The sequence below is a fragment of the Streptomyces sp. NPDC060028 genome (genome assembly GCF_042736725.1).
Taxonomy (GTDB): Bacteria; Actinomycetota; Actinomycetes; order Streptomycetales; family Streptomycetaceae; genus Streptomyces.
Map to the genome: position 1 here is coordinate 1 of NZ_JBHWVJ010000047.1, position 56,523 is coordinate 56,523.

A 56,523-nucleotide genomic window follows, 5' to 3' on the forward strand; every position below is an offset into this window, starting at 1 on the left:
CGCGGGGACACCGGCGCCCGGCCCGGCGGCGCCCGGCGGCGGGGGCGGCGGTGTGGCCGCCTTGCGCGGGGCGAACCAGTTGCCGACCGCCTCGTCCCGCGCGGCCGGCGCCGGGTTCGGCTCCGGCTCGGCGACGGGTTCGGGGGCCGGCTCGGGCTTCGGCTCGGCGGGCGTGGCGACGGGTGTGCGTACGACCACGGGCGGAATCGGCCGCGAACCCGGGATGTTGATCCGGATCCGGGTCGTCAGGGTGGTCTCGGTCTTCGGCCCGTCGGAATCGGGCGTGGACGGCTTGGCAGTCACAGAGTTCTCCTCCGGGGCGGTCGCCGCAGCGTCCGTGGACGGATACTGGCCGGTTCCATACGGCGGCGTACCCGAGGGGTAGGCGGCTCCACCGCGCCCCTTGGGCCCGGAGGACGAACTGTCGGTTTCACGACTCAAGGCAGGTTCTCCCGGTTGGCTCCGCCGCCCGTCATACCGTGCGCGGGCAGCTCGGCGGCCGGTCCACCATACTGGCCGCCGCCCGCCCGCAACTGACTCCCGGGAATGAAGGGTTCCCCTTGACCCCCTTCAAGCGCCTCCCGAGCGGCCCTCGACGGCCCGTCAACCCGCACTTCGGCGGAGTTCAGCGGCACTTCACCTGCCGGGCCGCGCGGCCGAAACCGGCCGATCCGCCGGCCCGCGCATCGTGGCACACATCACAGCCAGCACGGCCCCGCCCAAAAGGTAGGCATACATGCCGATTCCGGCAGAACTGAGCAGGAAGTCTCCTTCCGCCCTGGGCACGCCGAGCATCACGTAGGCGAGGAACCAGCCGATCACCCCCATGCCCACGCCGATCCCGGTCCCGACCGCGATCCGGCCGCCCAGGAACAGCCCGAAGAGGGCCAGCAGCGCCAGCACCAGCCCGCCCGGGAACCACAGATCCACCACGAGCCAGCCGGCCCCGCCGGTGAGCACCCCCGCGACCAACAGGCCCAGCAGGACGGCGATCCGTCCCGGCGTCAGCGTCCCGCTCATGCCCGCACCCCCGCGAAGAGGTCCCGCTCGCGCTCGCCCGCCGGGGCCCCCGGCTCGCCCGCGACCAGCTCGTAGTACTCGCGGGCGAACAGCGGCTGCGCCAGGTCGTTGGAGAGCGCGAAGAAGGGGCCGTCCACGGCGATCTGGGTGGCGTGGGCCCGCATCGCGGCCGCCTTGGCCGCCACGACGGCCTCATCTGCCGCGATCTCGGCGGTGATCCGCGCGTCGGCCACCACCCCGGGCACGTCGTCCGGCTCCGCCAGCCCCGGGAAGGGCACCTTCGCCCCGGCCCCGCGCAGCCGCTCGAAGCCCTCCTCGACGACCGAGCGCGGGACCCGGTTCCAGTAGATCTTCGCGATCTCGTGCGGGGCGCCGAGGTCGCGGCGGTACGTCGGCTCCGCGGCCAGCTCGGCCGCCCGCATGGCGACGCGGTGGGCCTGGATGTGGTCGGGGTGCCCGTAGCCGCCGTCGGGGTCGTAGGTGACGAGGACCTGGGGGCGCAGCTCGCGGATCACCTCCACGAGGTACGCCGCGGCCTCGTCGACCTCGGCGGACCAGAAGGCGCCCGGACGGCGGTTCTGCTCGGCGCCCATCATCCCGGAGTCCCGGAAGCGGCCCGGGCCGCCGAGGAACCGGTGGTCGGCGACGCCCAGTTCGGCCATCGCCGCGGCGAGCTCGCCGACGCGGTGCGTGCCGAGGGTGTCGTCACGGCCGGCCGCCAGGTGGGCGAGGCCGGGCGGGATGACCTCGCCCTCCTCTCCGAGGGTGCAGGTCACCAAGGCGACATGGACACCTTCGGCCGCGTACTTGGCCATGGTGACGCCGTTGTTGATCGACTCGTCGTCCGGGTGCGCGTGCACGAGGAGGAGGCGCCGGGCGGGAAGACCGTTCATGGGCCAAGCCTACGAGGCGAGTCCTACAGCTTGAGGCCACTGATCATGCTGGCCACGTTCGTGGTGAGCTGATCGAGCGTCGGGGCGACGGTCGAACTCGCCAGGTAGAAGCCGAGAAGTACACAGACCACCGCGTGTCCCGCCTTCAGGCCCGACTTGCGGACCAGTAGGAAGACGATGACCGCCAGCAGCACCACGGCCGAGATCGAGAGTGCCACGGCGTTTCACCTCCACGTCGAGCGGATATCGGTAGGCGTACTTGATGCTCGGCAGACTCATACCCACCGTGCGCTACGGATCATAACTATCCGTACCAGCGCATCGATCGAATTCCGGCAGCACGAGGGGCGCACGCCGCGCATGGCCGGGGGCATGAAAACGCCGACCGGGGAGCCTGTACGCCTCCCCGGCCGGCTGTCGGCACCCGCACGGCCGCACGGTCCTCAGGCTGCCCGCCCCGGATCTCGGGGCAGAAACGGTCAAGTTGCCTGCGTGTAAACCGCGTTACGGTGGCGCCTGCGGTGTCCGGACCGGCTTCACGGGGGTGGCGAGAAATGAGCGGCTGGCAGGGCCTGGCGTTGTCATTGTTCCGGCGGGTACGGGAGGAAACCACCCGTATGGCCGACATGGCCGGCCGGGGACTCACCGGGCCCGCCGGGGACCCGGACGCGAACAGCCCGGCCTGGCTGCTGTGGCACATCGCACGCGGCCAGGACCGCAATCTCTCGGAGATCGCCGGGCTCCCCCAGCTGTACGTGTCCCAGGGCTGGGCGGAGCGCTTCGGCCGCCCCGCGGACCCGTCGGACACCGGCTACGGGCACACCGCCGCGCAGGCGGCCGCCTTCCGCGGGGCCGGGGCGCCGGGCGCCGCGCTGCTGACGGGCTACCTGGACGCCGTACACGCGCGGGTGGAGGCGTACCTGGCGGCGGCACCCGCCGAGGACCACGCCCGGATCGCCCCGAGTCCCACGCTGGGCACGGCGCAGACCGTGGAGGAGCGCCTGGCCGGGCAGCTGGCGGACTCCCTGGCCCATCTCGGCCAGTTGGGCCTGCTGCTGGGGCCCGGACGGGTCACTCCTTAGTCAGCGCAGGCGGCGGCGGGGGCGGAGTCGGCGGCGGGGGCGGGGCCGCGGGCGGGACCACCTGCTTCTCGGCCGCGAAGTGGCAGGCCGAGGGGTGGGCGGCGGGCCCCGAAGGGAAGACCTCCGGGACCGCGAGCAGCGGTACCTCCACGACGCAGCGCTCCCGGGCCTTCCAGCAGCGGGTGCGGAAGCGGCAGCCCGAGGGCGGGTTGGCCGGGGAGGGTACGTCACCGGTCAGGATGATCCGCTCCCGGTGGGCGCGGGCCTGCGGGTCCGGGACCGGCACCGCGGACAGCAGTGCCTGGGTGTACGGGTGGGTGGGGTGGTCGTAGATCTGGGTGTCGGTGCCGATCTCGACGATCCGCCCCAGGTACATCACCCCGACCCGGTCCGAGATGTGACGGACGATCGAGAGGTCGTGTGCGATGAAGACGTAGGAGAGGTCGAACTCGTTCTGCAGCCGCTCCATCAGGTTGATGACCTGCGCCTGGACGGACACGTCGAGGGCCGAGACGGGCTCGTCCGCGACGATGACCTCCGGTTGCAGGGCGAGCCCGCGGGCGATGCCGATGCGCTGGCGCTGGCCGCCGGAGAACTGGTGCGGATAGCGGTTGATGTACTCGGGGTTGAGTCCGACCACGTCCAGCAGGTCCTGGACCTTGCGGCGCCGGTCGCCCTTGGGGGCCACCTCGGGGTGGATCTCGTACGGCTCGCCGATGATGTCGCCGACCGTCATGCGCGGGTTCAGCGAGGTGTACGGGTCCTGGAACACCATCTGGATGTTGCGGCGGACGGCCTTGAGGGCCTTGCCGGACAACTTGGTGATGTCCTCGCCCTTGTAGCTGATCGCGCCTGCGGTCGGGCGCTCCAGGTTGACCAGCATCTTCGCGACCGTGGACTTGCCGCAGCCGGACTCCCCGACGATGCCGAGGGTCTCGCCGGCCACCAGGTCGAAGGAGACCCCGTCGACGGCCTTGACCGCGCCGACCTGCTTCCTGACGAGGACGCCCCGGGTCAGCGGGTAGTACTTGACGAGGTCCTTCACTTCCAGAAGGGACTCAGCCATGGAGGCACTCCTTCCAGAAGTGGCAGGCGCTGGTGCGCTCCACCGGGGACTCGGTCACCCGGTACAGCGGCGGGACGTCGGTGCGGCACACCGCCCGGGCCATCGGGCAGCGGGGGTTGAAGGCGCAGCCGGGCGGGATGGCCAGCAGGTTCGGCGGCAGGCCCTTGATGGCGTACAGCTCCTGGCCCTTCTGGTCCAGGCGCGGGATGGAGTCCAGCAGGCCGCGCGTGTACGGGTGCGCGGGCGCCTTGTAGATCTCGTGGACCGGCGCCGCCTCGACGATCCGGCCGGCGTACATCACCGCGATCTTGTCGGCCACGTCCGCGACCACGCCCAGGTCGTGGGTGATCAGGATCAGGCCCATGTTCAGCTCGCGCCGGAGCTCGGCCAGCAGGTCCATCACCTGGGCCTGCACGGTGACGTCCAGGGCCGTCGTCGGCTCGTCCGCGATGATCAGCGAGGGCTCCAGGGCCAGCGCCATGGCGATCATGATGCGCTGGCGCATGCCGCCCGAGAACTGGTGCGGGTAGTCCCCCACCCGCTCCTTCGCCGCCGGGATCTTCACCCGGTCCATCAGCTCGACGGCCTTGCCCTTGGCGTCCTTGCGGGACATCCCGCGATGCACCTCGTACATCTCGCCGAGCTGCGCGCCCACGCTGAGGACCGGGTTCAGGGAGGACAGGGCGTCCTGGAAGATCATCGCCATCTCGGCGCCGCGGACCTTGCGGCGCTCGTCCTCCTTCATCTTGAGGAGGTCCTTGCCCTTGAAGAGGATCTCGCCGCCCGCGATCCGGCCCGGCGGCATGTCGAGGATGCCCATCACGGCCTGGGCGGTCACCGATTTGCCGGAGCCGGACTCGCCGAGCACGGCGAGCGTCTCGCCCTCGGCCACCGAGTAGTTGACGCCGTTGACGGCCTTGGCGACTCCGTCGCGCGTCTTGAATTCCACGTGCAGGTCGCGGACTTCGAGCAGCATGTGCGGGACTCCTCAGCGCAGCTTGGGGTCGAGGGCGTCGCGCACCGCGTCGCCGAGCATGATGAAGGCGAGCACGGTCAGGCTCAGCGCGCCCGCCGGCCAGAGCAGCATGTGCGGGGCGTTGCGGATCTGCGAGGCCGCGTTGGAGATGTCGATGCCCCAGGAGACGGTGGGCGGGCGCAGGCCCACGCCGAGGAAGGACAGCGTGGCCTCCAGCGCGATGTAGGTGCCGAGCGCGATGGTGGCGACGACGATGACGGGGGCGATGGCGTTGGGCGCCACGTGGCGGAGCATCATCCGGCCGTTGCCGGCTCCGAGGGCCCGGGCCGCCTGGACGTAGTCGTTCTGTTTGACGGTGATGACGGAGCCGCGGCCGATGCGGGCGATCTGCGGCCAGCCGAGGAGCACGATGAAGCCGACGACCGGCCAGACGGTGGTGCTGGTGACCACGGACAGGAAGACCAGGCCGCCGAGGACGACGGGGATGCCGAAGAAGATGTCCGCGACCCGGGAGAGCAGTGCGTCGCCCCAGCCGCCGAAGAACCCGGCGAGCCCGCCGAGCAGCGAGCCGAGCAGGGCGGCGCCGAGGGTGGCGCAGACGCCCACGGTGATGGAGGCGCGGGCCCCGTAGACGGTACGGGTGTACACGTCGCAGCCCTGGGTGTCGTAGCCGAAGGGGTGGCCCGGGGAGGAGCCCTGCTGCGACTTGGACAGGTCGCACTGCAGCGGATCGCCGCTCGCGATGAGCTGCGGCCAGATGGAGATGATCACGAGGAAGAGGATCATCAGCGAGGAGATGACGAAGACGGGGTTGCGGCGCAGCTGGTGCCAGGCGTCGGACCACAGGGAGCGGGGCTTCTCCTGCGGCCCCGGCCCGGTGGTCGCGTCGCCGAGGGTCTTCTCGAGGCTCTCGGCCTCGTCCAGCGCCAGATCCATGGGGCCGCCCTGGCCGGTGGGGGCGATGGCTTCTCCCTCTCCGGGTTGCAGCGGGTCGTAGGCGGGCCCGGTGTGCTCAGGCATAACGGATCCTCGGGTCCAGGACCGCGTAGAGCAGGTCGACGAGCAGGTTCGCCAGCAGGAAGACGATGACGAGGATGGTCACGAAGCCGACGACCGTCGGGGAGTTGTTGCGCAGGATGCCCTGGTAGAGCTGGTATCCGACCCCGTGGATGTTGAAGATCCGCTCGGTGACGATGGCGCCGCCCATCAGGGCGCCGATGTCCGTGCCGATGAAGGTGACGACGGGGATGAGCGAGTTGCGCAGCAGGTGGCGGGTGACGACCCGGCGGCGCGGCAGGCCCTTGGCGACGGCGGTGCGCACGTAGTCGGCCTTGACGTTCTCCGCGATGGAGGTGCGGGAGAGCCGGGTGACGTAGGCGAGGGACACCAGCGCGAGCACGATGCCGGGCAGGATCAGTTCGTTGAAGGGGGCGTCCGGGGAGACGGTGGGCCGGACCCAGCCCCATTTCACGCCGAAGAGGTACTGGAGCAGATAGCCCGTCACGAACGTCGGCACGGAGATGACGACGAGGGTGAGCACCAGCACCGAGGTGTCGACGGACTTGCCGCGGCGCAGTCCGCTGATCACGCCGAGGGTGATGCCGACGACGATCTCGAAGAAGATCGCGACGATGGTCAGCCGCAGGGTGACGGGGAAGGCGCTGGCCATCAGCTCGGTGACCGACTGGCCGTTGAAGGCCGTGCCGAAGTCGCCCTGGAAGATCTGGCCCATGTAGTGGAGGTACTGCTTCCACAGGGGCTGGTCGAGGTAGAGGTCCTTGCGGATGCGCGCGGCGGTGGCCGGGTCGGGCGCCTTGTCGCCGAAGAGGGCCGCGACCGGGTCTCCGAGCGCGTACACCATGAAGAAGATCAGGAACGTGCTGCCGATGAACACCGGGATCATCTGGAGCAGCCGCCGGATCACATAACGTCCCATGGACTGCTCCAGGATCGATCCGAAAAGTGGGTCAGCTGACCTTGATCTGGTCGTAGACGGGGACGCTGAACTGGTTGAGCGCCACGTCCGAGATCCGCTCGGAGTGTCCGGCGCTGCCGTTCTGGTACCAGAGCGGGATGGACGGCATCTGCTCGGCGAGGATCTTCTCGGCGTCCTGGAACGTGGCCGTGGCCTTCGCCGTGTCGCTCTCCCGGTTGGCCTCGTCGATGAGCTTGTCGAAGTCCGCGTTGTTGAACTTGCCGTAGTTGGACGAGGCGTTGGTGTAGTACAGCGGCTCCAGGAAGTTCTGGATCAGCGGGTAGTCGGCCTGCCAGCCGGAGCGGAAGGGGCCGGTCAGCTTGTAGCTGCTCTGCTGGTTGCGGAAGTCGGCGAAGGTGCCGACGGGGTTGACCGTGCAGACCGGACCCTCGCCCAGCGTGTTGTTGATGCTGTTGCAGACGGCGTCCATCCAGTCGCGGTGCGATCCGGTGTCCACGTTGGAGGTCAGCGTGACCTTGCCGCCGGGGAGGCCGCCCGCGTCCTGGATGAGCTTCTTGGCCGCCGCCGGGTCGAACTTGCAGGCGTCGCCGCAGAGCGTGGCGTTGAAGCCGCCCTTCTCTCCGAGGGCCGGCGAGGTCCAGTCCTTGGCGGGGGTGCGGGTCTCGCGGAAGATCTGCTTGGTGATCTCGTCGCGGTTGATCGCCATGGAGATGCCGCGGCGGACCTTCTCCATGCCTTCCTTGTTCCACTGCGGGTCGTACAGCGGGAAGGTGAGGGTCTGGATGATGAGGGCCGGCTGGTTGATGTAGCGGTCGCCGAGGTCGTTCTTGACGTTCTTCAGCTGCTGCGCCGGGATGTCGTCGACGAGGTCGAGGTTGCCGGAGATCAGGTCGGTGTAGGCGGTGTTGTTGTCGGTGTAGACCTTGAGGTCCACGCCGCCGTTCTGCGCCTTGTCCTCGCCGGGGTACCCGTCCCACTTGCGCAGCTTCATGCCGGTGCCCTTGGTGTACGAGTCCACCGTGTACGGGCCGTTGCCGACGGGCTTGTTCAGCCATCCGGCGTGGTCGCTGAAGAAGCTCTTGGGCAGCGGGGAGAAGGCCTGGTAGCCCAGCGTCACGGGCCAGGTGGAGAACTTCTCCTTCAGGGCGACCGTGAAGGTCTTGGGGTCCTTGACGACCAGGCCGGACATCGTCTTGGCCTTGGGCTCGCCCGACGCCGGGTGCAGGTCCGCGTAGCCGACGATGTCGGAGAAGAACGGCGAGTTGTTCTGCTTGTTGCGGACGTCCGCCCCGTAGTTCCAGGCGTCCACGAAGGACTGCGCGGTGACCGGCTCGTCGTTGCTGAACTTCCAGCCGTCCTTCAGCGTGATCGTGAAGTTCTGGCTGTCGGTCGTCTCGATCTTCTCGGCGAGCATGTTCTTGGCCTCGCCGGTCTTCGGGTCGTACCGCTTCAGACCCCGGAAGAGCATGTCGAGGACCTTGCCGCCCTGCACCTCATTGGTGTTGGCCGGCTCCAGCGGGTTCTGCGGGTCACCCCAGGAGGAGCTGACGATTCCCGCGGCCCCGCCCCCGCCGCTGTCGCTTCCGCCGCCGCAGGCCGTCGCCGCGAGGGCGACGGCCACCGCACATGCGGCCCACTTGGCGTGGGTGGCTCCGCGCATGGAGTGCCTCCTACTGGGTCCCAAGATTCACTTGGGGCCAATGTCACCCCATGAGGGGTTCCGTGCACTCATGGTTGGACCGATTGCACCCGCTCGCCGAGCGCCTGTCACCCCTGCGAGTGCAAAGGGAGCTCCCAGGTGTCGACCGCGTAGTGCAGCGCCATGCCGTGCGCCTCGTACAGCGCCAGCGCGCCGGTTTCGTTGTGGGTGTCCACGCCGAGACCCAGGGTGTCGCGGCCGCGCGCCGCGTGGGCGGCGAAGCCGTGGCGCAGCAGGTACGCGCCGATGCCGCGGCCGCGCAGGTCCTCCCGTACGCCGAGGTGGCTGATCCAGGCCATGCTGGTGCGGTCGTCGCGGGTCAGCAGGACCCCGACGTCACCGTGGCCGGGCAGGGCGGCGATCCAGACCAGCGACCAGTCCAGGCGCCGGCCGTCGATGTGGTCCAGCCAGGGCTCGTACGGGCGCGCCACGTGGCCGTGGTGCGCGGTGAAGGTCTCCTCGATCAGGGCGTGGGCCCGGCGGCGGTCGGCCGCGTCGGCTCCGCAGTGGCGCAGGGTGAGTCCGGCGGGCGGGGCCGGGGCAACGGCGGCGGCCTCGTCGAGCGCTCGGGTCATCACCTGGTAGCGGCGTACGCTGCGGTAGCCGCGGGCGGCGAGGAGGCCGAGGTCGAGGGTGGGCTCCGCGTTGAGCTGGAGCCGCAGCCGGCCCTCCCGCTCCCCGCCGTTCATCACGTGGGCCCGGGCCTCCATCAGCTCCAGCAGCCGGGCGGCGGCCTCGTCGTGGCCGGGCAGCACGTAGTGGTCGCAGTCGATGCGGCCCGGCCCCGAGTCGGCCCAGACCAGGCCGTAGGCGACGAGCCGTCCGTCGGCGAAGGCGAGCCAGGAGTCGGCGGCGAGGTCGACGTCGGGGTGCAGGAGGTCGGCCTCGACGGTACCCAGGTCGGTCTCCGGGCGGCCGATCTCGAACACGTCCACGGCGTTGAGCAGGGCGCAGACGTCCGCGGCGTCCCCGGGCCCGGCGGGCCGTACGGTCAGCGTGATGGGCATCGGCCCACTCTCCCCCCGCGCGGCGGGCGGGTGCAACCGGCTTTCCCGCCGCGGAGGTACGGGCGTACGGGCATAGGGGCATACGGGGGCGAACGCCAGGACGCCCGGCACCGGAGAGATCCGGTGCCGGGCGCCCTGGGCGGTACGCCTGCGCGGGGGTCAGACGGCCAGGACGGCCTTCTCCTCGGCGAAGTGGCACGCAGACTCGTGCGCGGCCGGGGTGTCCACGCCCTGGAAGCGCTGCGGGATCGCCAGCAGGGGCTCCTCCGTCGAGCACTTCTCCTCGGCCTTCCAGCAGCGGGTGCGGAAGCGGCAGCCCGAGGGCGGGTTGGCCGGGGAGGGGACGTCACCGGTCAGGATGATCCGGTCGCGGTGGGCGCGGGCCTCCGGGTCCGGAACCGGCACGGCGGAGAGCAGCGCCTGGGTGTAGGGGTGCGTCGGGTGCTCGTAGATCTCGGCGTCGGAGCCGATCTCGGCCATCTTGCCGAGGTACATGACGCCCACGCGGTCCGAGATGTGCCGGACGATCGACAGGTCGTGCGCGATGAAGAGGTAGGAGAGGTTGAACTCGTCCTGGAGCTTCTCCATCAGGTTGATGACCTGGGCCTGCACCGACACGTCGAGCGCGGAGACCGGCTCGTCGCAGATGATGATCTCCGGGTTGAGCGCGAGGCCGCGGGCGATGCCGATGCGCTGGCGCTGACCGCCGGAGAACTGGTGCGGGTACCGGTTGATGTACTCCGGGTTGAGGCCCACGACGTCCAGGAGCTCCTGGACCTTGCGGCGCCGGTCGCCCTTGGGAGCCACCTCGGGGTGGATCTGGAACGGCTCGCCGATGATGTCGCCGACCGTCATGCGCGGGTTCAGCGAGGTGTACGGGTCCTGGAACACCATCTGGATGTTGCGGCGGACGGCCTTGAGGGCCTTGCCGGACAGCTTGGTGATGTCCTCGCCCTTGTAGAAGACCTCGCCGGCGGTCGCCTTCTCCAGGCTCATCAGCAGCTTGGCGACGGTGGACTTGCCACAGCCGGACTCGCCGACGATGCCGAGGGTCTCGCCCCGGTAGAGGTCGAAGGAGACGCCGTCAACTGCCTTGACCGCGCCGACCTGCTTCTTGAGCAGGACACCCTGGGTCAGCGGAAAGTGCTTGACCAGGTTGCGGACCTGGAGGATCGGCTCGCGCTCGGGGGCGTTTTTGGTGAGCTCAGCCATGGATCTGCTCCTTCCAGAAGTGGCACGCGCTGGTGCGGCCGGCCATCTCGGTGCCGTCCTGCTCGGTCACCGGGTGCAGAACCGGCACGTCGGTGCGGCAGATGTCCTGCGCCTTCGGGCAGCGCGGGTTGAAGGCGCAACCCGAGGGGATGTTCAGCAGGTTGGGCGGCAGGCCCTTGATGGCGTAGAGCTCCTGGCCCTTCTGGTCCAGACGCGGGATCGAGTCCAGCAGACCGCGGGTGTACGGGTGCGCCGGACGCTTGTAGATCTCGTGGACCGGGGCGTTCTCGACGATCCGGCCGCCGTACATGACGGCGATCTTGTCCGCGACGTCGGCGACGACGCCGAGGTCGTGGGTGATCAGGATCAGACCCATGTTCATCTCGCGCTGGAGCTCCGCGAGCAGGTCCATGACCTGGGCCTGGACCGTCACGTCGAGAGCCGTGGTGGGCTCGTCGGCGATGATCAGGTCGGGCTCCAGGGCCATCGCCATGGCGATCATGATGCGCTGGCGCATACCGCCGGAGAACTGGTGCGGGTAGTCACCCACGCGCGCCCTGGCGGCGGGGATCTTCACCCGGTCCATCAGCTCGATGGCCTTGGCGGTGGAGTCCTTCTTGGACATCCCGCGGTGCACGCGGAACATCTCGCCGAGCTGGGCGCCGACGGTGTGCACCGGGTTCAGCGAGGACAGCGCGTCCTGGAAGATCATGGCGATCTTCTGGCCGCGGACCTTGCGGAACTCCTCGGCCGGGAGCCTCAGCAGGTCGGTGCCCTGGAAGAGGATCTCGCCGGACGGGATCCGGCCGGGGGGCATGTCCAGGATGCCCATGATGGCCTGCGCCGTCACGGACTTGCCGGAACCCGACTCGCCGAGGACGGCGAGGGTCTCGCCGGCGTTCACGGAGTAGGAGACTCCGTTGACCGCCTTGGCGACACCGTCGCGGGTGTGGAACTCGACGTGCAGGTCTCGCACTTCGAGCAGGGGGATGTCCTCCGGCGCCGAACGGGGCGCGGGGACATTCGAGGTCTTGTCGATGATGGTCAACGTACGCCCTTCCTCAGCGCAGCTTCGGGTCGAGGGCGTCGCGGACCGCGTCGCCGACCATGATGAACGCGAGCACGGTGATGCTCAGCGCGGCGGCCGGGAACAGCAGCACGTGGGGAGCCTGCAGCCAGCGGACGGAAGCGTCGCTGACCATGAGGCCCCAGGAGATCTCCGGAGGCTGGACGCCGATGCCGAGGTACGACAGGGCCGCCTCGGCGGAGATGTACACACCCAGGCTGATCGCGCCGACCACGATGACGGGGGCGACGGCGTTCGGCAGGATGTGCCGGGTCGTGATGCGCAGGGTGCCGGCGCCGAGGGCGCGGGCGGCCATCACGTAGTCGTTGTTCTTGTTCGCCAGGACCGAGGACCGCATGATGCGGTAGATCTGCGGCCAGCCCAGGGTGGCGAGGACCAGGGAGACGGTCCAGGCGTTGCCCTTGAGGCCGGACATGATCAGCATGCCGCCGAGGAGCAGCGGAATGGCGAAGAAGATCTCGGTGAAGCGGGACAGGATGCTGTCGACGATGCCGCCGGCCCAGCCGGCCACCAGGCCGAGCGCGCCGCCGACGACGATCACCAGGGTCGTGGTGGTGACACCGACGATGACCGAGTTCCGGGCCGCCCACACCGTACGGGTGTAGATGTCGCAGCCCTGGATGTCGAAGCCGAACCAGTGGTCCGCGCTCGGGGTCTTGAGCGAGTTCTGCAGGGTGCAGGCGGTCCCCTCGAAGGGGCTGCCGTCGGTGAACCACTGCGGCACCACGGACAGCACCAGCATGACCAGCACCAGGAACGCACCGATCAGGAAGATCGGGTTGCGGCGCAGGTCGTACAGGGCGTCGGACCAGAGGCTGGCCTCGCGGTCCTTCTTCTTGCCGGACTTGGGAGCCTGGGCGGGCGCGGTGCTCGCGGAGGAGGTCCCTGCGGCGGTCTGGGTGTCGGGCAACTCGTCCCCCACCGTAGTCGTGTCACGCATAGCGGATCCTCGGGTCGAGCACGGCGTAGAGCAGGTCCACGACCAGGTTGGCGATGAGGTACACGAGGACGAGGAGGGTGACGACACCCACCACGACGACGCCCTGCTTCTGGTAGACGTACATCGCCAGCGTGCCGCCGATGCCGTGGATGTTGAAGATCTTCTCGGTGATGACCGCACCGCCCATGAGGGAGCCGAGGTCCGCACCGAGGAAGGTCACGATCGGGATCAACGCGTTGCGCAGCGCGTGGTTCACGACGACGCGGCGGCGGGGCAGGCCCTTCGCGGTGGCGGTGCGCACGTAGTCGGCGCGCATCGTCTCCATCAGGCTGGTACGGGTCAGTCGGGCCACGTACGCGAGCGAGGTCGAGGCGAGCACGAAGGCCGGGAGGAGGTACGCCCGGATGCCGTCGGACTCGTTGAAGGAGACGGGGAAGAAGTCGATTCCCCAGCTGTTCTTGAGCTGGACGCCCAGCGTCAGCTGGAGCACGAAGCCGGTGACGAACACCGGGATCGAGATGACCATCAGCGTGGAGATCAGCACCAGTTGGTCGATGAACTTGCCCCGGCGCAGCGCGGCCATGACGCCCGCCGCGACGCCGACGACGGCCTCGATGACGAACGAGATCAAGGCCAGGTTGATCGTGTACGGGAAGGCCTCGGTGATGAGGTCGAGAACCTTGCGGCCCTGCAGGGTCTCACCGAAATCGCCCTGGAACAGGCCCGTGAAGTAGTTCCAGTACTGGAGCAGGAACGGGTCGTCGAGGTGGTATTTGTCGCGCAGCATCGCGGCGACGATCGGGTCGGCCTTCTTGTCGCCCGCGAGCGCCTGAATGGGGTCGCCAGGCAGGAAGAAGCACAACCAGTAAATGAGGAGCGTGGCGCCGATCAGTACAGGGATCGCCTGTATGAGGCGGCGGATGAGGTAGCGGCCCATCAGACCTCCAAGCAGAAGAACAGGGGGAAGGGGCAGGCAGGCGGAATCCTGATTCCGCCTACCCGCCCCCGGTGTCCCCTTGGTGAAGAGGGGTGTTAGTTGAGCTCGACGTTCGCCAGGTCCATACGGCCCTGCGCGTCGACCTCGACGTTCTTCACGGTCTTGGAGTAGGCCGAAGAAGACATGTAGGTGAAGACCGGGATGTACGGAAGGTCCTTGATGATCACGTCATCGGCCTTCTGGTACAGCTTCAGCCCCTCGGCGGCGTCGGTGGCCGTGTCGGCCTGCGCCATGAGGCCCTCGAACTCCTCGTTGACGTAGCCGCCGTAGTTGGAGCCGTTCTCGATCGCGACCTTCGAGAAGATCGGACGCAGGTAGTTCTCCGCCGCCGGGTAGTCCATGGACCAGCCCATGCGGAAGGCGCCCTTGTACTTCTTCGCCTGGAGGTCGTCCAGCATGTCACCGAACTTGGTGAACGGCTTGGCGGTGACCTCGATGCCGAGGTTCGCCTTCAGCTGGTTGGCGACGGCCTCGATCCACTCCTTGTGGCCGCCGTCGGCGTTGTAGCCGATCTCCAGCTTGGCGCCCGGGAGGCCACCCGCCTGGGTGTAGAGCTCCTTGGCCTTCGCCGGCTGGTAGGTCGCGACCTCGCCCAGCGCGCCCTTGCGGTAGCCCGGGATGATCGGGCTGATGAAGTCGTCCGCCGGCTTGCGGGTGCCGTTGAAGATGGTCTTCGCGATGGTTTCCCGGTCGATGGCCATGGAGATCGCCTTGCGGATCTCCACCTTGCCGAAGGCTTCCGGGTTGGTGGCGATCGGGAGACCGATGTAGCCGACAGCCGACTCGGGCTTGTAGATGTAGCGGTCGCCGAACTCCTGGGAGACGGTCGCCAGCGCCGAAACGGGGAGCTTGTCGACGATCTGGATGGTGTCGGCGCGCAGGTCGTTGTACGCCGTGTCCAGGTTGTCGTAGATCTTGAAGGTGACGCCGTCGAGCTTGGCGCGACCCTCGGCCGGGTACTTGTCGTACTTCTTGACCTTGATCTGCTTGTTGTGCTCCCAGGCGCCGTCCATCTGGAAGGGGCCGTTGCCGATCGGGGACTCGCCGAACTTCTTCGGGTCGGCCTCGAAGGCGGCGGGCAGCGGGTAGAAGGCGGTGTAACCCAGCATCGTCTTGAACTGGGAGAACGGGGCCTTCAGCGTGACGGTGAAGGTCTTCTCGTCGACGACCTTCAGGCCCTTGAGCTCGGTGGCCGTGGGCTTCTTCTCCTTGCCCGGAGCCAGCTCCTGGGAACCCTCGATCTTGTCGAAGAAGGGCAGGCTCTCCGCGGCGTTGTCCTGGTTCGCGCCCCAGTTCCACGCACGGACGAAGGACTTGGCGTCGACCTTCTCACCGTTGTGGAAGGTGTAGCCGTCCCTGATCTTGATCGTCCAGGTCTTCGAGTCCGTGGTCTCGATGGACTCGGCTACCGCGAGCTTCGGCTCGTTGGTCTTGTTGTCGTACTTGACCAGACCGGTGAAGACCGCGTTCAGGACCTCGGCACCCTCGGTCTCGGCCGTGTTCTGACCCACCAGGCCGTGCTGCGGCTCGCCGAGCACCACGGTGATGTTGCCGCCGGACTTGCCGCCGGACTTCGAGTCGCTACTGGTGCTGCAAGCCGTCGCGGCCATGGCCACGATGACGGCACCCACGACCCACTTGGCGCTCGTTGCTCCGCGCATGGGTAATTGCCTCCTCAGGAGTCACTGTCGATACGTGAAGGGAACCGGCCCCGCTGACACCCCTGACAGCGAAATCCGGGCCCATCGTGTGTGCTCGTGAGTCGACGCTCCCCACAGCGTGTGACCCATTGACCCGAGCTCAATGGAGCCATCCTCAGGGAAGCCATGACCGTAAACCACACTTAAGTGGTCTCGTTTTCACAACATCGTCTTGTGTCGAAAACCCGAAATCCGGACAAACGGATAGGAGACAGACACGTGCGAAACGGACGGTTAGCTCACCTTCCGGAGTGTCACGGTCGGTATGCGGACACCTGAACGTATAAATCCGCTTGACAAAAGCGAACAGCCCTTCCCGTCACAGAGTCCGTGACGGGAAGGGCTGTTGCGGGGTGAGGCGGTTTGCTACTTGGCGGACTTGGCGCGCGACGCGGTGCGCGAGCGGTCCTTCTGGTCCAGGACGACCTTGCGGATGCGGACCGCCTCCGGGGTCACCTCGACGCACTCGTCGTCGCGGCAGAACTCCAGGGACTGCTCAAGGGAAAGCTTGCGGGGCGGCACCACGTTCTCGGTGTTGTCCGCGGAAGCCGCACGCATGTTGGTGAGCTTCTTCTCCTTGGTGATGTTCACGTCCATGTCGTCGGAGCGCGAGTTCTCGCCGACGATCATGCCCTCGTACACCTCGGTGCCGGGGTCGGTGAACAGGACGCCGCGCTCCTGCAGGTTGATCATCGCGAACGGCGTGACCGAGCCCGAGCGGTCCGCGACCAGCGAACCGTTGTTACGGGTGACCAGCGGGCCGAACCACGGCTCGTGACCCTCGTGGATGGAGTGGGCGATGCCGGTACCGCGCGTGCCCGTGAGGAACTCCGTACGGAAGCCGATGAGACCGCGCGACGGGACGACGAACTCCATGCGGACCCAGCCGGAGCCGTGGTTCGACATGTTGTCCATGCGGCCCTTGCGGACGCCCATGAGCTGCGTGACCGCGCCCATGTGCTCCTCGGGAACGTCGATCGTCATGCGCTCGACCGGCTCGTGCACCTTGCCGTCGATCTCCTGCGTGACCACCTGCGGCTTGCCGATGGTCAGCTCGAAGCCCTCGCGGCGCATCTGCTCGACCAGGATGGCGAGCGCGAGCTCACCACGGCCCTGGACCTCCCAGGCGTCCGGGCGCTCGGTGTCGAGGACGCGGAGCGAGACGTTACCGACCAGCTCGCGGTCCAGACGGTCCTTGACCTGGCGGGCGGTGACCTTGCGGTCCTTGACCGCGGACTTGGCGTCCGCGCCCTTGCCGCTGCCGCCACGGCCGACCATCGGGGAGGTGTTCGTACCGATGGTCATGGAGATGGCCGGCTCGTCCACCGAGATCAGCGGAAGGGCGATCGGGTTCTCCGGGTCGGCCAGGGTCTCGCCGATCATGATCTCGGGGAAGCCGGCGACCGCGCAGATGTCACCCGGGCCCGCCACCTCGGCCGGCTTGCGGGTGAGCGCCTCGGTCATCATCAGCTCGGTGATGCGGACGTTGGACATCGAGCCGTCACGCTTGATCCACGCGACGGTCTGGCCCTTGCGCAGCTCGCCCTGCTCGACGCGGACGAGCGCGATGCGGCCGAGGAAGTTGTCGGCGTCCAGGTTGGTGACGTGGGCCTGGAGGGGCGCCTCCTCGTCGTACACCGGGGCGGGGACGTGCTCCAGGATGGTGGAGAAGAACGGCTCCAGGCTGTCGCTGTCGGCCGGGACGGTGCCGTCCTCCGGCTTGGTCAGCGAGGCAACGCCGTCACGGCCGCAGGCGTAGACGATCGGGAACTCGATCTGGTCCTCGTCCGCGTCCAGGTCCAGGAAGAGGTCGTACGTCTCGTTGACGACCTCGTCGATCCGGGAGTCCGGGCGGTCGGTCTTGTTGATGCAGAGGATGACCGGCATCTTCGCCTGCAGGGCCTTGCGCAGGACGAAGCGGGTCTGGGGCAGCGGACCCTCGGAGGCGTCCACCAGCAGAACGACGGCGTCCACCATCGACAGACCGCGCTCGACCTCACCACCGAAGTCGGCGTGGCCGGGGGTGTCGATGATGTTGATCGTGATCGGGGCCCCGCCGTCCTTGGGGTGATACTTCACCGCCGTGTTCTTGGCGAGGATCGTGATGCCCTTCTCACGCTCCAGGTCGTTCGAGTCCATCATGCGGTCGTCGAGGTGCTGGTGGGCGGCGAAGGCACCGGCCTGCTTGAGCATGGCATCGACGATGGTCGTCTTGCCATGGTCGACGTGGGCGACGATGGCGACGTTACGGATGTCGTGGCGCGTGGGCACTTCGGCGCTTCTCCCGGGATCGTGGATGGCGACGCGTACGGCCTGGCACGCGCGCCTCGACCGGGCGAAAACCTGCCACGGCCTTACCCCATCGTACGTCGCGTGGCGGGAACCGCCTGCCGGGGGGTCTGTCAAGAGGCCGGACGAATGAGCAGAGCCGGATGCGGGGTGGGGGGTCCCGGCTCTGGGTGAAGCCTGTGTTCATGCGGGTCAACGGGCATCCACGACCTTGCCCGCCGGCGATCCGGCGGGCAAGGGACTTGAGTCACATCTGAGCTTGCGGGGCGCAGGTCAACCTGTCTGGCACCTGTTTGTCACTACTTCTTCTTCTCGGCCTTCCCGGCGTCCGCCGCGGTCGGCGGCTTCTTCCAGCCGATGTCCTGGAACCGGGGGGCGCCGAGGCCGAAGGCGCCCGCGTTGGCCAGCGAGGGCTTTACGGCGACCAGCTCGGGGCGCTGGTAGAGCGGGATGGATCCGGCGGCGGCCCAGATGCGGGCGTCCGCCTTGCGCATCAGCTCGCGGGACTCGTCCTCGTCCAGCTCGGACACCGCCTCGTCGAAGAGCTGGTCGATGTGGTCGGTGCCGACGCGGGTGTAGTTCTGTTCGACGAGGAGCGAGCCGTCGGCGGCCGGCTCCGGCTTGGCGAAGATGGGGCGGGCGTCGGTGGCGGGGTAGGCGGTCGCCGGCCAGGAGTAGAGGGCCAGGTCGTACTGGCCCGAGGCGATGTGGTCCTTGAAGAAGCTCTCGTCGGCCACCTTGGTCAGCTCGGTGTTCACGCCGACCTTCTGGAGCATCTGGGCGATCCGCTCGGCGACCGTGCGCAACGACTCCGAGCCGGGGCCCGAAGGCAGGACGAAGCGCAGGGTGAGCGGCTTGCCGTCCTTGGCGAGCATCGAGCCGGAGGTACGGACGGCCTGCTTGGCCGGGGCCGGGCTGACCGGGGCGGGTCCGGCCGCCGGCTCGGCGTCCCGGGCCGGGCTGCGCTTGCCGTCGTCGACGGCGTCGGCCGCCGCCGCCGTCTCGGCCTGGGTGAGGATCAGGGCCCGCTGCTGCGCCGCCATCGGGGCGGGGGCCAGTACCGGGGAGGGCTGGGCGCCCTGGGCGAAGCGGTCGGCGTCGACGATCTCCCCGTCGGATGCGTAGAGCCCCTCGGGGAGGTCCGAGCCCATGAGGCTCTCCGGACCCTCGTGGTCGCCGATGTGGAAGCGCCGCGCCGCGGGCCTGGCCGCCAGGGGTCCGGCGACGAGTCCGGCGAGCGGTCCGGAGGCGGGCTTGCCCGCCGCCGGACCGGCCGCCGCCGGCCTGCCCGCCGTCGGGGGCTTGTCGTCGCCGTTGCGCTCGTCGTCCTGGCCGACGATGTAGAGGCCGTCGTTGCCGGTGCCCGGCCCCGACGGGGTCTTCGAGTCGTCCGCCGCCTTCTCGTTCTCCGGGCCCGCCTTCGCGCCGGCCGGCTGGGTGAGCTTGCCGCCCCGGCGCCAGCCCGCGTCCGCGAGCAGCGCCTGGGCCGCCTGGGTGTCCTGGCCGCCGAGGGCGTCGCTGTTGTCGGCGTACGCCCGCTGCCCGGCCAGTGCCACGTGGCTGCCGACGGGGTTCGCCGGGAGGCCGAGGGGCTTCAGTACGATCTCGGCCAGCGTCCGGCGGTCCAGCGCCCGGGCCACCGCCCGGCGCACCCGCTCGTCCGAGAGGGGCCCGGAGGCGCCGTTCAGCGCGAGCTGGGTGTAGGCCGGCTCCAGGGACTTGCGCACGGTGAAGGCGCGCAGGCCCTGCTGCTCGGCGGCGTACTTCTTCACCGCGTCGGCGTTCTTCTGACGGGTCTCCTGCTCCGTCTTGGCGACGCCCTCGTCGGCGCCGAAGGCCCGCGCCCACGACAGCGTGGCCTGCGCCGCCGACAGGGAGGCGGCCGGGCCGTGCGAGCCGCCCGCGTGTCCGGCGTCGCGGTGGGCCAGCGTGATCCGGTCGGCGACCGCGCGGTCGACCTCCGCGAGGTCCACCTTCCCGGCCGCCAGCGCCGCGGGCCGCTCGGAGCGGGGCACGGCGGTCAGGATCAGGGAATCCAGCTTGGCCGGACGGCCCCACCAGCGCGGGTTGCGGGTCAGGGCGGCGGTGCCGGTCTTCTTGTCGATGGCCCCGAGGCCGAAGGGTCCGGCGGTGACCTTCAGGGTGCCGCGCGCCCCCTCGTTGAAGGCGTCCGGGGTGCCGGTGACCTGCTTGGGGTAGAGCGGGCTGAAGAGGGAGCGCCAGTCCGCGTACGGCTTGACGAAGGTGACCTTGACCTCCAGGTCGGTCTTGCCGCGCTCGATCTTCTCGATCCGCTCGTAGCCGGCGTTGCGCGCCGTCCAGTACGCCGAGTCCTTGCCGTTCAGGGCCCGCCACTGCGCCACGAAGTCGGCCGCGCCGATCTCCCGGCCGTCGCTCCACACCGCCTGCTGGTTCAGCTTGTAGACGACGACCTGCTTGGGCTCCCGCGCGACGACCTCCGCCTTCTCCAGGTAGTCGGGATTGGCCACCGGCCGCCCCTTGGCGTCCAGGACGAACAGCTGCGGCAGCACCGCCCCGGCGATGCGGGTGGTGGTCGCGTCCGCGTCCGCCTGGAAGGTGTTCAAGGTGTCCGGGAGGGTGTCCACGGCCCAGCGCAGCACGCCGCCGTCGGCCACCTTCTCGCGGGCCGTGGTCGCGATGTCCTGGCCCGCGGCGGCCGGGCCGCCCTCGTCTTCACCCGCACCACAGCCCGCGAGCAGCGGCAGTGCGAGGACTCCCGAGGTGAGGAGCGCCAAGGACCTGCGCCTTCTCTGGGACATGGGTGGTACCTCCGGGGCAGGGCGTGGGGGAGCTTGATCACGTTCGGCGGTATATGGAGCTGATCACACTGGATGTCGAAACCCACTGAAATCGACGGGCCGCCGCACCCCTCGCACCGGCCCCACGCCACGCCGCGAACCCCACCCGTGCGGACCAATCCCGCTTGCGCGGCGGACCTGCGTTCCCCCGGGAGAGGGATGAGAATGGGGTGCAGGGAGGGGCGCACGTTTCACGCCTGCGCGCCCGCAATTCCTGCACGTCCCTTCACAACCGGGGACGGGAGGCGCGACACTCGCAGGCGCACATGAGCGTTGCCACCGCACCTGCGGAAGTGAGGGCAAATCATGTCCCTGCAAGACGACCTGAGTGCCGTACGGCGCAACCTGGACGAGCTGACCCGCAAGGTCGAGCAGCTGGAACAGCAGGCGAAACGGCAGAAGCCGACGCCGCCCGCGCCGGATCCGTCCCGGATGGTGACCATCCCGGACACCCCGTACGACAACGCGCTGTGGACGGACACCGACGACGAGGGCCTGGGCGCGCGCGACCGCCACGCCCCCTGACGCCGGCCACCCCCGCCCGAGCCGCGGACCCGCTCCCCCATCTGGCCCGGCCGCCGTCCACGGCGGCCGGGTCTCCTGGGCCACCCCTCATCACTCCACCCGGAGTCCCTCTTGGCCACAGGCACGGACTTGCCACCCTCCAACCGGCCCCGGCAGCGGCCCGACGGCGTCCACGACGCCTCCCGGGCCGCCATCGCGGCCCGGCACCTGCGGACGGACCGGTGGTGGCTGGCCCCCGCCGGCACCGCTGCCGGGCTGCTCGCCTTCATCGTCTACTCGACCTGGCGGGCCTTCGCCAACGCCGACTACTACGCGGCCCCTTACGTCTCGCCCTTCTACTCCCCGTGTCTCGCGGAGAACTGCGAGACGATGCGCGGCGGCCCGAACCTCGACCTGTTCGGCTCCTGGTGGGGCCTGTCGCCCGCCCTGCTGATCCTGGTCTTCCCGCTCGGCTTCCGGCTGACCTGCTACTACTACCGCAAGGCCTACTACCGGGGCTTCTGGGCCTCGCCGCCCGCCTGCGCCGTCGCCGAGCCGCACGCCTCGTACACCGGTGAGACCCGCTTCCCGCTGATCCTCCAGAACATGCACCGGTACTTCTTCTACGCCGCACTGCCGGTCGCGGGCATCCTCACGTACGACACCGTGCTGACCTTCCGCAACGACCGCTACGAGTGGGGCCACATGGGCCTCGGCACCCTGCTGTTCGTCACCAACATCGTGCTGATCTGGGCGTACACGCTGTCCTGCCACTCCTGTCGGCACATCATGGGCGGCCGCCTGAAGCACTTCTCCAAGCACCCCGTGCGCTACCGCCTGTGGGGATGGGTCAGCCGCCTCAACTCCCGCCACATGCTCCTGGCGTGGGCCTCGCTGATCAGCGTCGCCCTGTGCGACCTGTACGTGTACCTGCTGGCCAGCGGCGCCTTCACCGACCCGAGGATCTTCTGAGATGGCTCAAGTGGAACGGCAGCAGTGGGACGTGGTCGTCGTCGGCGCGGGCGGCGCCGGCCTGCGGGCCGCGATCGAGGCCCGGGAGCGGGGCGCCCGTACGGCCGTGATCTGCAAGTCCCTCTTCGGCAAGGCCCACACGGTGATGGCGGAGGGCGGGATCGCCGCCTCCATGGGCAACGTCAACGAGGGCGACAACTGGCAGGTGCACTTCCGCGACACGATGCGCGGGGGCAAGTTCCTCAACCAGTGGCGGATGGCGGAGCTGCACGCCAAGGAGGCCCCGGACCGGGTCTGGGAGCTGGAGACCTGGGGGGCGCTCTTCGACCGCACGCCCGACGGGAAGATCTCCCAGCGCAACTTCGGCGGTCACGAGTACCCGCGCCTCGCGCACGTCGGCGACCGGACCGGCCTGGAGCTGATCCGCACCCTCCAGCAGAAGATCGTCCAGCTCCAGCAGGAGGACTTCAAGGAGTACGGGGACTACGAGGCGCGGCTCAAGGTCTTCCAGGAATGCACGGTCACCCGGGTCCTGAAGGACGGGGGGAAGGTCTCGGGGGCCTTCTGCTACGAGCGCGAATCCGGGCGGTTCTTCGTCCTGGAGGCCCCCGCGGTGGTGCTGGCCACGGGCGGGATCGGGAAGTCCTTCAAGACCACCTCGAACTCCTGGGAGTACACGGGCGACGGCCACGCGCTGGCGCTGCTCGCGGGCGCGCCCCTGCTGAACATGGAGTTCGTGCAGTTCCACCCGACGGGCATGGTCTGGCCCCCGTCGGTGAAGGGCATCCTCGTCACCGAGTCGGTCCGCGGCGACGGCGGGGTGTTGCGCAACTCCGAGGGCAAGCGGTTCATGTTCGACTACGTCCCGGACGTCTTCAAGGAGAAGTACGCCGAGTCGCAGGAGGAGGGCGACCGCTGGTACGAGGACCCGGACCACAACCGGCGCCCGCCCGAGCTGCTGCCCCGCGACGAGGTGGCCCGGGCCATCAACTCCGAGGTCAAGGCGGGCCGCGGATCCCCGCACGGCGGGGTCTTCCTGGACGTGTCCACCCGGATGCCCGCGGAGCGGATCCGCCGCCGGCTGCCGTCGATGTACCACCAGTTCAAGGAGCTGGCGGACGTGGACATCACCGCCGAGCCGATGGAGGTCGGCCCGACCTGCCACTACGTGATGGGCGGGATCGCGGTCGACTCGGACACCGCCGCCACGGTCGGGGTCCCGGGGCTGTTCGCCGCCGGCGAGGTCGCGGGCGGTATGCACGGCTCGAACCGCCTCGGCGGCAACTCCCTCTCCGACCTGCTGGTCTTCGGCCGCCGGGCCGGGCTGCACGCGGCGGGGTACGCCGCCGGGGAGGCGGGCCGGCTCCCGGTCGTGGACCAGGCCCGGGTGGACGAGGCGGCCGCGGAGGCGCTGGCTCCGTTCCACGCCGCCGAGGGCGCGGAGAACCCGTACAGCCTCCACCAGGAACTCCAGACGACCATGAACGACCTCGTGGGGATCATCCGCCGCGAGGGCGAGATGGCCGAGGCGCTGGAGAAGCTCGCGACCCTGCGCGTACGGGCGTCGCGGGCAGGGGTCGAGGGGCACCGGCAGTTCAATCCGGGCTGGCACCTGGCCCTGGACCTGCGGAACATGCTGCTGGTCAGCGAGTGCGTGGCCCGCGCGGCCCTGGAGCGCACCGAGAGCCGCGGCGGCCACACCCGGGAGGACTGCCCGGCCATGGAGCGGTCCTGGCGCCCGGTGAACCTGCTGTGCCGGCCGGTGGACCCCGCTCCCGCGGACGGGGGCGAGGGAGCCCGGATCGAGCTGACCCGCGTCCGCACCGACCCCATCCGACCCGACCTGCTCGCGCTCTTCGAGAAGGAAGAGCTGGTCAAGTACCTCGCCGAAGAGGAGCTCTACGAGTGACTACCTACGATGCCGCGTTCAGGATCTGGCGGGGCGACGCGGAGGGCGGCGAGCTGCGGGACTTCACCGTGGAGGTGCACGACGGGGAAGTGGTCCTGGACATCGTCCACCGGCTCCAGGCCACCCAGGCCTCGGACCTCGCGGTGCGCTGGAACTGCAAGGCGGGCAAGTGCGGTTCGTGCAGCGCGGAGATCAACGGACGGCCGCGGCTGCTGTGCATGACGCGCATGTCCACCTTCGACCGGGCCGAGACCATCACCGTCACCCCGCTGCGCGCCTTCCCGATCGTCCGGGACCTGGTCACCGACGTGTCCTTCAACTACCACAAGGCGCGGGAGATCCCGGCCTTCGTGCCGCCGGCGGGGGTGGCCCCGGGCGAGTACCGGATGCAGCAGGTGGACGTGGACCGCTCGCAGGAGTTCAGGAAGTGCATCGAGTGCTTCCTGTGCCAGGACACCTGCCACGTGGTGCGTGACCACGAGGAGAACAAGACGGCCTTCGCCGGGCCCCGCTTCCTGATGCGGGTGGCGGAGCTGGACATGCACCCCCTGGACGCGGCGGCGGAGAGCGGCCTGGACCGCAAGCGCACGGCCCAGGAGGAGCACGGGCTGGGCTACTGCAACATCACCAAGTGCTGCACCGAGGTCTGCCCGGAGGGCATCAAGATCACCGACAATGCGCTGATCCCGCTGAAGGAGCGGGCCGTGGACCGCAAGTACGACCCGCTGGTCTGGCTGGGCGCCAAGATCCGGCGGCGCAGCGACCCCCTGTAGTTCACTTCGCGGTGGACAATGCCCCCTGGATACGTCATTGACGTGATGTCAGGGGGCTTCGCGGTGCGGGTGGGGGATCAGCTGGCCGGCCGGTACCGGCTGGACCAGCGGCTCGGACAGGGCGGCATGGGCGAGGTGTGGCGGGCCCACGACACCGCGCTGAACCGGGCGGTGGCGGTCAAGGTACTGCTGGAGGCGGCGACGAACGAGGAGCTGGTCGCCCGCTTCCGGCGGGAGGCCACCATCGGGGCGCGGCTCCAGCACCCGGGCATCACGGTGGTGCACGACGTGGGGCAGCAGGACGGCCGGCTCTTCATCGTGATGGAGCTGCTGGCGGGCGAGGATCTGGCATCGGTGCTGGCGCGGGCGAGGGGCGGGCTGCCGGCGGACGTCGCGGTCGGGCTGGCGGCGCAGACCGCCGAGGCGCTGGCCGCCGCGCATGAACAGGCCGTCATCCACCGGGATCTGAAACCCGCCAATCTCTTCCTGCTGCCCGGGGGGCGGCTGAAGATCTGCGACTTCGGCATCGCGCACTCCTCGGACGCGACGGCGGGCTGGACGGTGACCGGGCGGATCTTCGGCAGCCCCCCGTACATGGCCCCCGAGCAGTGGCGGGGCGAGCGGGTGGACGCCCGGTGCGATCTGTACGCCCTGGGGTGCGTGCTGTACGCGCTGCTGAGCGGGGATCCGCCGTACGGACAGGCCGAGGGGCCGTACGTACTGATGCTCCGGCACATCGAGGAGGCCCCGCTCCCGCTGCGCGAGGTGGGCGCGCCGGTGGCGCCGGAGCTGGAGCGGCTGGTGCGGGCGCTGCTCGCGAAGGACCCGGCGGACCGGCCGGAGTCGGCGCTGGCGGTGGCGAAGACCCTGCGCGGGCTGAACGCACCGGGCACGGGGGCCGGGGCCGGGGCCCGTTCCGGGGAGTCGGCGGGCGGGGCGGTCACGGGCGGGACCGCGACGGGGAGCGGGGCCGAGGTCCAGAACGAGACCCGGCCCGAGGCAAAGGGCAAGGCCGGGGCAGGGGTTGGGGACAGGGGCGGCGCCGAGGTCCCGGCCGGAGTCGGGGCTGCGGCCGGCGACGGCGACGGCAGTGTGACCGGCGGCGTGACCGCCGCGGCGCGGGGGGTCGTGGAGGGCTTGCTGCGCGAGGTGGAGGAGACCTTGCGGGCGCTGCCCGCGGACGCGGACGCGCGGGTCGAGGTGCTGGCCGTCGCCGCGGACGCGGCCGCGCGCTTCGACGCGGGACTCGCCGGCCGGCTCCTCGCGGACGCCGAGGTCTGCGCGTGGACGGCCGCGCGGGGCGACGGGGCCCGGGCCGCCCGGCTGCTGACCGCCCTGGCCCGGGACACCGCCGGGCACTGCCCCGCACGGGCGCGGCGGCTGCTGACCGACGCGCAGCAGGCACTGTTCACGGTCTTCGGCGCCGACCGGCGCGGCCCGCTGCTCGCGGTGGCGGAGGAGCTGGCCGGGGTCGCGCCGGAGCACGCCGCGCAGATCGCCGGGTACCACTTCGCGGACGGCCCCGTCGGGAGCCGGCTGCGGGCCCGTGTCGACATGGCCGTTGCCGTGGCCGACCCCTGGAAGGCCGAGCGGCAGCTGTCCGGCATCGAGGACGCGGGCCGGCGCGCGACCGCGACGTACGACATGGTGCTGGCCCTGGCGGCGCGGGACCTGCCCGCCGCCCTGCGGCTCAGCGAGCGGATCGGCTCCGCGGGGGCCCGGCTGCTGGCCCTGTGCCAGGTCACGCGGGACCGCACCGCCGCCGGGGACATGGCGGGCGCGGCGCAGGCGCTCGCCCAGGCCGAGGAGGAACTCCCCCGGGTGCTGCAGGAGCGGGCCTCGTGGTTGCGGGAGGAGGCGGCCCGGCACGCCGAGCGCGGCCTCCTCGTCGAGTCGGAGCGGCTGCTCACCCGCGCCTCGGGCCTGCTCCGCGGTCGGCTGGAGGCGGCCGGAGACGAGAAGGCCGACCACGCGCTGGCCTCGGTCGCGGCGGCCCGGGCCGGCGTGGAGCAGGGCTCCCGGCCGCCGCTTGATCCGGCGCGGGCGCACGAGCGCGCGGAGCGGGCCCGGAGTCTTCCGGAGGCCGCCGAGCGGGCCGGGGCGCTGGCCCGGATCGCCCTGGAGTGCGCGGCGACGGGCACCTCGCCCTGGCTGCCCGAGGCGGTGGCCGATGCGGGCAGCCCGCCGCCGCACGGGACGGCGGTCGCGGTCAGCGCCGGGTCCCGGGTCCGGCGGCCGCCGTGGGTCACGGGCACGCCCGGCGCGCACGCGTGGCGCGCCGATGCCCGGCCGGACGCCCTGTACGCGGCCGGGGACGGCGTGGTGTGGCGGTCGGGGGCCGAGGTGGGCTGCGTACGGGCCGACGTGGGGGCGACCCGCTGGACGGCGTTCGCCGACGAGGGCACCTCCGCGCTGCCGCCCGGCCGGCCGGCGCGGGTGACCTGCCGAGCCGATGCCGGGGCGGTGTACGTGGCCGTGTGGCGCGGGGACGCGGTGCGGCTGGTGGCTCGGGAGCTGCAGGACGGGCGGGTGCGCTGGTGGCGCGACCTGCCGGACGCGCGGCTGGTGCAGGCGGCCGGGAGCATGGTGCTGCACGGCGGGCCCGAGCGGCTGACCGCCCTGAGCGCGGCGACGGGCGAGACCCTGTGGACGCGCAAGGCGCCGCACGACCCGGCCCGGACGCTGACGGTCGGCGGCGAGTGCGTGGTCGTCGTGGACGGTCCGCTGCGGCAGGGGCTGCGCCTGTCGGACGGGGAGCCGCTGTGGTCCTGGCAGCGGGGCAAGGGCTTCGCGCGCGAGGGCGCGTGGCCTTCCGGCGCACCGGCGCACGTACTGGACGGGGACACCGTCCGCGCCGTGGAACAGTCGACCGGCCGGGAGCTGTGGCACGTGGAGGTCGGCACCCCGGCGGCGCGGGTGCTGGCGTGGCACGACACGGTGTACGTGGCCGCTCACCGCCCGGCACAGGGGGACGTGGTGTTCGCGCTGGACGCGGCGACGGGAGCGGTGCGCTGGCAGCGGCCGCTGATCCGGCGCGACGGACCGGACTGCGCCCTCGATCTGCTCGGGGTCCGGCGGGACGGGCTGTACGTGAGGGCCTCGCGCCCGGGCCGGCGCGGACTCCTGGGCAAGGTCGCACCTCCGTTCTTCACGGCCTTGGACCCGGAGACGGGCAGACTTCGCTGGAAGTGGCCGGCCGTCGGTGAGGGGGACGCGGTCCTGATCGGGGACCTCGTGGTGCTGCCCCGTCCGGAGCTGACGGCCATCGCGGTGCCCTGACCGCACGGGCCGGGGCAGGGGTGATCTCCGGGTGCGGGTGCCGAAAACGGCCCATACGCTCCCTATGTGATTCCGCCGAGGAGCAGGCCGAAGAGACTCACCACCGCCGGGATATCCGCACGGGCCGGGCTCGTCCTGGCCGCCGCGCTGCTGGCGCTCGGCGGCTGGGACACGGCCGCGGCGCCACCCGCGCGGGCCGATGATCCCGTGACCCTGTCCCGGCAGGGCCAGATCACCGACCGGGTGGGGGCGCTGGGCGACCGCAAGGCCGCCGTGACCGCCGCCCTGGACAAGCTGTACGCCGACCACAAGATCCAGCTGTTCGTGGCGTACGTACACGATTTCTCCGGCCGCTCCGCGCAGGGCTGGGCCGACGCGACCGCCCAGAAGAACGGCCTCGGCCAAAACGACGTCCTGCTGGCCGTCGGGACCGGGGCCCGGCAGTACGCCTATTCGGCCGATGTCGACTCCGGTTTCACCAGTGCCCAGCTCGCGGACGTCGCGCGGAGCGCCATCGAGCCGGCCCTGAAGCAGAACGACTGGGCGGCCGCGGCCATCGGCGCGGCGGGCGGGTACGGCGCCGTGCTCGGCGGCGAGCCGATCCCGGTGCCCGCCATCACCCCCGGCCCGGCCGACCCCGGAGGCGGGCCGAGCGGTGAGAGCGGCGCCGGGGACTTCGTCCTGCCGGTGGTCGCGGTCGGCGCGGCCGGCGCGCTCGGGGCGTACGCGTACACCCGCCGCAAGCGCAAGGGCGGCGCCGGGGGCCGCGCGACGGGCAACACCGGCCGGGGCGGGCCGGGCGGCGCGCCGGCCCCGCTGCCGCTGCCCGAGCTGGACGCCAAGGCCAAGGCGCTGCTGGTGGAGAGCGACGACGCGATCCGCACCAGCACCGAGGAACTCGGCTTCGCCTCCGCCCAGTTCGGCGACGAGGCGATCGGGACGTTCACGACCGCGGTGGCGTACGCGAAGGACGAGCTGACGGCAGCGTTCCGGTTGCGCCAGCAGCTGGACGACGCGTACCCGGAGGACGACGCCACGCGGCGGCGGATGCTGGACGAGATCGTGGCCCGCTGCACCGAGGCGAACCGGCGGCTCGACGCCGAGTCGGCCGCCTTCGACCGGCTGCGGGACCTGGAGAAGAACGCCCCGCAGGCCCTGACCACGGTGGAGGACCACTTCCGGGCGCTGACGGGCCGTACGACGACGGCGGAGGCGACACTGACCGCGCTGGCCGGGCGGTACGCGGACTCGGCGTCGGCGCCGGTGGCCTCCAACCCCGAACAGGCCAAGGACCGGCTGCTGTTCGCGACGGCCAACCTCGGCGAGGCCCGGGCCGCCGTCGACGCCGGGGAGAACGGCAAGGCGGCCGTGCACGTCCGGGCCGCCGAGGGCGCGGTCGACCAGGCGGCGACCTTGGTCGACGCGGTGGAGCGGCGGGCGCAGGAACTCGCGGAGGCGGCCGGGAAACTGACCGGCGCACTGCACGAGACGGACACGGACCTCGCGGACGCCCGCGGGCTGCTGACCGGCACCGCGGAGGGCTCCTCGACGGCGGATCTGCGCGGCCGGATCAGCCGGGCCGAGTCCGTCCTGGCCGACGTACGCCAGGAGCAGGCGGTCGGCCGGTACGACCCGATCGACGCCCTGCGCCGGGTCGAGGAGGCCGACGCGGCGCTGGACGGGGCCCTGGCCGGAGCGCGCGAGCGCGAGACGGGCCGGCAGCGGGCGACGGCCCTGCTCGACCAGGCCCTGCTCTCGGCCCGCAGCGCGATCGGCGCGGCCACGGACTACATCACCACCACCCGGGGCGCGGTCGCCAGCCAGGCCCGCACCCGGCTGGCGGAGGCGCAGCGCCACCTGGAGCGGTCGACGGCCCTGGCGGTGACGGACCCGCCGGGCGCCCTCTCGGAGGCGCAGCGGGCGGACTCGCTGGCCCGGCAGGCGCAGCAGCTCGCGGAGCAAGACGTACGGGCGTACCAGGACCCGTACGGCGGCAGGCGCTCCGGCGGCGGCCAGGCCGGCGCCGTGCTCGGCGGGATCATCCTCGGCGAGATCCTCCGGGGCGGGGGCGGCGGTTTCGGAGGCGGCTTCGGCGGAGGCGGGAGCGGCGGGGGCCGCGGCCCCGGCAGCTTCGGCGGCGGGGGCACCCGCGGCCGCATGGGCGGCGGCGGCCGCTTCTGACCCCCTCACCCCACTTCACCCCAGGGAGATCGACCATGAGCAAGCAGACCATCCTCGGCCGCGTCACCCAGCTCGCCAAGGCCAACATCAACGCGCTGCTGGACCAGGCGGAGGACCCGCAGAAGATGCTGGACCAGCTGATCCGGGACTACACGAACAACATCTCGGAGGCGGAGCAGGCCGTGGCCACCACCATCGGCAACCTGCGGATGCTGGAGGCGGACCACAAGGAGGACGTGGAGGCGGGCGCCGAGTGGGGCGGCAAGGCCCTCGCGGCGAGCAGGAAGGCCGACGAGCTGCGCGCGTCCGGTGCCACGGCGGACGCGGACAGGTTCGACAACCTGGCGAAGGTCGCGCTGGGACGCCAGATGCAGTCGGAGAAGGAGGCGGCGACGGCGGAGCCGACGATCGCCGCGCAGACCGAGGTGGTCGACAAGCTCAAGTCGGGGCTGGACTCGATGAAGAACAAGCTGACGGAGCTCCAGGCCAAACGCGACGAGCTGGTGGCCCGCGCCAAGACGGCCCAGGCGCAGAACACGATGATGGACGCGGTGAAGAACATCGACGTCATGGACCCCACCAGCGACCTGAACCGCTTCGAGGAGAAGGTGCGCAGGGAGGAGGCCATGGCGATGGGCAAGCAGGAGCTGGCGGCTTCCTCCCTGGACGCGCAGTTCGAGTCCCTGGACGACCTCGGCAAGACCTCGGAGATCGAGGCGAGGCTCGCCTCCCTCAAGGCCACTGCCTAGTGCTGTGGCCGGCGGGGCAGGAGGGCTGGAGGCCAGGAGGGTGGCGGCCAGCCGTACAAGGTCAGCCGTACATGTTCAACAGCTGCTCCGCCGACAGCTCGGCCACCACCGCCGCCGCCGCGCCCGGCAGCGGGAGTTCGAACCAGACGGTCTTGCCCCGGTGGGTTCGCCGCGTGCCCCAGCCCGCCGAGAGCAGGCCGACGAGCTGCAGCCCGCGCCCGCCCTCGTCGGTGTCGCGGGCGCGACGACGCCGCGGCTGGGCGAGGTTGGCGTCCCAGACCTCGCAGACCAGGGTCCGGTCGAGCAGCAGGCGGAGGCGGATCTCCCCCTCCCCGTACCGCAGGGCGTTGGTGACGAGCTCGCTCACCAGCAGCTCCGTGGTGTCCAGCAGGCCCTCCAGGCCCCACGCGGGCAGCTTCGCCCGGGCCAGCTCCCGGGCCCGGCCCACCGACCGGGCCTCGCGCGGCAGCTGCCAGTCCCCCACCGCGTCCACCGGCAGACCCTGGACGCGCGCCATCAGCAGCGCGATGTCGTCCTCGCCGTGGCGGGTGTCGAGGGTGTTCAGGACGTGGTCGCACACGTCCTCCAGCGGCCGCACCGGATCGGCCAGCGCCTCCCGCAGCCCGCGCAGCCCCTCCTCCAGCGGGTGGTCGCGCGATTCGACCAGCCCGTCGGTGTACAGCGCGAGCAGCGCGCCCTCGGGGAGGTCGACCTCGACCTCCTCGAAGGGCTCCCCGCCCACCCCGAGCGGCATCCCGGTCGGTACTTCCAGCAGCAGGGCGGGCCTCGGCTCGCCGCCCTCGTCGGCCGGTTCCACCAGTACGGGCGGCATGTGGCCCGCGTTGGCGATGGTGCAGCGCCGGGTCACCGGGTCGTAGACGGCGTACACGCAGGTGGCGAGGTAGACCTCCGACCGGTCGGCGTCGCGCGAGTGCAGGGCGGCCCGCGAGGCCTGCTGGGAGCCGCCGGGCGCGCCCAGCCCGCGGGCGACCTCGTCCAGGGCGGTCAGCACCTCCGCCGGTTCGAGGTCCAGCAGCGCCAGGGTCCGTACGGCGGTGCGCAGTTCACCCATCGCCACGGCCGCCCGCAGTCCCCGGCCCATCACGTCGCCGACGACCAGCGCCGTACGGTGGCCGGGCAGTTCGATGACGTCGAACCAGTCGCCGCCCACTTCGGTCGCCGCGTTGCCGGGCAGGTAGCGGCAGGCGATGTCGAGGCCGGCCGCCTCGGGGTCGCCGGGAGGCAGCAGGCTGCGCTGGAGTATCAGCGCCCGCTCGTGCTCGCGGCGGTAGAGCCGCGCGTTGTCGATGCACACGGCGGCCCGTGCGGCGAGCTCCACGGCCACCGCCCGGTCGCGTTCGCCGAAGGGCTCGCTGCCCTTGGTGCGGGAGAACTGGGCGAGTCCGACGACGGTGTCGTGGGCCACCATCGGTACGACGAGCGTGGACTGTACGAGGTCCTCGGGCCCGCCGCCGTCGATCAGCCGCGGCCGCGCCGTCCGCAGCGCCAGCGCGCCCGGCGAGGCGGCCGGATACCGGTGGACCTCCCCTACGGAGACCAGCGCGCCCGGACCCGACAGCGGAGCGTCCGACACCGCCGAGGCGAAGGCGACCCGCCGCAGCGGCGCGGACGGCGCCCGCCCGGCGTCCAGGCCGGGAGGCAGGGAGGGTACGCCGGGCCCCTGCGGCCGCGCGGGCCGGTCGTCGTCGCCGAGCAGCAGCCCCTGGTAGAGGTCGACGGCGGCCAGGTCGCAGAAGCCGGGGACGGTGACGTCGAGCAGTTCGCGTGCGGTGGTCTCCAGGTCGAGGGAGTTCCCGATCCGGTGGCCGGCCTCGTTGAGCAGGGCGAGATTGCGCCGGACCCCGGCGGCCTCGCGGGCGGCGAGGTGGCGGCGGGTGACGTCGGTGCCGAGTCCGGCCACGCCGATGGGCCGGCCGGTGCCGCCGTGCACGCGGTAGAGGTTGATGGACCAGTGGCGGTGCTCCCGGCTGCCGGGGGCGGCTCCGGTGATCCGGAGATCGGTGACGGACTCGCCGGTCTCCAGGACCCGGCGCAGGGCATCGGCCATCCGGTCGGCCTCGTGCGCCGGCAGGTAGTCGTGGACGGTGCGGCCGCGGTGCTCCTCCACGGCGCCGCCGAAGACGGTCGCGAAGCGGCGGTTGGCACGCTGCACGGTGAGGTCCGTACCGAAGAGCAGGAAGCCGAAGGGAGATTGACCGAATATGGCCTGCGACGCAGCGAGATCGGATTCGATCCGCCGCAGGGCGCGTACGTCGACGACGACGCACAGCGCGGCCCGCTCGGCGGTCTCGGTCTGGGTGGGCATCACATAGATCTCGGCCACGCCGTGGGCACCCTCACCTCCGGGCAACCGGAAGGGGATCAGGCCGGTCCACTCCTTGCCGTCGAGGATCTCCGCGACCCGGCGGTGTCCGTCGGCGTGCAGTTCGGGCGGCATGAAGGCGTCGACCGGGTCGCGGCCGACGGCCTGCGCGGCGGTCAGCCCGAACAGTTCCTCCGCGCGCAGACTCCACTGGTCGATGAGCCCGTCGGGACCGATCGAAAACGAAGCGACCTTTATGTAGTCATATATCGAGCCAGGCGGGCTGCTGTGCCACAGGGAGTTGTGCCATGTCTCCCCGGGCACACGGGCCTGATGTGCCTGCGCAGGTATCTCGCTCACGCGACCGTCCCCTCCAGCTCACCGCAACCGGACCGGCCATGACCGAAGTATTCAGCACCACGGCCCCGGACGGCACGGCGCTCACGATCACGAAAAGGTCCCGTTAGTTTCCGGCCATGCCGTGTGATCGGCGGCACCCCTTCACCTTGTTACTCACCAGGAAGAGCCAACTCGAACCACACCGTCTTGCCCGACTTCCCGTGCCGGGTCCCCCAGCGCTGTGCCGAGACGGCGACGAGGTGGAGCCCCCGGCCGCCTTCGTCGTCGGGCTTCGCGACGCGTTCGCGGGGCGGATCCGGAAGCGGATCCGAAACCTCCACGAGAAGCGCCGGACCCCCGGGCGGGCCTCCGGCGGCCGGATCGCGCCGTACCAGGCGGACCCCGATGGGGCCGGAGGCGTAGCGCAGGGAATTGGTGACCAGCTCGCTGACCAGCAGGACGGTGACGTCACCGACGGAGTCGAGACCCCAGGAGCGGAGTTTGCCGCGCACGGCGTGGCGGGCGGTGCGGACCGCGCCCGGTTCGGCGGGGAAGGCCCATTCGGCGCATTCACCGTCTGTGTCGATCACGCCGATCACTTCCCGGGCCGGCAGCGACCCCTGTCCGGTTCGCCGGAGGCGAGAGGGGGGCGAGATAGGGATTAATAGCGACATACCCGATATTCGCGACGTCGTACCACTCGCTCCCTCACGCACCGGCGCACTGTGGCGCATCCGGCCTACAACGCGAGCGTCACGCGCCCCCGTGCGCCGGACCGTGCGGCCCGGGCAGGTGCCGGGCAGGTTTTGGGGCGGATCCCCGGCCTCAGCCGCCCAGCCGGCGCCCGGCCTCCGCGACCGCCGGACGGTCCTGGTCGAGCCAGTCCACGGAGTCCAGCTCGTGCGGCCCGAGCCAGCGCAGCTCGTCGTGGTCCTCCAGCGGCTCCGGCTCACCGGACAGCAGCCGGGCGGTCCACACGTGCAGGACGAGACCGGGCTTCAGCGGCCACTCGCCCGGGATCCGCTCCAGCGCCTCCGCCTCCACCCCGAGCTCCTCGCGCAGTTCGCGCACGAGTGCCTCGGGTACGGTCTCGCCGGGCTCGGCCTTGCCACCGGGCAGCTCCCAGCGGCCGGCCAGCTCCGGGGGTGCGCTGCGGCGGGCGGCCAGCAGGCGCCCGTCATGACAAAGGGCTCCGCCCACGACCACTCGTACAGTCATGGGCGGAGCCTATGGCAGCGCTGCGAGCGCTGCGACGCTCAGTTCGTAGTGGCGGTCTGACCGACCCGCTCGACCCAGTAGAGCTGCTTGTGTCCTCGGTCGTCGAGCTGGTCGACGACCTTCTGGGCCTCGGCCCGGGTGGGGTACCGGCCCACCCGGTAGCGGTTGCCGTTGTCGTCCTGCCGTATGACCAGCCACGGGAGCAGGGCACCGCTGTCGTTCATCGCGTTTCACCCTCCGCCGACGTACCTGCCCGGGAAACCGCATTGCGCATATGCCGGAGCTTACGCCCGACCTTTACTGAGCGGATACGGTTTTTCACGAAGAGATACCTCCCAGGCGTACGCATCCGGCCATGCGTACGAGTGGGCCGTGCACGCCGGTTCAGGCCCGGCGCACCGTCGACATCGGCGCAGCCGCAGGGGTCAGCGGACCGGGAGGTGGTACGAGAGGCGGTAGCGGTCGGCCGGGACGACCACGTCGGCGGTTTCCACCGCGCGGCCCGAGGCGAAGTACGTACGGCCGATCACCAGGACCACATGGCCCGGGACACCGCCCAGCAGGCCGTTCTCCTCCGCCAAACCCGGCCGCGCGCCGACCTCCTCCACGACGTTGTCGACGACCACGTCGATCGCGGCCATCCGGTCCACGACCCCCGAACCGCCGAGCGGGCCCTCCTCGGGCAGCATCACCGGGGTCCTGCCGGTCACGGCGAGCGGTTCCCAGGAGGTCGACAGCATCATCGCCTCCCCCGCGTCGCGGAAGACGTACCGCGTCCGCATCACCCGCTCGCCCGGCTCGATGCCGAGCCGCTTCGCGATCTCCGCGGGTGCGGGCGCCTGCTCGCTGCTCGACTCCCACGTGCCGCGCGCTCCCGCGTCCGCCTGCTCCTGGCGGAAGGGGGTCGAGGTGCCGCCCGTGCGGTACCCGGAGCGGGCGACCCGCCGGGGCACGGGCTGCTCGCGCACATAGGTGCCGGAGCCGGACCGGCCCTCGACCAGCCCCTCCGCCATGAGGACCTTGCGCGCCTCCAGCGCCACGGTGTCGGAGACCCCGTACTCCTCGCGGATCCGGGCCTGCGAGGGGAGCCGGGCATGCGGGGGCAGGGACCCATCGACGATCTTCCGTCGCAGATCCCCGGCGACGCGCAGATAGGCCGGCTGCTCACCGAAAGTCACTGGCCACTCCCATCAGGTTGACAGACAGCTACACCCTGGCAACCCACGGTTGTGCACCGCAAGCAAGGGCCAGAGTTTCACCCGAAGTGATGAAGCCAGGTCACTCAAACCCGTTACCGCGCGTCACACCGGCGCGGTTCACGCCGCGCCGGTCGACGGCCCCTCGCCCGAGCCGCCGCCGGAGCCGCCAGGGGCGTCGGGGGACTCCTCCATCCACTCCGGAACCGTCGTCGCCAGCCCGTACGCACCGCGCAGCGCCTTCTCCGTCTCCACCGACATCGCGGCCAGCGCCCGCCCCCACGCCCGGTCGAAGCCCGCGGACGTCACCTCCCGGGCGGCCTGCTGCCACTCCTTGCGCGCCGCCTCGACCTCCTGGAGCCGGGCCCCCGCCTGCGCGCCCACCTCGGGGCGCTGCTTCGCCTCCTCCAGCGTCCGCGCCTCTGCCGCCAGCGCCTGGTCGACCTCCCGCGCCCAGGCGCGGTACTCCTGGGTCCGCCCGTCCTCGAGGTCCGCCTCGGGCGAGCGGCCCAGCGCGAGGTCGACGCCGTTCGCCGCGCGCAGGTACGCCACCTGCTCCGGCTTCAGCATCCCGGCGTCCTTGCGCAGGCTCCCGCGCTGTTCCTCCCCGGTCGTGCCGATCACGCACAGCAGCTGCCGGTCGCCGTCGCGCCACGACTCGCGCGAGGGCGAGAAGTAGAACATCTCCGCGTAGTCCGGCAGGGCCCACGTGTCCATCGCGTACGCGTCCTGCGCCTTCCAGCACTCGTCCGCGGCGGACTTGCGCAGCTGCTCCGCGCCCGGATAGACCGGCTGCGTCAGCAGGGTCGAGGAGGTGACCTCCGCGTGGTGCACCTGCGTACAGGCGATCCGGTACACGAAGGGGTCCTCGTCGAGGAGGTCCCCGCCGGGGACGTTGAAGCACTCGCCCGCCCGCAGCTCCTCGATGTCGGTCAGGTCGCCCTCGACGTTCTCGAACTGCTCCAGCGCGCTGACCCGCTCGAAGAACGACTCCGCGACCCGGTCCGTCACGAGGACCAGGCCCACGCTCATCACGAGCGACACCACCAGGCCGACGATCGCGAGCGGCCGGCCCCGCTCCTGCCGCTTCGCGATCTGTACGAGTGCCACGACGGCGAACACGACGCCCAGCGGCGGCAGGCAGAGCAGCCCGACGAGCAGCGAGGCGAGCGCGAATCCGTTGAGCGGGGGCTGCCGGTACGCCTGCGGCTGCTGGGGCGGGACGGGCCAGAAGGGAGGCGGCGGGGTGCTCACGGGGTGAGGTGCTCCATCGAGGACGTGGCGGCGACGAACGGCGCGAACGAATGCGCGAATAGTACGCAGCGGAGGCGACCGCCCAGTCGGTCGCCCCCGCAGTTCGTGGATCAGCTCGTGGATCAGCTCATCGCGCCTTCACCCGAGGCGGCTCAGAACTGCAGTGCCCAGGAGTCGATCTTGCCGGTGTCGAGGTTCGCGTTGTCGTTGACGCGCAGCTTCCACACCCCGTTGGCCACCTCGGCGGCCGCGTTGACCGTGTAGGTCTTGACGATGTTGTCCGCGCTGCCGCCGGAGCGGTTGTGCAGGTTGTAGACCGTGCCGTCGGGGGCGATCAGGTCCACCTTCAGGTCACCGGTGTAGGTGTGCTTGATGTCGACCGGGACGCTCAGCGTGGCGGGGGCGTTGCCGGAGATCCCGCTGACGGTGATCGGCGACTCGACGGTGGAGTTGTCGTTGACGGCGTAGTCCGCGGTGTTCTCGAAGCGGGTGCCCGGGTTCGGCGGCGTGGTCGAGGCGCCCACGTTCAGGAGGCGGTTGGGGGAGCCGGTGCCGGGGCCGGTCACCACGTTCGGGGTGGCCGCGGCGACCAGACCGTCCCGGACCTGCGCCGGGGTGCTCGCCGGGTTCTGCGAGAGGTAGAGCGCGGCCGCGCCCACGACGTGCGGCGTGGCCATCGACGTACCGGAGATGGTGTTGGTGGCGGTGTCCCCAGTGCCCCACGAGGAGGTGATGGAGGAGCCCGGCGCGAAGATGTCCAGGATGGAGCCGTAGTTGGAGTAGCTCGCCTTGGCGTCGGTGTTGGTGGTGGCGCCGACGGTGATGGCCTCGGCCACGCGGGCCGGGGACTTGGTGGAGGCGTCGGTGGACTCGTTGCCCGCCGCGACGCCGTACGTGATGCCGCTGGCGATGGAGTTGCGTACGGCGGTGTCGAGCGCGGAGTCCGCGCCGCCGCCGAGCGACATGTTGGCCACGGCCGGCTTGACGGCGTGCTGGGTCACCCAGTCGATGCCCGCGACGACCTGGGCGGTCGTACCGGAGCCGTTGTTGTCGAGCACGCGGACGCCGACGATCTTCGCCTTCTTGGCCACGCCGTACGAGGAGCCCGCGACGGTGCCGGCGACGTGCGTGCCGTGGCCGTGACCGTCCTGGGCGGTGTTGTCGTTGTCGATGGCGTCGTAGCCGTAGGAGGCGCGCCCGGCGAGGTCCTGGTGCGTGATGCGGACGCCGGTGTCGATGATGTACGCGGTGACGCCCTCGCCGGCCTTGTCCGGGTAGGTGTAGCTCTGGTCCAGCGGGAGCGCGCGCTGGTCGATGCGGTCCAGACCCCAGGACGGCGGGCTGGGCTGGGTGGCGTCGACGGTGAAGACGCGGTTCTGCACGACCGACTTGACGGCGGGGTCGGCGGCGAGCTTCCTGGCCTGCGCCTCGGAGACCTCGACGGAGTAGCCGTTGAGGGCGGCGCTGTAGGTCCGGTCGATCTTCGCGCCGTACCGCTGGGCGACGGCCTTGCCGCTGTCCGCGGTGGAGCGGGCGGCGGAGTCGTTCAGGGTCACGATGTAGCTGCCTGAGACGGCGCCGGCGGCGCCCGCGTTCTCGATGACGCCCTGCGGGGCGTCGGCCGCGGAGGCGGGTAACGCGGCGGCCGCGCCGAGCGCGAGGGCCACGACGGCGGTCGCGCTCATGCCGGCGAGCTTCCGGCGGGTGTGACGCATCACGGACATGTGGGGGTCCTTCGGATCGGTGGGCGCTGCGGGGCGGGTATACGGCGACGCACGGCACACGGGCACACCGGCACCGGTATAGCCATGCTCATGACAAGTCGTTCGGCCCAACGGGCCGTCGCCTCCGAAAGGTTGACCCACCCCGTCGGCTCCCCACAAGAGGACAACGGATGCGTAACATCCGTGCCATATAACAGCCATGAACGAGCAAAGGCGTTCCGCACATGACGCACGCACTCCCCGGTTACGTCTGCCCCGAGGACGGCACCGGCGCGGACGCCCGGACCGCGCCGTGGTGCTGCCCGGTCTGCGGCGGCCCGTGGGACCTCGACTTCACACCCGATCCGGCCACCGCCCTGGAACCGGCGGCGGGACCCAACTCTCTGTGGCGGTACGCGGCCGCGCTGCCGCTGCCGGGGGCGTTCGCCGTATCGCTGGCGGAGGGGAACACTCCGCTGGTGCCGCTGGCGGAGCGGGTTCACGCCAAGCTCGACTTCCTGATGCCGACGCTGTCGTTCAAGGACCGGGGCGCGGTGATGCTCGCGGAGCTGGCCCGGCGGGTGGGCCCGGAGCGGGTCGTGGCGGACAGCAGCGGCAACGCGGGGACCTCGATGGCGGCGTACTGCGCCCGCGCCGGGCTCGATTGTGAAGTTTTCGTGCCCGAGGGCACTTCGGAGAAGAAGACCGAGCAGATGCGGGCGCACGGCGCGGCGGTCCGGGTCGTCCCGGGCGGCCGGGAGGCGGCGGCGCGGGCCGCCCGTACGGCGGCGGACCTGCCCGGGGTCTTCTACGCGAGCCACGTGTTCAACCCGTACTTCCTGCACGGCACGAAGACGTACGTGTACGAGATCTGGGAGGCGCTCGGCGGCCACCTCCCCGAGGTACTGGTCGTCCCGGTGGGCAACGGCACCCTGCTGCTCGGAGCCGCGCTGGCGGTGGAGGAACTGGCCCGGCGCGGGGTGAAGCCCCCCGCGCTGATCGCCGTGCAGGCCGCGGCGGTGGCCCCGCTGGCCTCGGCCTTCGCGGCGGGCGCCGAGGACGCCGAGCCGGTGCCCCAGCTGCCCACCCTGGCGGAGGGCATCGCGATCCCGGCCCCGCCGCGCGCCCGGCAGATCCTGGCCGCGGTCCGCGCGTCGGGCGGCACCTTCCTGACCGTCCCGGACGACCGGCTCCGCGCGGCCCGCCACGACCTGGCCCGCCGGGGCCTGTTCGTCGAGCCGACGGCCGCCGCCTGCTGGGCGGCGGTCGGCCCCACCGCCCCCGACAACCCCCTCCAGAACCGCACGGCGGTCCTCCCCCTGTGCGGCGCAGGCGCCAAGGGGGACCCCACCCCCTGACAGCCGCCCCGAGTCCCCGCCCGGGGCCGAGCCCTGCCGCGCGGGCCGCGGGAAGGCGGCGGGAAATCGCCGGACGGGTGGGGCGGGCGTCTGGTGAACTGGCCCCATGACCAGTCACCTTGAGCTCGCCCGCCAGTTCGCCGCACTGCACACCCCCGCCGCGCCGCTGGCCCTCGCCAATGCCTGGGACGTGGCCAGTGCCCGGCTCGTCGAGGCCGCCGGGGCGCCCGCCGTCGCCACCACCAGCGCCGGAGTCGCCTGGTCGCTCGGCTCGCCCGACGGCGACGCCCTCGCCCGGGACCGCGCCCTCGACCTCGTCGGCCGGGTGGCCGGCGCCGTCTCCGTGCCCGTCACCGCCGACATCGAGGGCGGCTTCGGCGCCGACCCCGCCGGGGTCGGCGAGACCGTCGCCGGGGTGCTGGCCGCCGGCGCGGTCGGCATCAACATCGAGGACGGCACCCGCGCCCCCGCCGACCACACGGAGCGCCTGGCCGCGGCCCGCGCCGCCGCCGAGGCCGCCGGGATCCCGCTCTACATCAACGCCCGCATCGACACCTACCTCTTCGGCCTCGGGGCCGAGGAGACGCGCCTCGACGAGACCCTGGCCCGCGCCGCCGCCTACCTGGAGGCCGGCGCCACCGGCATCTTCGTCCCCGGCGTCACCGATCCGGCCACCGTCACCGAGCTCGCCAAGGGCATCGACGCCCCGTTCAACGTCCTCGTCGGCCCCGGCGCCCCCACGGTCGCCGAGCTCGGCGCCCTCGGCGTGGCCCGCGTCAGCCTGGGCTCCTGGGTCGCCGAAGCCGCGTACGCCGTGGTCCGGCGCGCCGCCGAGGAGCTGATCTCCGGCGGTACGTACGGCTCCCTCGCGGGCTCCCTGCCGTACGGCGAGCTCAACGGCCTGCTCAAGGGCTGAGACGGCGGCCGCGGTCGGCAAAGGTGTAGACGTCAACGACCTAGGCTCGGATCATGCCCCGCCCATCCACCTCCGCTTCCGCCTCCGTCTCCGCTTCCGCCTCCGCTCGCGTCTGGACCGCCCTCGCCCTCGTCTACGTCGTCTGGGGCTCGACCTACCTCGGCATCCGGATCGTCGTCCAGACCATGCCGCCGTTCCTGTCCGCCGGCGCCCGCTTCATCACCGCCGGCCTCCTGCTGGCGGGTCTCGTCGCCTGGCGCGACGGCCCGGCGGCGCTCCGGGCCACCCGCCGGCAGGTCGGCTCGGCGGTCGTGGTCGGGCTGCTGCTGATCCTCGGCGGCAACGGCCTGGTCGTGCTCGCCGAGACCTCGGTGCCGTCGGGCCTGGCCGCGCTGCTGGTGGCGGCGGTGCCGATGTGGCTGGTGCTGCTGCGGGCGGGCACCGGGGACCGGCCGCCGCTGCGGACGCTCGGCGGCGTGCTGCTCGGCCTCGCCGGCCTGGCCGTGCTGACCGTCCCGGGGATCAGCGGCGAGATCCGGCTCGGCGGGGTGCTGCTGGTGGTGGCCGGCTCGGCCCTGTGGTCGCTCGGCTCGTTCTCCGGGGCGCGGCTGACCCTGCCGGAGAACCCCTTCACCGGCAGCGCGTACCAGATGCTCGCGGGCGGGGTCGGCGGCATCGTCGTGGGCCTGTGCCGCGGCGAGCAGCACGGCCTCGACCCGGGCTCCTTCTCCACCGCGTCCTGGCTGGCGCTGGGCTACCTGGTCGTCTTCGGCTCGCTCGTCGGTTTCACCTCGTACGTGTGGCTGCTGCGGGCGGCGCCGCTCTCGCTGGTCTCCACGTACGCGTACGTCAATCCGGTCGTGGCCGTCGCACTGGGCTGGCTCATCCTCGACGAGGCCCTGACCTGGCCGATCCTGCTCGGCGGGGCGATCGTCGTGGCGGCGGTGTGCGTGATCGTGAGCACCGAGCGCAGGAGCTGAGCCGGGCCGGGGGTGGGCCTGCTCGGTCGCCCCTCAGCCCTTCGCGGCCCGCTCGTACAGCGCCTTCGCCTTCTCGTCGAAGAGCGCCGCCGTCGAGTCCACGTCCGTGTCCCCGCCGCTCAGCACCCCGATCAGCCGGCCCGGCTGGTCCGGGCCGCCGCGGTCGGCGATCCAGGGGCTGCCGCTGGTGCCGGTCCAGAATCCCGCGCAGCTGATGTAGAGCATGTCGGGGTCGTCCGCGTCGTGCCGGGACTGGGTGGTGCAGGCCACCGGCTTGTTCTGCGGGTTGTGCTGTGACTCGGGGTAGCCCACCACGGTCACGTCGCGTTCGTAGCCGGAGGTCCAGTCGGGCCGGGGGGCCTCGCCCCGGCCGACCGCGTCCTGCACGCTGCGCCCGTCCCCGTCCGGATCGACGGTGAGGAAGGCGAAGTCGGCGGTGTCCTCGCCCCACTTCGTCCAGCGCTCGTCCACCTGGATCGAGCGCACCTTCCACACCCCCAGCGGCTGGTGCCCGGAGCCCTCGCCGGAGAAGGCGGGGGCGAAGGCGAGCTCGCCGATGGCCAGGCCGTCGTGCGCGACCGTGCCCGGCCGGCCGTCCTCGCCCGCCGGGGCCACGCAGTGCGCCGCGGTGGCGACGACGTTGCCCTTGGGGCTGTCGATGACGCTCGCGGTGCACCAGTGCTCACCGTTGGCCATGAGCACGCCGACGGTGGGGAAGGGGAGCGCCTGCTTGTCGCCCGAGGCCGAGGCCTTGAGGAACACCACGGCGAGCACCGCGGCGACCCCGGCGACGACCGCGGAGGCAGCCCCCTTCACCGCGGGGCTCATCGCACGTCGGGGTCGGGGGTCGGCGCCGACATCACCTTGCTGATCCACTCCAGGGAGCCCTCCCTCATGCCTCGCACATAGGACTTGCCGTTGTGCTCACCATCCTGGATCACTTGCAGCGAGGTGTGCACGGGGCCCTTCCCGTACTCGTTCATGAACTTCTCGGCCTTGTCGCGGCCGGTCTCCTTGGTGCCGATCTGGAAGTTGATGTAGACGTCCGGGCCGCCCTCCTTGATCAGCTTCTCGGCGAGCTTCTCCGGGTTGTTCTCGTCCATGGCCAGCGTGTTCCCCTTCCACAAAGGGGAATCGGGGACGATGTCGACCCCGCTGGCGATGGCGGCCTTGAACCGGTCGGGGTACTTCAGGACGTGCTTGAAGGCACCGAATCCGCCCGCGGAGGAGCCCATGAAGGCCCAGCCGTCGCGGGAGGTGAAGGTCCGGAAATTGGCCTTCGTGAAATCCGGGATGTCTTCGACCATCCAGGTGCCCATCTTCGGCTCGCCCGGGATGTCGGAGGCGTCGAAGTGGTGCTTGGTGTCGGCGTTGTGCACCGGCATCACCAGGATGAAGGGCAGGCTGGTGCCGGCCTTCGCCCCGTCGCTCACGGCCTTCTGAAGGCCCAGGCCCGGGCCGGTCCCCCAGTAGTTCGTGGGGTAGCCGCGGCCGCCGGGCAGGGAGATCAGGACCGGGAAGGCGCTCTTGGCGTACTTCGGGTCGTCGTACTGCTTCGGCACCCACACCCACACGTCACCCGTGAAGCCCGACTTCTTGCCGGTGAGCGTGGTCCGGCCGATCTGCGTGCCGTCCGGCAGCCGGTAGGTGCGGGTGAACGCGGCCGCCGGCCCGGTGGGCATGCGTACCCCCGAACGAGTGATGTCGGAGGCCGCGGCGGCGGTCTTGTGCGGGACCTTCCCGAAGGAAACCGGATCCCCTATGTCGGTGAAGAGCTTGTACTTGTACGCGGCCGCTCCCCCGGCGGCCAGGGTGAACGCGAGTCCACCGCTGATCAGAATCAGGCGCAGGTGCTTGGGTCGACGGCGGGCCTTGGTCGGGGCGCTGCCGTCGCCCTGCTGGTCATGCTGCACGGAATGTGTCCCGTTCCTTCTCCGGCGCTCCTCACAGGAGCGCGGGCCGGACCGATTGGTCCCCCTTACATCCTTAACAGAGGAGTGAACGACCGGATGGGTTGCCTGGGACGGGCGGGACGTGGCACGAACCACGCGAATGCCCGGCGACCGGGCCGCGCCGATCAGCCGGGCCAGCCGCCGATCAGCCGGCTTCGGGCTTCGGACCCTTGAGCACCTTGCTGATCCACTCCAGCGAGCTCTCCTTCATGCCGCGCACGTAGTGCCAGCCGTTGTGCTCGCCGTTCTGGATGTCGTGGATGGTGGTCTTGACGGGGCCCGTGCCGTACTGCTGCTGGAACTTCAGCATCCGGTCCTTGCCGGACTCCCTGGTGCCGACCTGGAAGTTGATGAAGACCTCCGGGCCGTTGTCGTCGATCAGCTTCCTGGCCAGCTTCTCCGGGTTGTTCGCGTCCATCTCCGCCTGGTGGCCCTTCCAGAGCGGGGAGTCCGGGACGATCTCGCCGCCGCTGGCGATCACGGCCTTGAACTTGTCCGGGTGCTGGAGGAGCGTCTTCATGCCGACGAAGGCGCCGGAGGAGGAGCCCATGAAGGCCCAGCCGTCACGGGACTTGTACGTACGGAAATTCGCCCGGGTGAAGTCCGGGACGTCCTCGGCGATCCAGGTGCCCATCTTCTGCTGGCCGGGTATGTCCGAGCCGTCGTAGTAGTACTTGTTGTCGGGGTTGAGCACCGGCATGATCACGACGAACGGCAGGCTGGTGCCGGCCTGGACCCCCTCGCTGACGGCCTTCTGGAGGCCGAGGCTGCGGTCGGACCAGTAGTTGGCCGGGAATCCGTTGCCGCCGGGGAGCGCGATGAGCACCGGGAAGGCGCTCTTGGCGTACTTCGGGTCGTCGTACTCCTTGGGCGCCCACACCCACACGTCACCCTCGAAGCCGGACTTGGCGCCCGCGAGGCGGGTCTTGGCGATGATCGTGCCGTCGTCGAGCTTGGTGGTCTGCTTGAAGTCGGACTTCGGTCCGGACGGCATGAGCACGTCGGGGTCGCCGCTCGGCTTGGCGGGGGGCTGCGCGGCGCCGGGGGACTTCTTGTCGGCGTCCGGGGCCGCCGGGGCCGCCGCGGGCGGCGGGGTCTTGCCGAAGCTCACGGCTTCGCCGTTGCCGGAGAACCAGTCCAGCTTCCAGGCGGCGAAGCCGCCGGATATGAGGAGCGCGAGCGCCACCACGGCGCTGATCCACATCACGCGCCGGGAACGCCCGGGCGGGGCCGCGGGCTGCCCGACGTACGGCGGGCACGCAGGGCGCGGCAGGTCCGGGCCCTGGTGCTCGTGGTGCGGGTCCTGGCGCTCGTGGTCCGGGTCCTGGCGCTCCTGCTGCGGGTACTGGTGCACGAACTTCGCTCCGAACGGTCTTGACTGCCCCGGGGGACAGCGTGGCTGGGCTCCCGATAGTCCTGATGCACGAATCACCCGGACAGTTCCAAACCCCGGCAAAGAGGCGGACAGGATCTCACTGGTCGGGTAGGTGGATGCGGGCCGGCGCGGCCCGGCCCCACCTCCGGGCCGTCACCTCTGGTCGTCGAGCCGCTGCGCGCACCGGCCCAGCAGCCGGATGAGCAGCTCCCGCTCCTCCCCCGTGAACTCCCGCGCGAGCGCCCGCTCCACCGCGACGGCGGCCGCGTCGGCCAGCACCATCACCGCGCGCCCCTCGTCCGTGAGCCGGGTCTCCAGCACGTTGCCGTGCCACTCGTGCGGGGTCCGCTCGATGAAGCCGCGCTCCTGGAGGTTCTTCAGCACGGTGTTCATCGTCGGCGGCGTCACCCCGCACAGGCGGGCGAGGCCGGCCGCGGAGATGCCGGGCTTCTCGGAGATCCAGAGCAGCGCGGCGTACTGCGGAACCGTTACCGCGGCCGACTTCAAGGCCGCGTTCTTGGCCGCGAGGAGCGCCTGTTCAGCGCGCTTGATGTGGGAGCCGATGCGCTCCTCGACGGGCATGGAGGTCATTGCGGCATCCTACGGGCCCCTTGCATGGGTTAGAGCTCTAACATACATTCGCTCTCACCTACTCGAAAGAGGACGTCTGACGTGAAGCTCATGCCTGCCGCACTGCCCGCCACCCTCCTGACCCTGGCCGCGGCCGTCGCCCTCGGCGCGGCGCCCGCCGCCCAGGCCTCGGACGGCCGCGTCGCCACGGCCTTCACCCTCCCCGGCGCGAAGATCTTCCCGGAGGGCATAGCCGCCGACCCCCGCACCCACACCGTGTACGTCGGCTCGTACACGGACGGCACCGTCTACCGGGCCCGCCCCGGCCGGACCACCGCCGAGGTCTTCCTGCCCGCCGGCACCGACGGCCGCCACACGGCGAACGGCTTGCGGGTCGACGCCCGCGGCCGGCTGTGGGTGATCGACTCCACCTCGGGCGTCTCGGTCTACGACCAGGCGACCGGCGCGCGGCTGGCCCACTTCGAGGTGACCGATCCGACGAAGCCGTTCTTCGTCAACGACCTGGCCGTCACCCCGGACGGCACGGCGTACCTGACCGACAGCGTCCGCGCGGTCGTCTACCGCGTGACGTCGGACGAGCTCGCGGCCGGCTCCGGGCCGCTGCGTCCTGCGTACGACCTGAGCGGGCACCTCACCCCGGCCCCGGCGGGCGGCTTCAGCCTCAACGGCATCACCACGGACCGGGCCGGGCGGTACCTGCTGACGGTGGACATGACGGCGGGCGACCTGTTCCGCATCGACCTCGGCACGGGCGCGATCTCGCGCGTCGCCCTCGACGCCGGCCACGAGGGCGGTCCCGGCGGCGGTCCCGGCGGCAAGCTCGTCCACGCCGACGGCCTCGACCTGGCCCCCGACGGCACCCTGCGCGTGGCCCTGAACACGGTCAACACCCTGTCGAGCTGGCGGGTCTCCGCGGACGGCACCCGCGCCCGGCTCACCCGTACGCTCACGGACCCCTCGCTCCAGATCCCGACCACCCTGGTCCACACCCCGGGCCGCACCCTGGTGGTCCGCTCCCAGTTCGACAAGATGGGCGGCCCGATGTCTCCCGGCACCGAAACCCCGACCGCCTTCACGGTCGCCTCGGTCCGCGGCTTCTGAGGCTATGAGCCCCGCAGGACCGAGGCGACGTCCGGCGGGACGTACGCGTCACCCTTGAGCACCTTGCCGTCGGCACGGAAGGCGGGGCGGCCGCCCGGGCCGAGCTTGCTCATGTTCGCGCGGTGGACCTCGGCGATCACCGCGTCGAGGTCGATGCCGTACGCCGCCGCCGTGCCGTAGGCGATGTACACCACGTCGGCCAACTCGTGCGCGATGTGCGCGAGTTCACCTTCGGCGGTCGCCTCGGCGAGCTCGGCGACCTCCTCGTGGAGCAGGTCCTGGCGGTGCCGGGCGAGCGCGGGCGAGGGCGGCGTGGGCACGGCGGGGCAGTCGAGTCCGAAGGCCCGGTGAAAGGCACGGACACGCTCGGCGGTCGACTCGGCCGGCTCCTGGTTCATCGTCCGATCGTATCGACGCCCCGCCCCCCGCCCGCTCGCCAGCCCGCCCGCCCGCCCGCCGAACATGTCCGCGTCCGCACCACGGAGATGACCACCCTGCGATGCAGAAAACCCTCCGACCGAGATCGTTGGCCCTCCAGCCTGAGCCGCGGGCCGCTACCGTGAAGCCATGACCGCACTGCCCGACTGGATGCGCCCGCCGCGCGCGGAAGGCTGGTTCGCGGAGGACCTCGACCGCCTCCCCGAGGCGCCCCGCCACACCGAGCTGATCGACGGAGCCCTCGTCTTCATGATGTCGCCCCAGCGGTGGTGGCATGGCCACCTCGTCACCATGCTCACGTTCGCACTCATGGAGCAGGTGCCCGCCGACACCAGAGTCGGCCGCGAGATGACCATCAAGCTCGACCCGCGCAACCGGCCCGAACCGGACCTGCTGGTGACGACGGCCGATTTCGACGGTGACCGCACCTGGTTCGCACCGCAGGACGTCCAGCTCGTCATCGAGGTCGTCTCCCCCGAGTCCGCCCACCGCGATCGCACCGTAAAGCTCCGCAAGTACGCGGAGGCCGGCATCCCCCACTACTGGTGCATCGAGGACGAGGACGGGGCACCCGTCGTCCACGTCTACGAGCTCGACGAACCCACCGGCGCATACGCACCCGCCGGGATCTTCCGGGGCACCCTCCAGCGCCCGGTGCCCTTCGAGGTCAGCCTGGACCTCGACAAGCTCACGCCGCCCCGAAGCAGCTGAAAAGTCAGCACCACGTCAGCACGGAAATGCGGAAAGGGTCGGACTCGCCAGAGCCCGACCCCGCACCGCATGGGCGGTCAGTAGTGGTATCGAGCCACGAGAATGACGATCTCCCTGTCGGTCACCAGGTAGACGAGGCGGTGCTCGTCGTCGATCCGCCGCGACCACGCCCCGGGCAAGTGGTACTTCAAGGGTTCGGGTTTACCGATCCCCGAGAAGGGGTCACGCCTGACGTCCTCGATGAGCTTGTTGATCCGGGCGAGTATCTTGCGGTCGTTCTTGAGCCAGGACGTGTAGTCCTCCCAGCCCTGATCCTCGAAGACAAGCCTCACGCAGCGCCCGCACCCGCGGAATCCGGATCGATCAGCTCGCGCTCCGACACGTTGATGCCGGCCAGGGCGTTCTCGTAAGCCTTGAGCAGCCGACGAGCGTTCGCCGGGGAGCGCAGCAGGTACGAGCCTTCGCGCAGCGCCGCATAGTCCTCGGCCGCGATGAGCACGGCATTGCCGTGCTTGGAGACGATCTCGATGGCCTCGTGGTTCTCGTTGACCTTCTTGATCAGCGGAAAGAGTTCCTTGCGGGCTTCACTCGCGGTGATGGACATGACCTGACCCCCTCCATCAAGTGGTACTCAATAACGTACCACTCTCAGCGCCACCCGGGAGGGAGAAGCGCCTGACAGGCCGTCACCCATCCCAGCACCATCCCAGCACGGGAAAAGGCCAAGGGCCCACCTCCGAGGAGGTGGGCCCTGGCCTGACCTGCAGGTTTGCCCGGTGGGCGACGGTGATGCTCATTCACATGCTCAGACGTTGAAGCGGAACTCCACCACGTCGCCGTCCTGCATGACGTAGTCCTTGCCCTCCATGCGGGCCTTGCCCTTCGCGCGGGCCTCGGTGACCGAGCCGCATTCGACCAGGTCCGCGAAGGAGATGACCTCGGCCTTGATGAAGCCGCGCTGGAAGTCGGTGTGGATCACGCCGGCCGCCTCCGGGGCGGTGGCGCCCTTCTTGATCGTCCAGGCGCGCGTTTCCTTCGGGCCGGCCGTCAGGTAGGTCTGCAGGCCCAGGGTGTCGAAGCCGACGCGGCCGAGGGTGGCGAGGCCGGGCTCCTCCTGGCCGACCGACTGGAGGAGTTCGAGGGCCTCCTCGTCGTCCAGCTCGGAGAGGTCCTGCTCCAGCTTGGCGTTCAGGAAGATCGCCTCGGCCGGGGCGACCAGCGCGCTCTGCTCCGCCTTGAAGGCGTCGTCCGTCAGCTCGTCCTCGTCCACGTTGAAGACGTACAGGAACGGCTTCGTCGTGAGGAGGTGCAGCTCGTGGAGGAGGTCGCCCTGCTCCGTGCCCTTCGTGATGCCCTTCGAGAAGAGTGTGTCACCGGCTTCGAGGATCTTCTTGGCCTCGACGACCGCCGCCAGGACCGCGACCTTCTCCTTCTGGAGGCGGGACTCCTTCGTCAGGCGCGGCTCCGCCTTCTCGATGGACTGGAGGTCCGCGAGGATCAGCTCGGTGTTGATCGTCTCGATGTCGTCCTTGGGCGAGACCTTGCCGTCGACGTGGACGACGTTCTCGTCCTTGAAGGCACGGATGACCTGGCAGATCGCGTCCGACTCGCGGATGTTCGCGAGGAACTTGTTGCCGAGGCCCTCGCCCTCCGACGCACCGCGCACGATGCCCGCGATGTCGACGAAGTCGACCGTCGCCGGGAGGACCTTCTGCGAGCCGAAGATGCCCGCCAGGACCGCGAGGCGCGCGTCCGGGACGCCGACGACGCCGACGTTCGGCTCGATGGTGGCGAACGGGTAGTTGGCCGCCAGCACGTCGTTCTTGGTCAGGGCGTTGAACAGGGTCGACTTGCCGACATTCGGCAGGCCGACGATTCCGATCGTGAGCGACACGTTGGCGACTTCCCGTAGCTGGAGGGGGCGGCGGCCCGGGTGTGGGCCGACGGACAGTTTACTTTCCGTTGAGCGGCGCTGGATGTACGCGTGTCCGGGGCCCGATCCGGGGGCCCGCCCGCCTACTTTGGGAGGGTGGAGCAACACAGGACGCGATCGGCCCCTCACCCGCAGCGACCCCCGGCCCAGCGCGGGCGCCCGGCCACGGCCCCGGGCACGGCCCCGGCCGGGCCCGCACCGCAGGGCGGCAGCAGGCCCGCGTTCGCGCGCCGGCTGCCGCGGCCCCGCCTGACCGGCCTCGGCGGCGGGCTCTTCGCCTGCGCCGCCATGGCGCTGGTCGGCGGGATCGCCTGGCTGCTCTTCGACTCCTCGCTGTTCGTGTACGGGCTGCTGTTCCTGCCCGTGGCCGCCGCGACCGCGCTGTGGGTGCGGCCCGCCGACCTGATCACCGCGCCGATCGCCGCGCCGATCGCCTTCGCCGCCGGAGTGTGGCCCGTGGCGGGCGGCTCCGGCGGCTTCGGCGGTCAGCTCATCGGCCTGGTGTCCGCGCTGTCCCTGCACGCCGGCTGGCTGTACGCCGGCACGCTGATCGCCGCGCTGATCGCGGTCGTACGCAAGTCCGTGCTGATCGGCAGGAGACGACTCCCCCGCCGCATCGCCTGAGGCCTACGCAGCGGCCGACCGCGCCGCCATCGCCGCCCCCACGATGCCCGCGTTGTTCTGGAGCTTCGCCGGGACGATCTCCGCCCGGATGCCCTCGATCAGCGGCAGGAACTTCTCCGGCTTGCGGCTCACGCCCCCGCCGATGATGAAGAGGTCCGGCGAGAACAGCATCTCCACGTGCGCCACGTACCTCTGGACGCGGTGCGCCCAGCGCTCCCACGTCAGGTCCCCGTCCTCCTTCGCCTTCACCGACGCCCGGGTCTCCGCGTCGTGGCCGTTGAGCTCCAGATGCCCCAGCTCCGTGTTGGGGACGAGCTTCCCGTCGATGAACAGCGCGCTGCCGATGCCGGTGCCCAAGGTCAGCAGGATCACCGTCCCGGGGACGTCCCGGCCCGCCCCGTACGTCATCTCCGCGATCCCGGCCGCGTCCGCGTCGTTCAGCACGGTCACCGGCCGGCCGTCCAGGCGCCGCGACAGCAGGGCCGCCACGTCCACGCCGATCCAGGCCTTGTCCATGTTGGCCGCCGTACGGGTCACCCCGCCCGTGACCACCCCCGGGAAGGTCACCCCCACCGGGCCGTCCCAGTCGAAGTGGCGTACCACCTCGACGACACAGCCGGCCACCCCGTCGGGGGTGGCCGGCTGCGGTGTCAGTACCTTGTGGCGCTCGCGCGCCAGATCGCCACGGTGCAGGTCCACGGGAGCGCCCTTGATCCCGGATCCGCCGATGTCCACGCCGAAAATCTGCATGTACACACCGTACGAAAGGGGCTACTTGTCGGCGACCAGCGCGGCCGCTTCGGCACGCAGGTCGCGGCGCAGCTCCTTCGGCAGCGAGAAGACGATCGACTCCTCGGCCGTCTTGACGATCTCCACGTCCGCGTACCCGCGGGCGGTGAGCCATTCCAGCACTTCCTCGACCAGGACCTCCGGCACCGAGGCGCCCGAGGTCAGGCCGACCGTGGTGACGCCCTCCAGCCAGGCCTCGTCGATCTCGCTCGCGAAGTCCACGAGGTGGGCGGCGCGCGCGCCCGCGTCGAGCGCCACCTCGACCAGCCGGATCGAGTTCGAGGAGTTCTTCGAGCCGACGACGATGACCAGGTCGGAGTCGGCGCCCATCACCTTGACGGCGGCCTGCCGGTTGGAGGTGGCGTAGCAGATGTCATCGCTCGGCGGCGAGACCAGCAGCGGGAACTTGGTCTTCAGGGCGTCGACCGTCTCCATCGTCTCGTCGACCGAGAGCGTGGTCTGCGACAGCCAGACGACCTTCGACTCGTCGCGCACCTCGACGGCGGCGACGTCGTCCGGGCCGTCCACGATCGTGATGTGGTCCGGGGCCTCGCCGGAGGTGCCGATGACCTCCTCGTGGCCCTCGTGGCCGATGAGGAGGATGTCGAAGTCCTCGTTGGCGTACCGGATGGCTTCCTTGTGCACCTTGGTGACCAGCGGGCACGTCGCGTCGATCGTCGCGAGCCTGCCGCGCGCCGCCTCCTCGTGCACCACCGGCGCCACGCCGTGCGCGGAGAACATCACGATGGAGCCCTCGGGCACCTCCTCCGTCCGCTCGACGAAGATGGCGCCCTTCTTCTCGAGCGTCTGGACGACGTACTTGTTGTGCACGATCTCGTGGCGGACATAGACCGGCGCACCGTACTGCTCGAGGGCCTTCTCGACAGCGATCACGGCTCGGTCCACGCCCGCGCAGTAGCCGCGGGGGGCGGCGAGCAGGACACGGCGGGATGCGGGAGCAGTCATGGGCTCCATCGTACGGGGGTCTCCAGCAGGCTGATCGTCCCCCGTCCGGCACAGACTGGGGCGAAAGCCTGTCCCGCCTGTCACCCCTGCCGCCCCCTCTCGCCCCTCTCGCCCCCATCACCGGAGGACGGATGCCGTCCGCTACGGACACGGACACGGACCCCGCCACGGCGCCCGCACTGCGGCGGAACCTCGGATTCCGGGACCTGGTCGTCTACGGGCTGCTCTTCATCGCCCCCATGGCCCCGGTCGGGGTCTTCGGCACCCTCGACGCCAGGTCGCACGGCGCCGTGGCCCTCGTCTACCTGGCCGCGACGGTCGCGATGGCCTTCACGGCCCTCTCGTACGCGCAGATGGTGCGCGTCGCCCCGCGGGCCGGCTCGGTGTTCACGTACGCCCGCAAGGGCCTGGGCGAGGGCCCGGGGCTGATCGCCGGGTGGATGGCGATGCTCGACTACCTGCTGATCCCGGCGGTGGCGTACCTCTTCTCCGGGATCGCGATGAACGCGCTCGTCCCCGAGGTGTCGCGGTGGGTGTGGACGGCGCTGGCGGTCGTGGTGACCACCCTGCTCAACCTGTGGGGCGTACGGGCTGCCGCGCGCGTCGGCTTCGCCGTGCTGGCCATGGAGATCCTGGTGCTGCTGGTGTTCCTGGTCTCCGCGGTGACGGTGCTGGTCCGGGACGGGGCGCGGCGCGGCTGGCTCTCGCCGCTGATCGGCGACGGCTCGCTCGGCTTCTCGACGGCCGCCGTGCTGGGCGCGGTGTCGGTCGCGGTGCTCTCGTACCTGGGCTTCGACGCCATCGCCTCCTTCGCGGAGGAGGTGACGGGGGGTTCGGCACGGGTGGCCCGGGCGGTGCTGTTCTGCCTGGCGCTGACGGGGGTGCTGTTCGTCGCCCAGACCTATCTGGCGGCGCTGCTGATGCCCGTGTCCTCCGCCGAGCTGGCCGCCGATCCGGCGAAGCAGGGCCCGGCCTTCTACGACGCGGTGGAGTCCTCCGTGGGGCTCTGGCTGCACGATCTGGTCGCGGTCAGCAAGGCGATCGGCGCGGCCTTCGCCGCGCTGGCCGGGCAGGCCGCCGCCGGGCGGCTGCTGTTCGCGATGGCCCGGGAGCGCCGGCTGCCGCGCCTGCTGGCCCGGACCTCGCAGGGAACCCCGCGGCCGGCGCTGCTGGTGGCGGCGACGATCACGCTGATCGCCGCGGTCTGGGCGGCCCGGCGCGACGACGGGCTGGACCACCTGGTCTCCGTGGTGAACATCGGGGCACTGGTCGCGTTCACCCTGCTGCACGCCTCGGTGGTGGGCTGGTTCGTGGTCAAGCGGATGGAGGGGCCCCCGAACCGGTGGAAGCACCTGGTCTGCCCGGTGCTGGGAGCCGCCGTGACCGTGGCGGTGATCGTCGAGGCCGCGTGGACGGCGCAGGTGGTGGGGGCGGTGTGGCTGGTGGTGGGCCTGGGGGTGCTGGTGTTCCAGCGCGGCCGACGCGCGAGCGACGGACGAGCCGGGCCCGGCTCGGGTGTCGGCCCCGGCGGCTAGCCTGCGTGCATGGGTCTGAATACATCGGCGGAGGCGCCACTGCCCGTCGGCCAGGTGTCCCGGCTCATCGGGGGCTGGATCGACAAGCTCGGCCAGGTGTGGGTGGAGGGGCAGATCACCCAGCTCTCGCGGCGGCCGGGGGCCGGGGTGGTCTTCCTGACGCTGCGCGACCCCTCGCACGACATCTCGCTCAGCGTGACCTGCTTCCGCCAGGTGTACGACGAGGTCGCGGACTCGGTGACGGAGGGCGCGCGGGTCGTCGTACTGGCCAAGCCGGAGTGGTACGCCCCGCGCGGGCAGCTGTCCCTGCGGGCCACCGAGATACGGCCGGTCGGCATCGGCGAGCTGCTGGCCCGGCTGGAGCGCCTCAAGCGGTCGCTGGCCGCCGAGGGGCTGTTCGCGCTGGACCGCAAGAAGCCGCTGCCCTTCCTGCCGCAGCTGATCGGGCTGGTCGTGGGCCGGGCCTCGGCGGCCGAGCGGGACGTACTGGAGAACGCGCGGCGGCGCTGGCCGGCCGTCCGCTTCGAGGTGCGCAACGTCGCCGTGCAGGGGGTCAATGCGGTGCCGCAGGTGATCCAGGCGGTCAAGGAGCTCGACTCCCTGCCCGAGGTCGACGTGATCATCGTGGCGCGCGGCGGCGGCAGCGTGGAGGACCTGCTGCCGTTCTCGGACGAGGAGGTCGTACGGACCGTCGCGGCGGCCCGTACCCCGGTGGTCTCGGCGATCGGGCACGAGCCGGACTCCCCGCTGCTGGACCTGGTCGCTGACCTGCGGGCCTCCACGCCCACGGACGCCGCGAAGAAGGTGGTCCCGGACGTGGGCGAGGAGCTGGAGCGGGTACGCCAGCTGCAGGGCCGGGGGCTGCGCGCGGTGCGGGGGCTGCTCGACCGGGAGGAGCGCGGGCTCGCACACGCCCTCGCGCGGCCCGTCTTCGTACACCCGCAGCGGATGGTGGAGACCCGCGAGGACGAGCTGGCGGCGCTGCTCGCGCGCGGCCGGCGCACGCTGGGGCACCTGCTGGACCGGGCCGACTCGGAGCTGGCGCACACCCTCGCCCGGGTGGTGGCGCTGTCCCCGGCGGCGACCCTGGAGCGCGGGTACGCCGTGCTCCAGCGGGCGGACGGACACGTGGTGCGCTCACCCGAGGACGTGGCGGCGGGCGAGGAGCTGCGCGCGCGGGTGGCGGAGGGCGAGTTCGCGGTGCGGGTCGCGGAGGTGGCCACGGCGGCCGCGGCGGCCGACCGGGAGCCTGGGTCGGGCACCGCTTAGCGACGACACACTGCCGCAACACTGTCGCTGTACTACGAATTTAAGGTGGAACGGGAATGGCCGAGGCCGAAACTGCGCTGGGGTACGAGCAGGCACGGGACGAGCTGATCGAGGTCGTCCGCAAGCTGGAGGCCGGCGGCACCTCGCTGGAGGACTCCCTGGCGCTCTGGGAGCGCGGCGAGGAGCTCGCGAAGGTGTGCCGGCACTGGCTCGAAGGGGCCCGCGCCCGGCTGGACTCGGCGCTGGCGGCCCGCGATGGCGGGGCGGGGGCAGGGGCGGACGGCGAGTGACGTCGGTCACCCCCCAGAGGATTTAGTTGAAAGTTCATCTACTTTCGCCGTAGTGTTCGAGTCAACGCTTCACCCCGCCTGCCGCATGGAAGAAGGCTTTCCGATGTCTCTCGTTCTTGACTCCGCCGCTCAGGACCTCCTGTTCCGCGAGGCCCGTACCGCCAACTCGTTCTCCGACGAGCCGGTGACGGAGGAGCAGGTTCAGGCGATCTACGACCTGGTGAAGTACGGCCCGACCGCCTTCAACCAGACGCCGCTGCGCATCACCCTGGTCCGCTCCCCCGAGGCCCGCGAGCGCCTCGTGCAGCACATGTCCGAGGGCAACAAGGCCAAGACGGCCTCCGCGCCGCTGGTCGCCATCCTCTCCGCGGACAACGAGTTCCACGAGGAGCTCCCGGCCCTGCTGCCGAGCTTCCCGCAGGCCAAGGACCTCTTCTTCGCCGAGCGCCCGGTCCGCGAGCAGTCCGCGCTGCTCAACGCCGCGCTGCAGGCCGCGTACTTCATCGTCGGCGTCCGCGCCGCCGGTCTGGCCGCGGGCCCGATGACCGGCGCCGACCTCGCCGGCATCCAGA

51 protein-coding genes and 1 pseudogene (1 of these 52 only partly in view) are annotated in these 56,523 nt (G+C 71.2%); 18 read left to right on the forward strand and 34 right to left on the reverse strand.

All coding sequences use genetic code 11. The features are described from left to right. The 4 genes and pseudogenes from ACFWBF_RS22795 to ACFWBF_RS22810 all read right to left on the reverse strand — a co-directional run. Nucleotides 1-441: pseudogene (locus ACFWBF_RS22795) on the reverse strand (hypothetical protein); the annotation flags it as partial. A 195-nt stretch (nt 442-636) separates the two neighbouring features. Continuing rightward, nucleotides 637-1,020 (reverse strand): DUF6113 family protein, encoded by a 384-nt coding sequence (locus ACFWBF_RS22800; RefSeq protein ID WP_385604836.1) that lies wholly within the window; start codon nt 1,018-1,020, stop codon nt 637-639. After that, on the reverse strand, nt 1,017-1,913 hold the full coding sequence (gene mshB / locus ACFWBF_RS22805; RefSeq protein ID WP_385604839.1) for an N-acetyl-1-D-myo-inositol-2-amino-2-deoxy-alpha-D-glucopyranoside deacetylase: 897 nt from the start codon (nt 1,911-1,913) through the stop codon (nt 1,017-1,019). Before mshB ends, ACFWBF_RS22800 begins: the two co-directional genes overlap by 4 nt. Before the next feature lie 23 nt (nt 1,914-1,936). After that, entirely contained in the window at nt 1,937-2,131 is a 195-nt protein-coding gene (locus tag ACFWBF_RS22810; RefSeq protein ID WP_385604842.1) for a hypothetical protein, read from the reverse strand. Between the two features lie 336 nt (nt 2,132-2,467). Between ACFWBF_RS22810 and ACFWBF_RS22815 the strand changes: the two genes are divergently transcribed. Continuing rightward, the gene (locus ACFWBF_RS22815) at nt 2,468-2,995 is read left to right on the forward strand and encodes a DinB family protein (RefSeq protein WP_385604845.1); all 528 of its coding nucleotides are present in this window, start codon (nt 2,468-2,470) and stop codon (nt 2,993-2,995) included. Here ACFWBF_RS22815 and ACFWBF_RS22820 read toward each other — a convergent pair. From ACFWBF_RS22820 to ACFWBF_RS22880, 13 genes are all read right to left on the reverse strand, one after another. Next, complete coding sequence (locus ACFWBF_RS22820) at nt 2,985-4,061, reverse strand: ABC transporter ATP-binding protein (RefSeq protein ID WP_385604848.1); 1,077 nt, start codon at nt 4,059-4,061, stop codon at nt 2,985-2,987. The genes ACFWBF_RS22815 and ACFWBF_RS22820 overlap by 11 nt on opposite strands. Then, a complete protein-coding gene (locus tag ACFWBF_RS22825) occupies nt 4,054-5,037 on the reverse strand; it encodes an ABC transporter ATP-binding protein (protein ID WP_385604851.1) in 984 nt (327 codons plus the stop codon). The genes ACFWBF_RS22820 and ACFWBF_RS22825 overlap by 8 nt, the downstream gene beginning before the upstream one ends. A 12-nt stretch (nt 5,038-5,049) precedes the next feature. After that, nucleotides 5,050-6,057, reverse strand: a complete 1,008-nt coding sequence (locus tag ACFWBF_RS22830; protein WP_385604854.1) for an ABC transporter permease — start codon at nt 6,055-6,057, stop codon at nt 5,050-5,052. After that, complete coding sequence (locus ACFWBF_RS22835; RefSeq protein ID WP_385604856.1) at nt 6,050-6,973, reverse strand: ABC transporter permease; 924 nt, start codon at nt 6,971-6,973, stop codon at nt 6,050-6,052. The genes ACFWBF_RS22830 and ACFWBF_RS22835 overlap by 8 nt, the downstream gene beginning before the upstream one ends. A gap of 31 nt (nt 6,974-7,004) precedes the next feature. Then, nucleotides 7,005-8,633, reverse strand: coding sequence for an ABC transporter substrate-binding protein (locus tag ACFWBF_RS22840; RefSeq protein ID WP_385604859.1), 1,629 nt, complete (start codon nt 8,631-8,633; stop codon nt 7,005-7,007). A 107-nt stretch (nt 8,634-8,740) separates the two neighbouring features. Further along, nucleotides 8,741-9,679 (reverse strand): GNAT family N-acetyltransferase, encoded by a 939-nt coding sequence (locus tag ACFWBF_RS22845; RefSeq protein WP_385604862.1) that lies wholly within the window; start codon nt 9,677-9,679, stop codon nt 8,741-8,743. 159 nt (nt 9,680-9,838) lie between these two features. Continuing rightward, complete coding sequence (locus ACFWBF_RS22850; RefSeq protein ID WP_385604865.1) at nt 9,839-10,891, reverse strand: ABC transporter ATP-binding protein; 1,053 nt, start codon at nt 10,889-10,891, stop codon at nt 9,839-9,841. Beyond that, the gene (locus ACFWBF_RS22855) at nt 10,884-11,939 is read right to left on the reverse strand and encodes an ABC transporter ATP-binding protein (RefSeq protein ID WP_385604868.1); all 1,056 of its coding nucleotides are present in this window, start codon (nt 11,937-11,939) and stop codon (nt 10,884-10,886) included. The genes ACFWBF_RS22850 and ACFWBF_RS22855 overlap by 8 nt, the downstream gene beginning before the upstream one ends. Before the next feature lie 13 nt (nt 11,940-11,952). Then, nucleotides 11,953-12,918, reverse strand: coding sequence for an ABC transporter permease (locus tag ACFWBF_RS22860; protein WP_385604871.1), 966 nt, complete (start codon nt 12,916-12,918; stop codon nt 11,953-11,955). Beyond that, complete coding sequence (locus ACFWBF_RS22865; RefSeq protein WP_385604874.1) at nt 12,911-13,855, reverse strand: ABC transporter permease; 945 nt, start codon at nt 13,853-13,855, stop codon at nt 12,911-12,913. Before ACFWBF_RS22865 ends, ACFWBF_RS22860 begins: the two co-directional genes overlap by 8 nt. Nucleotides 13,856-13,950: 95 nt before the next feature. Then, nucleotides 13,951-15,576 (reverse strand): ABC transporter substrate-binding protein, encoded by a 1,626-nt coding sequence (locus tag ACFWBF_RS22870; protein WP_385604877.1) that lies wholly within the window; start codon nt 15,574-15,576, stop codon nt 13,951-13,953. A gap of 405 nt (nt 15,577-15,981) precedes the next feature. Further along, complete coding sequence (typA, locus tag ACFWBF_RS22875) at nt 15,982-17,886, reverse strand: translational GTPase TypA (protein ID WP_385604880.1); 1,905 nt, start codon at nt 17,884-17,886, stop codon at nt 15,982-15,984. A gap of 317 nt (nt 17,887-18,203) precedes the next feature. Continuing rightward, the gene (locus ACFWBF_RS22880) at nt 18,204-20,684 is read right to left on the reverse strand and encodes an ABC transporter family substrate-binding protein (RefSeq protein ID WP_385604883.1); all 2,481 of its coding nucleotides are present in this window, start codon (nt 20,682-20,684) and stop codon (nt 18,204-18,206) included. 345 nt (nt 20,685-21,029) lie between these two features. Between ACFWBF_RS22880 and ACFWBF_RS22885 the strand changes: the two genes are divergently transcribed. From ACFWBF_RS22885 to ACFWBF_RS22915, 7 genes are all read left to right on the forward strand, one after another. After that, nucleotides 21,030-21,248, forward strand: coding sequence for a hypothetical protein (locus tag ACFWBF_RS22885; RefSeq protein WP_385604886.1), 219 nt, complete (start codon nt 21,030-21,032; stop codon nt 21,246-21,248). Nucleotides 21,249-21,359: 111 nt separating this feature from the next. After that, nucleotides 21,360-22,199 (forward strand): hypothetical protein, encoded by an 840-nt coding sequence (locus tag ACFWBF_RS22890; protein WP_385604889.1) that lies wholly within the window; start codon nt 21,360-21,362, stop codon nt 22,197-22,199. A 1-nt stretch (nt 22,200) separates the two neighbouring features. Then, a complete protein-coding gene (locus ACFWBF_RS22895; RefSeq protein WP_385604892.1) occupies nt 22,201-24,108 on the forward strand; it encodes a fumarate reductase/succinate dehydrogenase flavoprotein subunit in 1,908 nt (635 codons plus the stop codon). Next, on the forward strand, nt 24,105-24,881 hold the full coding sequence (locus tag ACFWBF_RS22900; RefSeq protein ID WP_385604895.1) for a succinate dehydrogenase/fumarate reductase iron-sulfur subunit: 777 nt from the start codon (nt 24,105-24,107) through the stop codon (nt 24,879-24,881). Before ACFWBF_RS22895 ends, ACFWBF_RS22900 begins: the two co-directional genes overlap by 4 nt. A 45-nt stretch (nt 24,882-24,926) precedes the next feature. Then, complete coding sequence (locus ACFWBF_RS22905) at nt 24,927-28,160, forward strand: protein kinase (protein ID WP_385604898.1); 3,234 nt, start codon at nt 24,927-24,929, stop codon at nt 28,158-28,160. A gap of 111 nt (nt 28,161-28,271) precedes the next feature. Then, nucleotides 28,272-30,341: a TPM domain-containing protein gene (locus ACFWBF_RS22910; protein ID WP_385604973.1), complete on the forward strand. Its 2,070-nt coding sequence runs from the start codon at nt 28,272-28,274 to the stop codon at nt 30,339-30,341. Between the two features lie 35 nt (nt 30,342-30,376). Continuing rightward, nucleotides 30,377-31,090, forward strand: coding sequence for a PspA/IM30 family protein (locus tag ACFWBF_RS22915; RefSeq protein ID WP_385604901.1), 714 nt, complete (start codon nt 30,377-30,379; stop codon nt 31,088-31,090). A gap of 61 nt (nt 31,091-31,151) precedes the next feature. On the opposite strand, the gene ACFWBF_RS22920 is transcribed toward ACFWBF_RS22915, so the two are convergent. The 7 genes from ACFWBF_RS22920 to ACFWBF_RS22950 form a co-directional block, all read right to left on the reverse strand. Beyond that, a complete protein-coding gene (locus ACFWBF_RS22920) occupies nt 31,152-33,764 on the reverse strand; it encodes a SpoIIE family protein phosphatase (protein WP_385604976.1) in 2,613 nt (870 codons plus the stop codon). A gap of 158 nt (nt 33,765-33,922) precedes the next feature. Then, the gene (locus ACFWBF_RS22925) at nt 33,923-34,351 is read right to left on the reverse strand and encodes an ATP-binding protein (RefSeq protein ID WP_385604904.1); all 429 of its coding nucleotides are present in this window, start codon (nt 34,349-34,351) and stop codon (nt 33,923-33,925) included. 226 nt (nt 34,352-34,577) lie between these two features. Then, on the reverse strand, nt 34,578-34,970 hold the full coding sequence (locus ACFWBF_RS22930) for a (deoxy)nucleoside triphosphate pyrophosphohydrolase (RefSeq protein WP_385604907.1): 393 nt from the start codon (nt 34,968-34,970) through the stop codon (nt 34,578-34,580). Nucleotides 34,971-35,008: 38 nt separating this feature from the next. Next, entirely contained in the window at nt 35,009-35,194 is a 186-nt protein-coding gene (locus ACFWBF_RS22935) for an SPOR domain-containing protein (RefSeq protein WP_385604910.1), read from the reverse strand. Nucleotides 35,195-35,395: 201 nt separating this feature from the next. Then, nucleotides 35,396-36,148 (reverse strand): GntR family transcriptional regulator, encoded by a 753-nt coding sequence (locus ACFWBF_RS22940; RefSeq protein ID WP_385604913.1) that lies wholly within the window; start codon nt 36,146-36,148, stop codon nt 35,396-35,398. 138 nt (nt 36,149-36,286) lie between these two features. Further along, nucleotides 36,287-37,420 carry a DUF4190 domain-containing protein gene (locus ACFWBF_RS22945; RefSeq protein WP_385604915.1) on the reverse strand — a complete coding sequence of 378 codons (1,134 nt, stop codon included), beginning with the start codon at nt 37,418-37,420 and terminating at the stop codon, nt 36,287-36,289. Nucleotides 37,421-37,572: 152 nt separating this feature from the next. After that, the gene (locus tag ACFWBF_RS22950) at nt 37,573-39,144 is read right to left on the reverse strand and encodes a S8 family serine peptidase (RefSeq protein ID WP_385604918.1); all 1,572 of its coding nucleotides are present in this window, start codon (nt 39,142-39,144) and stop codon (nt 37,573-37,575) included. Nucleotides 39,145-39,368: 224 nt separating this feature from the next. Here ACFWBF_RS22950 and ACFWBF_RS22955 point away from each other — a divergent pair, with 224 nt between their 5' ends. From ACFWBF_RS22955 to ACFWBF_RS22965, 3 genes are all read left to right on the forward strand, one after another. Next, nucleotides 39,369-40,481, forward strand: coding sequence for a pyridoxal-phosphate dependent enzyme (locus ACFWBF_RS22955; protein ID WP_385604920.1), 1,113 nt, complete (start codon nt 39,369-39,371; stop codon nt 40,479-40,481). A 106-nt stretch (nt 40,482-40,587) separates the two neighbouring features. Next, the gene (locus ACFWBF_RS22960) at nt 40,588-41,397 is read left to right on the forward strand and encodes an isocitrate lyase/phosphoenolpyruvate mutase family protein (RefSeq protein ID WP_385604923.1); all 810 of its coding nucleotides are present in this window, start codon (nt 40,588-40,590) and stop codon (nt 41,395-41,397) included. 53 nt (nt 41,398-41,450) lie between these two features. Continuing rightward, complete coding sequence (locus tag ACFWBF_RS22965) at nt 41,451-42,377, forward strand: EamA family transporter (RefSeq protein WP_385604926.1); 927 nt, start codon at nt 41,451-41,453, stop codon at nt 42,375-42,377. Nucleotides 42,378-42,410: 33 nt separating this feature from the next. Here the strand turns inward: ACFWBF_RS22965 and ACFWBF_RS22970 are convergent, their stop codons facing one another. The 4 genes from ACFWBF_RS22970 to ACFWBF_RS22985 form a co-directional block, all read right to left on the reverse strand. Then, nucleotides 42,411-43,205 (reverse strand): trypsin-like serine peptidase, encoded by a 795-nt coding sequence (locus ACFWBF_RS22970; RefSeq protein ID WP_385604929.1) that lies wholly within the window; start codon nt 43,203-43,205, stop codon nt 42,411-42,413. After that, nucleotides 43,202-44,290, reverse strand: coding sequence for an alpha/beta hydrolase (locus ACFWBF_RS22975; RefSeq protein ID WP_385604932.1), 1,089 nt, complete (start codon nt 44,288-44,290; stop codon nt 43,202-43,204). Before ACFWBF_RS22975 ends, ACFWBF_RS22970 begins: the two co-directional genes overlap by 4 nt. Before the next feature lie 184 nt (nt 44,291-44,474). Next, nucleotides 44,475-45,683 (reverse strand): alpha/beta hydrolase, encoded by a 1,209-nt coding sequence (locus tag ACFWBF_RS22980; protein WP_385604935.1) that lies wholly within the window; start codon nt 45,681-45,683, stop codon nt 44,475-44,477. A 174-nt stretch (nt 45,684-45,857) separates the two neighbouring features. After that, on the reverse strand, nt 45,858-46,295 hold the full coding sequence (locus ACFWBF_RS22985; protein WP_385604938.1) for a MarR family winged helix-turn-helix transcriptional regulator: 438 nt from the start codon (nt 46,293-46,295) through the stop codon (nt 45,858-45,860). A gap of 90 nt (nt 46,296-46,385) precedes the next feature. Between ACFWBF_RS22985 and ACFWBF_RS22990 the strand changes: the two genes are divergently transcribed. Then, nucleotides 46,386-47,396, forward strand: a complete 1,011-nt coding sequence (locus ACFWBF_RS22990; protein WP_385604979.1) for an SMP-30/gluconolactonase/LRE family protein — start codon at nt 46,386-46,388, stop codon at nt 47,394-47,396. A 2-nt stretch (nt 47,397-47,398) separates the two neighbouring features. On the opposite strand, the gene ACFWBF_RS22995 is transcribed toward ACFWBF_RS22990, so the two are convergent. After that, on the reverse strand, nt 47,399-47,794 hold the full coding sequence (locus tag ACFWBF_RS22995; RefSeq protein WP_385604941.1) for a MazG nucleotide pyrophosphohydrolase domain-containing protein: 396 nt from the start codon (nt 47,792-47,794) through the stop codon (nt 47,399-47,401). 169 nt (nt 47,795-47,963) lie between these two features. Here ACFWBF_RS22995 and ACFWBF_RS23000 point away from each other — a divergent pair, with 169 nt between their 5' ends. Beyond that, on the forward strand, nt 47,964-48,545 hold the full coding sequence (locus ACFWBF_RS23000; protein ID WP_385604944.1) for a Uma2 family endonuclease: 582 nt from the start codon (nt 47,964-47,966) through the stop codon (nt 48,543-48,545). Nucleotides 48,546-48,622: 77 nt separating this feature from the next. Here the strand turns inward: ACFWBF_RS23000 and ACFWBF_RS23005 are convergent, their stop codons facing one another. The 3 genes from ACFWBF_RS23005 to ychF form a co-directional block, all read right to left on the reverse strand. Beyond that, entirely contained in the window at nt 48,623-48,877 is a 255-nt protein-coding gene (locus ACFWBF_RS23005; RefSeq protein WP_385604947.1) for a Txe/YoeB family addiction module toxin, read from the reverse strand. Next, entirely contained in the window at nt 48,874-49,149 is a 276-nt protein-coding gene (locus ACFWBF_RS23010; protein ID WP_385604951.1) for a type II toxin-antitoxin system Phd/YefM family antitoxin, read from the reverse strand. The genes ACFWBF_RS23005 and ACFWBF_RS23010 overlap by 4 nt, the downstream gene beginning before the upstream one ends. A gap of 201 nt (nt 49,150-49,350) precedes the next feature. Next, entirely contained in the window at nt 49,351-50,439 is a 1,089-nt protein-coding gene (gene ychF, locus ACFWBF_RS23015; RefSeq protein WP_385604953.1) for a redox-regulated ATPase YchF, read from the reverse strand. Between the two features lie 135 nt (nt 50,440-50,574). Between ychF and ACFWBF_RS23020 the strand changes: the two genes are divergently transcribed. Next, nucleotides 50,575-51,102: a DUF6542 domain-containing protein gene (locus ACFWBF_RS23020; RefSeq protein ID WP_385604956.1), complete on the forward strand. Its 528-nt coding sequence runs from the start codon at nt 50,575-50,577 to the stop codon at nt 51,100-51,102. 3 nt (nt 51,103-51,105) lie between these two features. Here ACFWBF_RS23020 and ppgK read toward each other — a convergent pair whose 3' ends face one another. Together ppgK and ACFWBF_RS23030 are read right to left on the reverse strand one after the other, a co-directional pair. Next, entirely contained in the window at nt 51,106-51,852 is a 747-nt protein-coding gene (gene ppgK / locus ACFWBF_RS23025; RefSeq protein ID WP_385604959.1) for a polyphosphate--glucose phosphotransferase, read from the reverse strand. A gap of 21 nt (nt 51,853-51,873) precedes the next feature. Continuing rightward, nucleotides 51,874-52,866: a 4-hydroxy-3-methylbut-2-enyl diphosphate reductase gene (locus ACFWBF_RS23030; protein ID WP_385604961.1), complete on the reverse strand. Its 993-nt coding sequence runs from the start codon at nt 52,864-52,866 to the stop codon at nt 51,874-51,876. A 122-nt stretch (nt 52,867-52,988) separates the two neighbouring features. Here ACFWBF_RS23030 and ACFWBF_RS23035 point away from each other — a divergent pair, with 122 nt between their 5' ends. From ACFWBF_RS23035 to ACFWBF_RS23050, 4 genes are all read left to right on the forward strand, one after another. Further along, nucleotides 52,989-54,392 (forward strand): APC family permease, encoded by a 1,404-nt coding sequence (locus ACFWBF_RS23035; RefSeq protein WP_385604964.1) that lies wholly within the window; start codon nt 52,989-52,991, stop codon nt 54,390-54,392. 9 nt (nt 54,393-54,401) lie between these two features. Then, the gene (gene xseA, locus ACFWBF_RS23040) at nt 54,402-55,661 is read left to right on the forward strand and encodes an exodeoxyribonuclease VII large subunit (RefSeq protein WP_385604967.1); all 1,260 of its coding nucleotides are present in this window, start codon (nt 54,402-54,404) and stop codon (nt 55,659-55,661) included. Nucleotides 55,662-55,717: 56 nt separating this feature from the next. Continuing rightward, nucleotides 55,718-55,951: an exodeoxyribonuclease VII small subunit gene (locus ACFWBF_RS23045; RefSeq protein WP_385604970.1), complete on the forward strand. Its 234-nt coding sequence runs from the start codon at nt 55,718-55,720 to the stop codon at nt 55,949-55,951. 103 nt (nt 55,952-56,054) lie between these two features. Continuing rightward, nucleotides 56,055-56,523 carry the 5' portion of a malonic semialdehyde reductase gene (locus tag ACFWBF_RS23050; protein ID WP_385236899.1) on the forward strand. It continues 122 nt past the right edge of the window, so the window shows 469 of its 591 coding nt (coding positions 1-469); the start codon lies at nt 56,055-56,057; the stop codon falls past the right edge of the window.

Excerpts from the sequence above, each read along its gene's own strand:
- ACFWBF_RS22800 (WP_385604836.1), bottom strand. The coding sequence starts at position 1,020 with ATGAGCGGGACGCTGACGCCGGGACGGATCGCCGTCCTGCTGGGCCTG.
- mshB (WP_385604839.1), bottom strand. The coding sequence starts at position 1,913 with ATGAACGGTCTTCCCGCCCGGCGCCTCCTCCTCGTGCACGCGCACCCG.
- ACFWBF_RS22815 (WP_385604845.1), top strand. The coding sequence starts at position 2,468 with ATGAGCGGCTGGCAGGGCCTGGCGTTGTCATTGTTCCGGCGGGTACGG.
- ACFWBF_RS22820 (WP_385604848.1), bottom strand. The coding sequence starts at position 4,061 with ATGGCTGAGTCCCTTCTGGAAGTGAAGGACCTCGTCAAGTACTACCCG.
- ACFWBF_RS22825 (WP_385604851.1), bottom strand. The coding sequence starts at position 5,037 with ATGCTGCTCGAAGTCCGCGACCTGCACGTGGAATTCAAGACGCGCGAC.
- ACFWBF_RS22830 (WP_385604854.1), bottom strand. The coding sequence starts at position 6,057 with ATGCCTGAGCACACCGGGCCCGCCTACGACCCGCTGCAACCCGGAGAG.
- ACFWBF_RS22835 (WP_385604856.1), bottom strand. The coding sequence starts at position 6,973 with ATGGGACGTTATGTGATCCGGCGGCTGCTCCAGATGATCCCGGTGTTC.
- ACFWBF_RS22840 (WP_385604859.1), bottom strand. The coding sequence starts at position 8,633 with ATGCGCGGAGCCACCCACGCCAAGTGGGCCGCATGTGCGGTGGCCGTC.
- ACFWBF_RS22845 (WP_385604862.1), bottom strand. The coding sequence starts at position 9,679 with ATGCCCATCACGCTGACCGTACGGCCCGCCGGGCCCGGGGACGCCGCG.
- ACFWBF_RS22850 (WP_385604865.1), bottom strand. The coding sequence starts at position 10,891 with ATGGCTGAGCTCACCAAAAACGCCCCCGAGCGCGAGCCGATCCTCCAG.
- ACFWBF_RS22860 (WP_385604871.1), bottom strand. The coding sequence starts at position 12,918 with ATGCGTGACACGACTACGGTGGGGGACGAGTTGCCCGACACCCAGACC.
- ACFWBF_RS22865 (WP_385604874.1), bottom strand. The coding sequence starts at position 13,855 with ATGGGCCGCTACCTCATCCGCCGCCTCATACAGGCGATCCCTGTACTG.
- ACFWBF_RS22870 (WP_385604877.1), bottom strand. The coding sequence starts at position 15,576 with ATGCGCGGAGCAACGAGCGCCAAGTGGGTCGTGGGTGCCGTCATCGTG.
- ACFWBF_RS22880 (WP_385604883.1), bottom strand. The coding sequence starts at position 20,684 with ATGTCCCAGAGAAGGCGCAGGTCCTTGGCGCTCCTCACCTCGGGAGTC.
- ACFWBF_RS22885 (WP_385604886.1), top strand. The coding sequence starts at position 21,030 with ATGTCCCTGCAAGACGACCTGAGTGCCGTACGGCGCAACCTGGACGAG.
- ACFWBF_RS22895 (WP_385604892.1), top strand. The coding sequence starts at position 22,201 with ATGGCTCAAGTGGAACGGCAGCAGTGGGACGTGGTCGTCGTCGGCGCG.
- ACFWBF_RS22905 (WP_385604898.1), top strand. The coding sequence starts at position 24,927 with ATGTCAGGGGGCTTCGCGGTGCGGGTGGGGGATCAGCTGGCCGGCCGG.
- ACFWBF_RS22915 (WP_385604901.1), top strand. The coding sequence starts at position 30,377 with ATGAGCAAGCAGACCATCCTCGGCCGCGTCACCCAGCTCGCCAAGGCC.
- ACFWBF_RS22930 (WP_385604907.1), bottom strand. The coding sequence starts at position 34,970 with ATGACTGTACGAGTGGTCGTGGGCGGAGCCCTTTGTCATGACGGGCGC.
- ACFWBF_RS22935 (WP_385604910.1), bottom strand. The coding sequence starts at position 35,194 with ATGAACGACAGCGGTGCCCTGCTCCCGTGGCTGGTCATACGGCAGGAC.
- ACFWBF_RS22950 (WP_385604918.1), bottom strand. The coding sequence starts at position 39,144 with ATGTCCGTGATGCGTCACACCCGCCGGAAGCTCGCCGGCATGAGCGCG.
- ACFWBF_RS22955 (WP_385604920.1), top strand. The coding sequence starts at position 39,369 with ATGACGCACGCACTCCCCGGTTACGTCTGCCCCGAGGACGGCACCGGC.
- ACFWBF_RS22960 (WP_385604923.1), top strand. The coding sequence starts at position 40,588 with ATGACCAGTCACCTTGAGCTCGCCCGCCAGTTCGCCGCACTGCACACC.
- ACFWBF_RS22965 (WP_385604926.1), top strand. The coding sequence starts at position 41,451 with ATGCCCCGCCCATCCACCTCCGCTTCCGCCTCCGTCTCCGCTTCCGCC.
- ACFWBF_RS22970 (WP_385604929.1), bottom strand. The coding sequence starts at position 43,205 with ATGAGCCCCGCGGTGAAGGGGGCTGCCTCCGCGGTCGTCGCCGGGGTC.
- ACFWBF_RS22985 (WP_385604938.1), bottom strand. The coding sequence starts at position 46,295 with ATGACCTCCATGCCCGTCGAGGAGCGCATCGGCTCCCACATCAAGCGC.
- ACFWBF_RS22990 (WP_385604979.1), top strand. The coding sequence starts at position 46,386 with ATGCCTGCCGCACTGCCCGCCACCCTCCTGACCCTGGCCGCGGCCGTC.
- ACFWBF_RS22995 (WP_385604941.1), bottom strand. The coding sequence starts at position 47,794 with ATGAACCAGGAGCCGGCCGAGTCGACCGCCGAGCGTGTCCGTGCCTTT.
- ACFWBF_RS23000 (WP_385604944.1), top strand. The coding sequence starts at position 47,964 with ATGACCGCACTGCCCGACTGGATGCGCCCGCCGCGCGCGGAAGGCTGG.
- ACFWBF_RS23010 (WP_385604951.1), bottom strand. The coding sequence starts at position 49,149 with ATGTCCATCACCGCGAGTGAAGCCCGCAAGGAACTCTTTCCGCTGATC.
- ppgK (WP_385604959.1), bottom strand. The coding sequence starts at position 51,852 with ATGCAGATTTTCGGCGTGGACATCGGCGGATCCGGGATCAAGGGCGCT.
- ACFWBF_RS23030 (WP_385604961.1), bottom strand. The coding sequence starts at position 52,866 with ATGGAGCCCATGACTGCTCCCGCATCCCGCCGTGTCCTGCTCGCCGCC.
- ACFWBF_RS23035 (WP_385604964.1), top strand. The coding sequence starts at position 52,989 with ATGCCGTCCGCTACGGACACGGACACGGACCCCGCCACGGCGCCCGCA.
- xseA (WP_385604967.1), top strand. The coding sequence starts at position 54,402 with ATGGGTCTGAATACATCGGCGGAGGCGCCACTGCCCGTCGGCCAGGTG.
- ACFWBF_RS23045 (WP_385604970.1), top strand. The coding sequence starts at position 55,718 with ATGGCCGAGGCCGAAACTGCGCTGGGGTACGAGCAGGCACGGGACGAG.